The sequence below is a fragment of the Sphaerochaeta sp. PS genome, assembly GCF_032144095.1.
In the GTDB taxonomy this organism is placed as follows: Bacteria; Spirochaetota; Spirochaetia; order Sphaerochaetales; family Sphaerochaetaceae; genus Sphaerochaeta.
On the sequence record NZ_JAVSNJ010000019.1, the window covers coordinates 1 to 49425 of the forward strand.

Here is a 49425-nt window from a genome sequence, read left to right on the forward strand (position 1 = left end):
AATACTTCCTTAAAATAGAAATGTCCATGACCATCTCAATTTTTCTCCTATTGCAATGACTTCATGTAATGGTATTCCATATATACTCAGTTTGCAAATACTTAGTACTGGGAGCTCCATGAACGAGGACAGACGAACTGCGCGTCTTTCTTATTTCCTGAGCTTGAATACCCTACACTTTTTCTTCCATTATACCATTACGATGTAGTGGAGTCCAAAAAACGGCTTCACCCCCCACCACATGGCTTTAGGTGGTTGAGAAACTCATTTTGACCTGAAGTGCATTTGATGTTAGCTTACCCCATCACCCCTATCGTTTCTCTGCTTTCCTCAGCAACTGCAAGAACTCATCACCTTGCAAAGGCTCTGAGAAATAGAAACCCTGAACACGTTCTATTCCTATCTTGTGTGCCAAGGCCAGCTCCTCTTCAGTCTCCACCCCTTCTACAATGACGCACTTGTCCAGGGTATGCAACATACCAGCCAGAAGGGTGAGCATCTTGGGGTTTGTTGTGGAACTACGGATGACACTCTTGTCGAATTTCACATACGCATAGGGCAGGTCAATCAAGGCCCTGAGATGGGAATAGCCCGAACCGAAATCATCCAGGGCAAAGAAGATTCCCTCACCAGCCAACTCTTTCATTACGGAAGCAACCATCTCGTAGGACTGCAAGACTACCGACTCGGTAATCTCAAAGCCTATCCTCCTCGGATCGACCCCTTCCCGCTTGATGGTCTCCAGGAGGTTCTTCCCTATCGCCTTGGACTCGAACTCAATCCCCGAAAGGTTTACCGCGATGTATTGCAGTGAATTTTGTTCTTGGGAGATCCTTTTCATCATCTGGCATACCTTGGTCAGCAAAATCTGGGTAAGCTGCACTATCAGGCCAGTCTGCTCTGCCAAGGGGATGAAATCGTCGGGAAGCAGGAATCCAAGATGCTTGTCGACAATTCTCATCAACGCCTCAGCGGATATCAGCTTTCCTGTCCCTATCTCATAGACCGGCTGGTAGTAGACCTGCACCTGGTTAGGATCCCTGATCGAATCCCTCAAGGCAGAAATGATGTCCTGCTTATGCTGCTTGTCGAGCGACAAAGCCCGGGTATAGACAATCTTGCCTGTGTTGCGGACGCTCTTGATCTCCAGCAACAGCTGGTCGGTCGCCCGTTTGAACTCATCAAGAGTAGAAGCCTGCTTGGGGATACTGATGACAGCGATGTTGACCTGTATGTACAGGAACATACCCTCAACTTCCCAAGGTTGGTCCATCCTCTCCTGGATCTGCGTAACCAAACGGTCTGCCAGACTACTCTCTCTATTGGGAATGCAAAGACAGAAACGGTCACTATCAAGCCTAAACAGTTCATTTGCTATGCATAAGGTACCAAGATACTCTGCAAGCTTCACCAATAAGCTGTCACCGATGCGTTGCCCATGACGGGCATTGAAAGCATGGAAATTCTCAATATCCAGAAGAATGACCGAACTGGAGACCTGAAACCTGAAAATACGGATCAGCTTCCGCTCGAGAAGAGCCATCGTAGGGAGACCTGTCAAACCATCGAGGATGACCGAATCACGTTGTCCGATCAGATAGTAGAGGACAAGCATGAAAGGGTTCACTACGATGAATAGGGCATAGCTATGGGTAATCCAGAAGGTTGCCATCGAAATCAGCAGCGTTGTGGGAAGAAGTATCGATATGAACAGGAATGAACCCTGCAACTCCTTGGCATGAGCTAGTGTGGGCAGAAGCATGCCCAGGCAGAAGAAAACCGACACGACCATCATGAAGGTGGTTCCCGCTACAGGCAACATATGTGCATACGCTGCATTGAGCGGATAGAACTTTTGTAGGGAAATGTCTGCCACGGTCAGTACGGTCAGCCCTACCAAGGGGATGAGATGTATGTAGGTCAGCCTTGATACCAGTTTGGGGTTATCTATGACGTTAAGCGCATTGAAATGCATCCACATGGCCAAAAGAAAGGGGAAAGAGAGAAACTGCAGGGCCCAGAGGACCCGTTCAACATAGACGGGGAAGGTGAGAAAACTTTCCTCCACACCCGTAACCACCATGGAGAGGATGAGGAAGACAGAGTATACGATTGAGATCCCGCCGAAGAACCGACTGCCCCTCCCCTTTCTCAACAGGGGGAATCTCAGGACATCGGCAAAGATGGCTAGCATCAGTGAGGAAGAGAGCAACATGAATTCAAGATACTGCATACAAATTCCTTACAACACTTCTCCAGAACACCCATTTCTGTAAACACAAGCCTCCATCTCAGAGGGAAACTCCTAGCATCGTAATGGCATATAATTGACAAAGTTACAACTATTTTATCCTTCATATTCTTGCGAATTGTAGTCTGGGAATACAAACCCATGGATAAAAATTGAACTACATCATCAAGAGTCCTGCATGTCATGGTCAATCTGGGAAAACAGCCGATTAGCCCCTAGTACCAAAAAGTTTCCTACCAAGGGAGCTTGGGCAGATACAAAATTTGCATCTGCCCATAGCGACTGTGTAGTATAAGTTTCCTTTCCTATAGCAACTGCAACAGTCTCAGCACAGCTTCCTTGGGAAAATCATCGCTATTGCTGTTTTTTTGTAGCTGCTCTTGCAAAAAAGCCCTGGTAGCCTCATCCTGGGGCAGCATGAAGCCACTCTCACGGTGCAGGTCCTCAGAGAGTATCCTCAGAGAACGGGCAAGGGCCCTTGCCAATTGCCGTTCGGTGGGGTCAGTTGTCTCCTTGGCAATATCCAGGGCAAGCCTCTCCTGCTCTGCCTTGCTCTTTGCCAGCTCCTTGAGAGCCTGTTTTGTCTTCTCACTCTTCTTTTGCTGTGGGGTATAGTTCTTGGGAATCAGGAAAATTGCATGGGAGGGGCAGGCATCCACACAAAGGCGACACCCATCAAGACATTTGCTCGCGTCTATCTGTCCGGTCTCGGTATCGGTAGCTCCGGTGGGGCAGACGAACAGGCAGAGGCAATCCTTGGTACAGAGTCGAATATTTCTTACGGCATGCATCAGATGGCCTCCTTCTGGACAGCAAGGATCTTGAAGCTTGGTACCTTGCAGACAGGGCAGATCTCCGGCGGTTGTTCTCCAACATAGACAAAGCCACAGATATCGCAGACAAATACATTGGTTTTCTCCAATAGGGAGGTACCCTGCTTCTCATATCTGGCCAGAAGGCTCTTCAGGAGTTTTGTCGTCTTCTCCCCCCATACCAAGGAGCGTTGGGCGCCCCGGTCACCTTCGGCTTGTGCAGTCCCTGTTGCCTTGGCATAGCCTTGGGAAAGATCCTCCTCGATGAGAGCGGAAAGGGCCTTGAAGGACTGCCCTTCCCTTCTCTCCCTCTTTTGCCCGTAGTATGAGGCAAGCCTGCCAAAAAGGTCCGCTTCCTCCATCCTCATCTGCTTTGAGCATGCCTTTGCAAGGTTCGAACAGACCGACCCAAGCTCCTCAAGCGACATTTCCCGCATAGCTTCTTCCATGTACTTCTCCTGGATAGGGATTATGCACCCAGTATACCATCGTCTGACATATTTTTGGAAAAACTACACAGCTTTTTGGTAAAAACGTCTCTGTCTGTAAGTTATTATTCTGAAAACCCATACGATACCTACCAATGGCTTCACTCGGATATATGCGCCGGGTAACCCCATCATTTCTTATTTTTTTTGTTCTTCCTGACGTATTTTCGGCAAGTAGGTATTTTTTTATAGGATACTGGTTCCATGGAAAAAATGATGATTGGGGAAGCAATTCGTCAGTTGCGCCTTGCGCAGAACATGACACAGCAGGAGTTGATGGATAGGGCCTATCTTACCAGAAGTCAGATCCATTATATCGAAAAAAACAAGAGGATACCCCGCAAGCAGACGGTAGACAATATCTGCGCCGCCTTTGGGATATCCTTTCTCGATCTGGTCACCTTCCAGTATCAGTAGTCGCCGAGCTCCCCGACACCAAGCATATCGTCGATGGAGGCCCCTGGGGCTACCATCGGATAGGCCTTGTCGTCGACAGGAATCTCACACTCAATGACCACAGGGGCATTGAGATCGAGGGCTTCCTGCAGGATCGGCATCGGGTCATCATCGCTTCCGATCCTCATGCCCTTGATACCGTAGGCATTGGCAAGGGCAACCCAATCGACGACATCATCCAGCGTTGTCTCGCTGTAGTGGTTATCGAAGAAGAGGGTCTGCCACTGTCGCACCATTCCCAAGGTATGGTTGTTCATCAGCAAGATAATCACCGGAAGCCTGAAACGGGCAATGGTTGCAAGCTCGTTGCAGTTCATCCCAAAGCTCCCATCCCCTGCTACGTTGACCACCCTACTCTTTGGGTTTCCGATCTGGGCCCCGATGGCAGCCCCAGTGCCATATCCCATGGTCCCTAGGCCTCCACTGGTAAGGAAGTGTCCAGGTTGGATATGCTTGAGGAACTGGGCAGCCCACATCTGGTGCTGGCCGACTTCGGTTACGATGAAGAAGTCAGGGGGAAGCACCTTCTGAAGGCTCTTGAGAAGCTTCTTGGCACGCTGGCTCTCGTTGTCAAACCGGATAGGATAGCGCTTCTTGTAGGAATCGACCTGCTCCATCCACTTTTCATTGTGCAAGGGCTGGACAAGACGCTTGTTCAGCTCAGAGAGCACAACCTTGACATCACCCACGACATGACAGCAGGTCTTGATATTCTTGTCGATCTCAGCCGGATCCACATCGATGTGGATGATTTTCGCATTCTGGGCAAAGCCACTGGCCTTGCTCACCACACGGTCGCTGAACCGTGCACCCACCACGACAAGCAGGTCGCAGGCAGAGACACACATGTTGGAGACCTTCGAGCCGTGCATCCCCACCATGCCGGTAAAGCGCTCGTTGAGGGAACTGACCGCACCACACCCCATGAGGGAGGTACAGACAGGAGCGTCGATGAGCTCTATGAACCTGTTCAGCTCATCGGAGGCCTTGCCCCTGATGACCCCACCGCCAACGTAGAGCATCGGCCGCTCACTCTCCTTGATCAAAGAGAGGGCCATATCCAAGCTCTCAGCACTCAGGCGCTCGGTCCTCGGGAGGATGGGTTCAGGCTGCTTGGCCACGTAATCGGCCAAGTGGACTGTCACATCCTTGGGGATGTCGATCAAAACAGGACCTGGACGACCCTCCTGGGCAATCCTGAAGGCATCCCTGATGGTCTTCGCAAGCATGTTCACATCCTTGACGATGTAGTTGTGCTTGGTGATGGGCATGGTGATGCCGGTGATGTCGACCTCCTGGAAGCTGTCCTTCCCCAAAAGGGGCAGGGTCACGTTCCCGGTGATGGCAACCATCGGCACACTGTCCATATAGGCGGTGGCGATGCCGGTAACCAGGTTGGTGGCTCCCGGTCCGCTGGTAGCGATGCACACCCCAACCTTTCCGGTGGAACGTGCATACCCATCTGCAGCATGGCTGGCCCCTTGCTCATGAGCAGTGAGTATATGTCTGATGCGGTTCTTGTTCTGGAACAGGGCCTCATACAGGGGCAACACGGCCCCCCCAGGAAAGCCGAACACTACATCGACACCCTGTTCAGTCAAACACTCAATTATTATCTGTGCTCCGGTCATCTGCATACTAGTTCTCCTCTTCTGTTCGGTCCTATTGCTTGAAAATTGCGCCACGGGAAGCACTGGTAACCTGTTTGGCATACCTGGCAAGATAGCCGGTGGTTATCGGGCTCTCCTTGCATTTCCAACCTTTCCTTCTCTGTTCCAGGACTTTCTCATCGACAAGCAGCTCAAGCTTTCCCTGGGGGATGTCGATGCTGATGATGTCCCCTTCCTCGACAAACGCAATAGGTCCGCCTTCGGCAGCCTCAGGGCTCACATGCCCGATGGAAGCTCCCCGGGTGGCACCACTGAAACGACCATCGGTGATGAGGGCCACATCCTTGTCCAACCCCATGCCAGCAATGGCGGAGGTGGGAGAGAGCATCTCGCGCATGCCAGGACCTCCCTTCGGACCCTCGTAGCGGATAACCACCACATCGCCACTCTTGATCTGGGAAGCGAAGATAGCCTTGATGACATCCTCCTCACTCTCAAAGACCCTTGCAGGGCCCTTGTGGACGAGCATCTTCTCATCGACGGCACTCTTCTTGACCACGGCCCCATCGGGGGCGAGGTTTCCCTGCAGCACGGCTATGCCGCCTGTCTTGGAGTAGGGATTGGTGATCGGCCTGATGACCGAGGTATTGTAGTTCGTTGCATGCTTGTAGAGCTCGCCAATGCTCTTGCAGCTGACAGTCGGCAAACTGCCGTCCAACAGGCCGGCCTTGTCAAGCTCGTGCATTACCGCAAGCACCCCACCTGCCTGGTAGAGGTCCTCGATATGGTAGGGGCCGGCAGGGGCGAGGTGGCAGAGGTTCGGCACCTTTGCACTGATCGCATTTGCCATGAAGATATCAAGTTCGACTCCGGCCTCGTGGGCAATGGCAGGAAGATGGAGCATCGTGTTGGTGCTGCATCCAAGGGCCATGTCAACTGCCAGGGCATTGGCAAAGGCCTTTGGTGTGAGGATGTCCAGGGGACGGAGGTTCTTCTTCAGGATCTCCATGATCATGTAGCCGGCTTCCTTGGCAAGGCGGTCACGGGCGCTATAGACAGCGGGAACCGTCCCGTTGCCGGGAAGGCCCATGCCGATGGCCTCGGTAAGGCAGTTCATGCTGTTGGCCGTATACATGCCGCTGCAGGAACCGCAGGTAGGACAGGCATTGTCCTCAAACACGTCCAGCTGTTCCTGGCTCATGGTACCGGCAGCCTGGCTTCCCACGGCCTCAAACATCGTCGAAAGGCTCATGCCATTGACCGACCCACCAGGGACGTGACCTGCCAGCATGGGGCCTCCTGAGACGAAGATGGAGGGGATGTTCAGCCTTGCTGCGGCCATGAGCATACCCGGGACGATCTTGTCACAGTTGGGGACAAAGACCAGGGCATCGAAAGGATGGGCGGTAGCCATGATCTCGATCGAATCGGCGATGATCTCCCGACTGGCCAAGGAGTACTTCATACCCGTATGCCCCATCGCTATGCCATCGCAGACACCGATAACAGGAAACGCAACAGGATTGCCTCCAGCTTCACGTACCCCTGCCTTGACACCATCGACTATCCTGTTGAGGTGGATATGGCCGGGGATGATCTCGTTCGCACCGTTTACGATGCCGATCATCGGCATATGAATTTCACGGTCAGTCCAACCGAGAGCCTTCATCAGGGACCGGTGAGGGGCCTTGTCGACACCTTCGGTCATTGCACTTGAGCGTTTCTTGCTATCGTCCATCCTAGGTTCCTCCCCTTTACAGGGCCTGGGCTATAAGGTCACCCATCTCTTTTGTACCGACAAGCTTCATGCCCTCGGTGTAGATGTCCGCGGTGCGGTAGGACGCATCGAGAACCTTGGAAACAGCCTCTTCGATGGCATCGGCTTCCTTGGGCAGGCCGAAGGTGTAGCGCATCATCATGCCGACAGAGAGGATGGTGGCTATAGGGTTGGCCACATTCTTGCCTGCAAGGTCAGGGGCACTGCCATGGATAGGCTCGTACATGCCAAACCCATCCTCCCTCAGGGAAGCCGATGGCAACATCCCGATCGAGCCGGTGATCTGGGAGGCCTCGTCGCTGAGGATATCCCCGAACATGTTCTCCGTCACGATGACATCGAACTGACGGGGGTTGCGAACAAGCTGCATCGCCGCGTTGTCCACATAGAGGTGGTTCACCACCACGTCAGGATAGTCGGGGGCAAGACGCCCCACGATCTCCCTCCAGAGCTGGCTGGAGTTGAGGATGTTCGCCTTGTCGACACTGCACAGCCTCTTCTTCCGCTTCTGGGCGGTCTCAAAACCCTTGCGCACTATCCGTTCGATCTCGGAGACGGTATAGCTCATCGTGTCATAGGCACCGTTCTCGTCACGACCTCGCTGGCCAAAGTAGATTCCACCGGTGAGCTCGCGCACCACCATGATGTCCAATCCCTCCCCCACGATCTCAGCCTTCAGGGGGCAGGCCCCGGCAAGCTGCTTGTAGAGGATGGCAGGTCGGAGGTTGCAGAACAGCCCCATACCCCCACGAAGACCCAGAAGGGCCTTCTCCGGGCGTAGGTTGCTGGGAAGCTTGTCCCAGGCCGGGCCGCCAACGGCACCGAGCAGGACGCTGTCGCTCTCCTGGCAACCCTTGAGGGTCTCCTCGGGAAGTGGCTTTCCTGTCGCGTCGATGGCACAGCCACCGGCGAGGTAGGAGGTGTAGGTAAATTCGTGGCCGAATTTCTTGGCGAGGCGGTCAAGCACCTTCACAGCCTCAGAGACGATATCCACCCCGATCCCATCCCCTGGGACCAATGCAATATGCTTCTTCATGCCTTCGCCCCTTTTGCTGCAATGTAGGGGGCAAGGCCACCGGCCTGGATGAGTGCCTGCATAAAGGGAGGAAACGGCTCGCTCTGGAACGATTTGCCGCTGGTCTCGTTGGTGATGACCCCTGTGGAGAAGTCCACACTGACCACATCGCCTGCCTTGATGCCATCACAGGCCTCCTCGCACTCGAGGATAGGAAGGCCGATATTGAGGGCGTTGCGGTAGAAGATACGGGCATAGGTACGGGCGATCACACAGGAGATTCCGCTCTCCTTGATGGCTATGGGAGCATGCTCACGGCTTGAGCCGCAGCCGAAGTTCTTGTCTGCGACGATGATGTCACCGTCTTGCACCTTCTTCACGAAGCTCTGGTCGATATCCTCCATGCAATGCATGGCCAGTTCCTTGTGGTTGGAGGTATTGAGGTACCTCGCAGGGATGATGACATCGGTATCGATGTTGTCCCCATATCTGAAAACACTTCCTCTAGCTTGCATTATTGCACCTCCTGCACACTGGCGGGGTCAGCGATGTACCCCTTGATCGCACTTGCGGCGGCTACTGCCGGGCTTGCAAGGTAGACCTCACTCTTCACATGGCCCATGCGGCCTACAAAGTTCCTGTTTGTCGTGCTTACCGCACGCTCTCCCTCAGCCAGGACGCCCATATGCCCGCCAAGGCATGGCCCACAGGTTGGGGTGGAGACAGCACAGCCACTATCGACGAAGATGTCAAACAAGCCCTCGTTCATCGCCTGCTTCCAGATCTTCTGGGTTGCAGGGAAAATCAGGCAACGGGCCCAAGGGGCCACTTTCCTGCCCTTGAGGATAGCCGCAGCCTCCCTGAGGTCACTGATGTGCCCATTGGTACACGACCCGATGACCACCTGGTCGATCTTGATCTCACCGACCTCGTCGATGGTACGGGTATTGGAAGGCAGGTGGGGGAATGCAATGGTGCTCTTGATGGCCGAGAGGTCGATGTCGATCACCCGGTCATACTCTGCATCGGCATCCGCTTCATAGATGACAGGCTTACGGGGGCAGTGCTCCGCAAGGTACTCAAGGGCCACGCTGTCCACCGGGAAAATGCCGTTCTTCGCCCCAGCCTCGATGGCCATGTTGGCAACGGTGAAGCGGTCGTCGATGGTCAGGGAGGCGACTCCCTCACCTGAGAATTCCATGCTCTGGTAGAGGGCCCCATCCACACCGATCATGCCGATGATGTGGAGGATCAGGTCCTTGCCGGAGACATAGGGCCTGAACTTGCCGCTCAGGTTGAGTTTGATGGCAGAAGGAACCTTGAACCAGGCCTGGCCGGTAGCCATGCCACAGGCCATGTCGGTGGAACCAACCCCTGTGGAGAAAGCACCGAGGGCACCATAGGTGCAGGTGTGGCTGTCAGCCCCGATGACCAGGTCGCCAGCACAGACAAGACCCTTCTCTGGAAGCAGGGCATGCTCGATACCCATCTGCCCCACATCGAAGTAGTTGGTGATCGCATGTTTACCGGCAAAGGTCCTCAGGCTCTTGCACTGCTCGGCAGCCTTGATGTCCTTGTTCGGGGAGAAGTGGTCGGGAACAAGGGCTACCTTGTCCTTGTCAAAGACCGTGCTCTGCCCGAACTTTGGAAATTCATTGATTGCAACAGGTGCAGTAATGTCGTTGCCCAGCACCATATCCAGATCAGCCATGATCAACTGCCCTACTCTGACCGAGTCCAGTTTTGCATGGTGAGCAAGAATCTTCTGTGTCATTGTCATGCCCATATTGGCGTCTCCTTATTCTTTGTCGTCCGAAGGGGAGATCCCATCGGCGATCAATTTGTACTCTATGCTGTCGTTGAGGGCCAGCCAGCTGGCCTCAATAATATCCTTGCTGACCCCGATGGTAGACCAAGTATCCTTGCCATCGGTTGATTCGATCAATACCCGTACCTTGGAAGCGGTTGCACTTCCCGAATCCAGGACACGGACCTTGTAGTCTGTGAGGTGCACACTCTTGAGGGTCGGATAGAAGGTCTCCAACACCTTGCGAAGGGCCTTGTCCAGGGCGTTGACCGGACCCTCTCCCTCAGCTGCCGTGATGGCACTTTCACGGCCTACCTTCACCTTCACCACCGCCTGGTGGGTTGCCCCGGAGAGGGGGTCTGCATAGGGCATGCTCCCCAAGGTCTGGAAATGGACCAGGGTAAAGAAGGGCCGGTACATCCTCAAATGGCGACGGATGACCAGGTCAAAGGAGCTTTCTGCTCCCTCAAACTGATAGCCTTGGGCCTCAAGGCTCTTGAGCTCATCCATCAGCGTGATGGTAACCGGGTCGTCCTTGTCCAGGTCTGGGGCGATGGTGGCTATGCGCTTGGTCATCAGGGCACGGCCTGCAACCTCGCTCATTAGCAGCCGTCGCTCGTTACCCACCGTGGTAGGGTCGATATGTTCGAAGGAGGTGGGGTTCTTCTGCACCCCATCGATGTGCATCCCACCCTTATGGGCAAAGGCGCTGCGTCCGATGAAGGGCGTGCCATGGGGAATGCGCACATTGGCGATCTCAGCCACTGCCCGGCTTACCGGGGTAAGGTTCTCCAGCATCACCCCATTGAGGCAGTCATGGCCCATCTTCGTCTGCAGGACCGCCGCAACGCTTGCAAGGCAGGCGTTACCGCACCGCTCCCCAAAGCCAAGCAACGTCCCCTGCACCTGTGTTGCCCCGTGCTCCACAGCCGCGATGGATGAGGCAACGCCACAGCCGATGTCATCATGGGCATGGATGCCGATTGGGGTGGTCGGAAACAAGGCCCGTGTCTCCTCGGTTATGGAAGCGACCAGGGAAGGGAGCATCCCGCCCCGTGTCTCACACAGGACCAGGGTGGAGGCCCCCCCGGCCAAGGCCGCCTTCAGCGTGGCGATGGCGTACTGCCTGTTTGCCACATACCCATCATAGTAGTGCTCTGCATCGAAGAAGACCTCACTGCCGGAATCGACGATGAAGCGTATGCTCTCCTCGATCATAGCCAGGTTCTCCTCCAGCGTGGTTCGGATGATTTCAGTTACATGGAAATCCCAGCTCTTTCCGAAGATGGAGACCACCTTCGTGTTGCTCGCCACCAGGTTCAGCAGATTCTGGTCCTCACTGGCCTTGGTATTCCTTCTTCTGGTGGAACCGAAGCTCACCAAGGTGGAGTGGCGCAGCTGCAAGTCCCTGGCACGCTCAAAGAACTCAAGGTCCTTGGGGTTGGAGCCTGGGTTTCCTGCTTCGATGTACTCTACGCCAAGGCTGTCCAGGGCACGGACAATCTTCAGCTTGTCCTCGACGGAAAAGCTGATGCCTTCGCCTTGACTGCCATCACGCAGGGTTGAGTCGAACAGGGAAATCTTACTCATCGGAGCTCTCCTTCTGCTTGTCGCTATGGCTACTGAGCATGTCATTGGAAAAATTGGGGGCTGAGGTAACCTTTACCCCTGTGACATTGCGGGGAACCGACTCGTCGAGCATGCGGTTTATCGCTGCAAGGCAGGCGAGGATGGAAGCCTCGATGACGTCGGTGCTGACCCCCCTGCCCCGATAGATGCCGCTTCCGTCGCTGATCTTCACCACCACCTCCCCGAGGGCATCACGGTGCTCGGTAACAGCCTGGAGGTTGTAGTCCTCAAGGCCGAAGGGATGGCGGATGATCTTCTCGACTGCACGCAGCGATGCATAGACAGGGCCGGTGCCGCAGGCAACTTCCTGGAACTTCTTCTCACCCTTCTTGAGGGTCACACATGCGGTGCTGGTCATCATGTTCCCGCTGTTTACCACAAAGGAGTCAAGCTCCCAGGTGACGGATGAGGGCTTGCTGGTGCTTTCCACCAGGGCGATGATATCCCTGTCTGTGATGGTCTTCTTGCGGTCGGCGAGGCTCTTGAACTCCCCGAAGAGGCGGATGACCTCTTCCTTGCCAAGCCCGTATCCAAGGTCGACCAGCCGTTTCTCAAAGGCGTGCTGTCCGCTGTGCTTGCCCAGCACGAGGCTTGTGGTCAGGACCCCGACACTTTCGGGGGTCATGATCTCATAGGTGAGGCTGTTTGCCATCATGCCATGCTGGTGGATGCCACTCTCATGGGCAAAGGCATTGGCCCCCACGATGGCTTTTGAGGGGTTCATCTTTACCCCGGTTATGGAGGTAAGCACCCTAGCCGATCGGTAGATCTCCTCGGTCTTCAGGTTGGAGTAGAAGGGAAATGCATCGTTGCGCGTCCGCAGCGCCATGGCTATCTCCTCAAGGGCAGCATTTCCTGCACGTTCGCCTATCCCACAGAGGGTGCACTCCGCCTGCCTGGCCCCTGCCTGCAAGCCTGCAAGGGTATTTGCCATGGCAAGGCCAAGGTCGTTGTGGCAGTGGACTGCCAGGATGGCCTTGTCGACGTTGGGAACCCTGTTCATGACAGAGCCGACCATCCGCTTCATATCGTCAGGTGTTGCATAGCCGACCGTATCGGGGAGGTTTACTACCTGGGCCCCCGCCTTGATGACAGCCTCAACCACCTGGCAAAGATAGTCCAGGTCAGAACGGGTGGCATCCTCCAGGGAGAATTCAACCTCACCGCAGAGGTTCCTCGCATACCTGACCATCGCCACAGCCTTTTCCAACGCCTGTTCGCGGCTCATCTTCAGCTTGTACTCAAGATGGAGGTCGCTGGTGGCAAGGAAGGTGTGGATCCGTGGCCGTCTGGCCTCCTTCACCGCCTCCCAGGCTGCGTTGATATCCTTTTCCAGAGCCCTGGAAAGGGATGCGACCGTCACATCCTGTACAGCGCGGCTGATGGCCTGCACACTTGCAAAATCCCCGGGGGACGCTATGGCAAACCCCGCCTCAAGAATATCGACCCCTAGGGACTCCAGCTGCTGGGCCATGCGAATTTTTTCGTCAAGGTTCATGCTGTAGCCAGGTGCCTGTTCGCCATCTCTCAAGGTGGTGTCGAAAATATAGATTCTCTCTTTGTTGTCCATAGTGTCCTTCCTGGAATTTGGTATAGTTATTTCTTCAGCCAGCTCATCAGGGAGCGAAGCTTCTGACCGGTCTTCTCCAAGAGGCTTTCAGCTTCAATTCGCTTCTTTGCATTGAAATAGGGCCTGTTTACCTGGTTCTCCAACAGCCAGTTGCGGGCAAAGGTCCCTTCCTGGATATCGGTAAGGACATCTTTCATCGCCTTCTTGGTGTCGGCAGTGATGATCTTCCCTCCGGTGGTGTAGTCGCCATACTCGGCGGTATCGCTGATGGAGTAACGCATGTAGGAAAGCCCACCCTGGTTGATGAGGTCGACGATGAGCTTCATCTCATGGCAACACTCAAAGTATGCCATCTCAGGCTGATAGCCGGCTTCCACCAGTGTATCGAAACCAGCCTTGATGAGGGCACTTACGCCACCACAGAGGACAGCCTGCTCACCGAACAGGTCGGTCTCGGTCTCTTCCTTGAAGGTAGTCTCAAAAATGCCTGCCCTGCCGGCTCCCAGACCCTTAGCATAGGCGAGGGCGATCTCCTTGGAGTTGCCGCTAGGATCCTGGTGGATGGCGATCAGTGAGGGAACGCCCTTTCCTTCCTGGAACTGGGTACGAACCGTGTGGCCGGGGCCTTTGGGTGCGATCATGATGACGTTTACGTCGGCAGGGGGCTTGATCTGTCCGAAATGGATGTTGAAGCCGTGGGCAAACGCAAGGTACTTGCCTTTGGTCAGTCCCTTCTCGATGCTCTCATGGTAGATCTTGGCCTGTTTTTCGTCGGGAAGGAGCATCATGATGACCTGTGCCATCTTCGCTGCCTCCTCGGCAGTGGTTACCTGCAGGCCAGCCTCTTCGGCAAGAGCCCAGCTTGGGGAACCCTTGTACAGCCCTACAACGACATCAACCCCACTTTCGTGCAGGTTCAGTGCATGGGCATGCCCCTGGCTGCCGTACCCGATGATGGCGACCTTCTTGCCGTCAAGTCTTGAGAGATCAGCTTCCGAATCGTAATACATAGTGCTCATTGATTCTTTTCCTCCGGCCGTAAGGCCTTATTGTAGTAAGCGCCTTAGTGGCGTTGTATCCAAATCCTAAAGATCATCCTCGCTGTAGCTTATGGAGCTCAACGGTCTTGATCCTCGTTCGAGTGCGGTTATGCCGGTGCGGGACATCTCCACAATCCCATAGGGACTGAGCAAATCATAGAAGGACTGGATCTTGTCCAGGTCCCCGGTCATCTCAAGGGTGACCGTAGAGGAGGTGACGTCGATGATCTTCGCCTTGAAGATCTGCCCCAGCTCCACCACCTCGGTCCTGCTTGCGGCCGTGGTGGAGACCTTCACCATGACAAGCTCCCGTAGGATCGACCTGGTCGGGGTCATCTCGTAGACCCGTCTCACATCGATGAGCTTGCCCACCTGCTTCTTGATCTGCTCCACAATCTCGCGGTCGCCGCTGATGACGATGGTTATGCGGCTATAGGCCACATTCTCGGTCTCTCCAACGGAGAGGCTGTCGATGTTGTAGCCACGACGGCTGAAAAGCGAGACGACGCGCATCAAGACACCGGGTTGGTTGTTGACCAGGATGGCTAAGGTGTACCGTTTCTCTCTGTTTTTCATAGGGTTATGCTCCTTTTTGTCTCTGCGTTGGGTATAAGCTAGCGATCCCCTGGGTAAGGGGGAAGGTTCCACGGTCCTAACAGATGGCTATCTGCCGCCGTGGTTAGAGAATAATTAGGCTTACTACGATTAGGAGAAGGGAGATGGGAAGTGCTAGAAGGAGGAGGTTTGATAGGATTACGTTGTCGGTAAGGAAGCTACGCATGGGATATGCGCCAGAACGAGAAGAAGCATCTGCACCTGTCTTTGCATAAGAGTGCATAGTTCTGTCATTTTCATCTGTATGGTGACTCACCTGCCTTGCAAACCCTTTCACAATACACTCCTCAAAAAATGGCTGAATAGCCTTGTAAAGGTTGTAACGTGGTTTTCCCAATCGTGTCAACCCTCATGACAAAAAACAATATGTAAATATACACCAAACAGTATGTTTATGCATAAAAAATACGTGAGCATATAATGATATTGCATGCCCATAGGTTTGCAGGTACACTGCCATCATGAAAGATAAGGCTTGGAAATTCGGAAGAAGGACACTTTTTGGAAGGCTGCTGCTCTACTTCATTATCGTGCTGGTAGTGCCCCTAGGCCTGTTTTCCTCCTACTATACCCTGACAGGTGAGGGTAACCAGACCCGATATCTCCAAAAGCAGGCCATGGACACTGTCACCCTCGATGCAAAAAGGCTTGGCACCGTCCTTGATGACTACCGGCACAAGGCGTACAGGATCTCAACTGACCCCCTGGTTGTCAGCATACTGAAGGAAGATGTGCTTGATGCCAATTCCCGTGCATCGAGGGAGCTCTACCAGCTGCTCTTTGGCATCATGCGTGGCGATACCTACCTGGCCAGTGCCCATCTGGTAAGCAACTCAGGGAGGGTGAGGATATCCACCCATGAGTTTCCCGAGGTCTTTGACCTGCGCTACCAGGGCAACAACTGGGACATGAACAACATCATCAGCCAGAATGCAAACGTCTCCCAGACAGCCTCTTTGATAAGCATCAGGGGCCACCGTACCACAGAGATAGGCAGACAGGTCCTGGCCTCCATCCTACGCAGGGTCTATGATACGGATGGGGTTAACCTGGGGTATCTGGTTGTAGAGATCTATGCTGAGGCCCTTACCAACGGCACCAACGCAGAAAAGGTTCTTGGAGAGGAGCTCTTGATCGATACCGTGGACTTCTACGCCTCCTCCCTTACCCACTCCGACAAGTACGGCACCTTCACGCTCTTTCCTGAACTGGCAGGCCTCAAAGGGGATTTTACCAACAAGGTCGTCCAGGAAGGGACAACCATCTTTGCCACCACGGCAATCCCTGGCACCACCCTGAGCCTGGCCGGCTCAATCAGCTCGGTCCCCTTCCAGGAGAACCTCAACCAGTGGTTGTGGGCATTTTCAATCATGATGGCTATCGGAACGGTGCTTGCCATCGCCATCTCCCTGATTTTTTCCCGTTCCATCACAAAGCCGATCAGAAGCCTCGCCTCCTCCATGGGAGAGGTTGAAAAGGGTAATCTGCATGTCAAGAACGAATATGCGAAGATTGTGGAGTTCGCACAGCTCGACCACTCCTTCAACGTCATGGTCGAACAGATCGTAAGCCTACTGCGCCTGACGCGTGAGGAGCAGGAAAAGGTGGCCGAAGCGGAGAGGAAAGCCCTGGAAAGCCAGATGAATCCCCACTTCCTCTTCAATACGCTCAATACCATCAAGGCATTGGCGAAGATGCACGGCGAGGAGGAGATCCACACCATCACCCTGAAGCTGGGCAAGCTTTTGCGCTCCACGATCGACAACCATGAAAGCGAGTGCACCCTCAAGGAGAGCATGGAGCTCATCGACTCCTACCTCACCATCCAGCGCATCAGGTTTGGGGAGAAACTGCATGTGACGACAGAGCTTGACCCTGTATGTGAGCTGGTCAAGACACCCAAGCTCATCATCCAACCCCTAGTCGAAAATTCCATCATCCATGGACTCGAGCCAAAGGCAGGGGATTGGAATATCACCGTACTGGTAACAGAAAGAAATGGGTGGATTCACATCACTGTCGAAGATGACGGCATAGGTTTTCCACAAGGAACGCTTCCAGATGACCTCGATGAGCTTGCCAACTCAACCCACGTTGGTGTATACAATGTATATAGGCGTCTTGTCCTTCGCTATGGAAAGGAGATGAACTTCTCCATCAAGTCCGAGTGGCAGAAGGGAACCGTTGTTTCCATCTCATTTCCCAAAGGCAAAGACGAGAAAAAAGGGAGTACCGTATGAGTTACACTGTAGTGTTCGTAGAAGATGAAAAGATTGTAAGGGATGAGATCGTCTCTTCCGTACGGTGGAAGCTGCTTGACCTTGAACTGGTGGGGACCGCCAGCGACGGGCTCGAAGGTGAACAACTGATCAAGGAGTTGGAACCGGATATCGTACTCACTGACATCAGGCTCCCTGGCATCGATGGGCTGACCATGCTCTCCCGCTCACCTGTCAACCATGCAATCATCCTCAGCGGTCACTCCGACTTCAACTACATGAAGAAAGCGATCAGGTTGGGCGTCTTCGACTACCTGCTCAAGCCGGTGGATGATGAGGAGCTAGAAGAGACACTGGCCAACCTGGTAGCAAAAATACAGGAGGAGGACCGTGACTTCGAGCAGCTCAAGAGCGGCAAAAGCAGCACAGCAGCAGAGCTCATCACCCTACCCCGCAATGTCAACAACCACGTCATCGACAGCACCATCGGCTTCATCGCCGAAAACTACTCCAGCCCAGTTGGGCTCCAGGAAGCCGCAGCCTACCTGGAACTCTCGGAAAGCCACCTATCCAGGCTCTTCAAGGAGGTCACCGGTCTGAACTTTCTGCAGTACCTCAATGCCTGGAGGATCAACAAGTCGGTCGAGCTGATGAAGGACCCGAAACGAAACATCGGGGAGATTGCAACCAACTGTGGCTTCCCTACCCCAGGCTACTTCGCCAAGATATTCAAGCGCTTTACCGGTCTCACCCCCACCCAGTACAGGGACGAGCATAGCGCCTTGTAACAGAGGTGAGCCTCCCAAGAGAAAGCCTGCACATCCGACAAGGATTGCAGGCTTTTTCTCTCTAGAGCTCTTGCAGCGAAGAGCCTGGTATACCCTATAGGGCAAAGACCTCAGACAGCTTCTCTGAAGAGCTCTGTTCCACCCCATCGGCGTAGAAAAGGCATTTCAGCCCCATCTGGGCTGCCATGAAGATGTTCTCCTCATAGTCATCCACAAAGTAGGTTGTCCCGGCCTTGCCCTTCTCCTTGTCCAGGATATGCTCAAAGAACTGTCTGGAAGGCTTCGATATGCCCATCTCGTGTGAGGCATACGCCTTGTCAAAGAGGGCAAGGGCTCCCATCCTCTCCAGAATATCCCAGTGGGAGGCGATGGTGTTCGAACCGCAGACAACACGCTTACCCTCTTTCCTCAGCCGTTTTACCAGGTCGACCACCTCATCGTTGAAGGTTGGGTTGAACTCCTTGCCAAAGGGGTCCCCTTCGACCCTGATGCCAAATTTCGTATGGACGTGGTCCCAGTACTTCTCGGGCTCAAGAGTACCATCCATCAGGGCAAAGTCATACTTGCGATAGTCGGCCTTGAACTCCTCCTTGGGGAGGTTCCAGCGGCGGGAGATCTTGCCCAGCATATGGATGTTCTTGACCACTACGTTACCCATGTCAAAGACAAAGAGGTCGCATCCATCGATCGGGTCGTTCACAAAAGAGAGATAGGGCCTGAGGCTAGAGAGGTCCTTGATAAGGATCGTCGCCTGCAGCTCCGGGTTTGGGGAAGCAGTGCCAAGGCCCATCTGCTTGGCTACCAGGATGCTGTGCTCCTTCTTGGAAACCAGAAGATAGCGGTTGAAAGGAAGTTCCCCTGTGGGAGGGAACATCTCAAGGAATGGGCAGAGAGCCAATATCTGGCCGAACAGGGGGTCATTCGATAGCAGGTCTGTGCAGATTCGATCATACATACTCAACCCTTCCTTGACTCATATACTGCTGAGCCTCCGATGAAATATCTGGTCAGTGACATAAAGAGCAGGAACATCGGGATGGAGGCCAAGAGAGCTGCCGCCATCATGGCACCCTCGTCGGTGCTTCGCTCTGCAGCAAAGCTGGAGATGTACTGGGGTATGGTCTTCATCCTGTCGCTCTGGCTTACCAAGAGAGGCCACAGCAGGTTGTCCCACTGCCCTCTGAAGGAAAGGATTGCCAAGGTGGCTATGACAGGCTTGCAGTTGGGAAATACAATCTTGACAAAGATCCCAAACTCGCCCATGCCGTCGACACGAGCAGCATCGAGGAACTCTGTAGGAAAGGTGGTGAGGTACTGCTTCATCTGGAAGACCCCAAAGGCGCTGACCAGGAAAGGGAGGATGAGGCCGATGTAGGAGTTCTGGATATGCAGGACCATGACGACCATGTACAAGGGTATCATGATCGCCTCGAAGGGGATCATCATGGTTGCCATGATCATCATGAATACAGTGTTGCGTCCCCTGAAGCGGAACTTTGCAAGCCCGTAACCGGTAAGGGAGGCGAGCAGGACAGTGGTGACAGCAACGCTTGAGCTGACGATCAGGGAGTTCGTGATATTCCGTACGAATACATAGTTGAAGTCATTGCCTTGGATAGCCTTGGCAAAGTTGACCCAATGCAAGCTTTCGGGGATCCAATTGAACGGCATGCGGACAATCTGGCGCGAACTCATGAAGGCGGCCGTAATCATGAAAAGGATGGGCATCATGGTAAAGAACAGCATGCCGAGAAGCACAATGGCGATAAGAATCTTTGGTATGGTAAAGGTTGTTCGTATATTCATCATCTGCTCCTAATAGTCCACATTTTCGCTCTTGGTTGTCTTGAACTGGAACAAGGTCAAACTGAGCATCAGGATGAAGAGCACGACACTCATGGCGCTTGCACGGCTGAGGTACTGCTGCTGGATACCGGTTATGTAGATGTTGAAGGTAATGACGTTTATAGGTGCCCTCGGTGCCCCGTTGGTATAGAGCATGTACTGGGTGCTGAAGGTCTTCAGGCACTGCAACATGGCCATGACAGAAACCAACACTACCGTCGGCTTGAGCAGAGGGAGGGTAATCCTCCAGAAGCTCTGCCACTTGTTTGCCCCGTCGATGGTACCCGCCTCATAGAGGGTCGGAGGAATCGAGGCAAGGCCTGTGATGAAGAGGATCACAAAGTAGCCTATGTATTTCCAGAAGTAGATCACCATGGTAGAGACCTGTTCCATGACAGGGTCCACAAGCCAGCGATGATCGGTTCCGGGTGTCTTGAGCAGGGCATTCATCCACTGGTTGCCCAACCCTCTTGGGTCGAAGATGAGCATCCAGATGGTTGCGGCAACGACGGAGGAGAGGATTGCAGGACAGTAGTAGGCTATCTGCAAAAACTTCTTGCTCCTCTTGCTGGTCAGGTTGCTGATGAAGACTGCAATGATGAGGCTGATTATCAGCAGGGGTATGAAGGTACCCATGGTAAAGACAAGGGTTGATTTCAATGAGTTGAGGAACGACAGTTCATTTCCGGAGGTCGCCGGATTGAAGAGACGGACATAGTTTTCAAGTCCGAGAAACTTGGGAGGAGCCTTGCTCAGCGCTTTCTTGTTGAAAAAGCTGGTATAGAAGGCATTCAGGATAGGATAAAAATTGAAAACCGAGAAAAACACCAAGGATGGGACGACAAAGGCAATTCCCCAACGCGCCTGTTTTTTCTCGATGCTGTAACTTTTCTTGGAACCCATAGAGTTTCTCCTGGAGAGGGGCAAATCTGCCCATGATCACTGGTGATGCTAACGTTGCGAAGCTTTGATTCCACCCCGGTAGGAAAGAAGCGAACAGAATTGGGGAGAATCGGGAAAAGCGAGACAAGGAACTATAGGGTGAGGCAAAGAGATGTTCTGCCGGCGAAAACCGGCAGAACACATATAGTTGATTCTACTGCTCGTCAATCACTTCTTGTGCAGCAGCTCTGAGTGTTGCAAGTGCCTTTTCAGGGCTTACCCCACTGAGCATGACAGACTCGACGGCGTTGCGGATCAGGGTCTGGATCTGAGCGGAGTTCTCTCCGTAGTAGATCATGTGTGAGCGGTTCATGTCATCGATGAAGACCTTGCTATAGGGCATGTTCTTCAAGGTGTCGGAAGCAAACAGGGCCTTGGTAGGCTGGATGATGTTTCCACCACGGGTCAGGTAGTCTTCACCATGGCTGAGCAGGAAGCCGGAAAGTTTCCAGGCAGCCTTCTGTACAGCAGGGGAAGCGTCAGCGTTGACCATGAAGAAGTGACCATAGTAGCAGGAAGCGACGTTACGTACGGCATCCTTGAACACGGGGAATGGGACAACCATCCACTCCTTGCTATTGAAGAAAGCAGGATTGTCCTTCTGGATTCTTCCCTCCTGGTAGAGACCAGTGTGGGCCATTGCGATGTCATTGTTGTCCTGGTTGAAGATGTTACGGGCATTCTTGTAGGTAGGAGAGCCGAGATTACGTCCGCTTGGTCCCCAATTCTTCATGAAGGTAAGGGCCTTGATCCAAGCATCGTCGCCAATGATGGCCTTCTTGCCATCGGCGCTCAAGAGATCGCCACCAAGCTGCTCTACCATCGGAACAAAGAAGGTCAGATAGTAGGGATACCTGAAGTCAAATCCACGGCGGATGAGGATGTCACCATCGCGAAGTACTAGCTTTGCGGAGATGTCAGCCATCTCTTCCCAGGTCTTGGGATAGTCGGTCTCGGGATTGAGGCCAGCGGAACGGAAGACCTTCTTGTTGATGTAGATGGACCAGTTGGTCAGCTCGAGGGGAAGGCCATAGACCTCACCGTTGAGTGTCACCGTATCCAGAACACCAGGAATATACTTGTCCAGCAAGTCCTGCTTGTTGGCATATCCTGCGGCCTTGTAGTCGACTGGGGCTACGCGGGAGTTGGTGATATACGCATACTGGTTCTCGATCGGCAGGTTGAACATGTCTGGGCCCTGGTTTGCTGCAAAGGCAGTCTGGACCAGCTCGATCTGCTTTACTGCAGACTGGGTTGTGCGAACCACGGTGATGTTGGGGTGTTTGGCCATGAACTCTGCGATCAGCTCAGTCTCGAGCTGGGTTCTTGCAGGGTCCTCATGTGTCCAATACTGCACGGTTACAGGGGCATTCTCATCAACTACAGCTTCTTTTGCTCCGGCGGCAAACAAAGCGGCGGGGATGATGAGCACGAAGAGAGCTAACATTACTAGTGCTTTTTTCATACAGACCTCCTAAAGTCATTTATGTCTTAATTGTACCCACCGGGTCAGTCCCACCACAAGCCAAAGCTTTTGAGTTTATTGACCCGATTTGTGCACGTAAAAGTCATTCTTAGTGTCCATAGGCAAACTTGTATTGTAAAAAACAGAAATGTTATAACTTGTATACAGGCAAGGAGTCAGTTCTTCTCCCGCTGCTTTCGCATGAAGGAGGCGAGCTTCTCCATGGTTTCGCTGGAGATGTCATGCTCGATGAGGCAGGCATCCTGCTCGGCGATCCGTGGGTCGACCCCCAGCGTCTCATGCAGGAACGATGTCAGTGTCTTGTGGCGGAAATAGACCTGTGATGCCTTGATCTCACCCTTCTCTGTCAGAAGGATATCCCCGTAGGTCTCCTGGATCACATACCCATCGGCCATGAGGATCTTCATCGCCCGATTGACGCTTGGCTTGGAAACACCAAGGCGCAGGGCCACATCAGTAGTCCGTACCTTACCCTTCTCCTGGTGAATCGCCAATACGGCTTCCAGGTAATCTTCCCCAGATTTTTGCATACCCCATCGTACCACGCATCCCTTTTTTTGTCATCCCAAGATATCGGGACAGGGAGAGGAGCAAAAGCCATTGACACATATGTTTGTTTTGACTAACTTATAGAGGTAACAATAAGGAATACCTATGGCAATGACTATGGATGAGCTAACTGTTGGACAAAAAGCATCGGTGGGAACCATAACAGCACCCAAGCAGCTGAAACGAAGGCTGATGGATATGGGGTTCACAAAAGGTGTAGATATAGAGGTAGTCAAGATGGCCCCCATGGGAGACCCCATGGAAGTTACCCTGCGAGGGTACAATCTATGCCTACGCAAGGCTGAAGCCCGGGCCATAGAATTGAGGTGACCATGCAGACAATCTCCCTCATCGGTAATCCCAACTGCGGGAAGACCACGTTGTTCAATTCCCTTACGGGTACCACAGCCTATGTAGGCAACTGGCCTGGAGTTACCGTAGAGAAAAAAGAGGGAGCATGGAATGGGTTCAAGGTCCTGGACCTTCCGGGCATCTACTCACTCTCCCCCTACTCCCCCGAAGAAAAACTCTCCAGACGGTATATACTCGATGAGAGGCCCGACCTCATTATCGATGTCATAGATGCAACCAATCTGGAACGAAGCCTCTACCTTACCACCCAGCTCTCGGAACTGGGACGGCCGGTGCTGATAGTGCTCAACATGCAGGACCTCTTGGAAAAGGAGGGCATCACCATCGACCAGAAGCGTCTCTCCCTCATGACAGGCTGCCCGGTGGTATCCATCTCCGCCAGCAAGGGCATAGGCCTCGAGGTTTTCAAGGCCGAAGTCGAGAAAGCCCTTGCGGAAAACAAAGCCCCGGCCTGTCCCCTCTTCTCCAACTATGTGGAAAAATACATCAACGAACTGGTGGCCCATGACTACCTCCATACCATTCCCAAGGGAAGGCTTCCCCGTTGGGCTGCCATCAAGCTGCTGGAGGAGGATGAACTCTTTCTTACCACCATGCCTCCCTTCCCGGAAAGCTTCGCCGCCTACCTTGCCAAAGCACAGGCAAGCCTGAGGGCCCACTACGACGACGATGTCGAGGCCATCATCATAGACCAGCGCTACAAGGTGGCCGAACACATTTCCCGTGCCTGCCAGGTCAAGAAAGAGCAGAAACGGTCGTTCAACCTCGACACCATCGCAACCAGCCGATTCGGAGCGATCCCCCTCTTCATCGCCATCATGGGGGGTGTATTCTACCTCTCCATCGGCCTGGTAGGTGGCATTACCACAGGGTGGCTGGAGAGGATTTTCGGAATGCTTGGGGAGAACCTCACTATCCTGCTGGACGCCCTTGGGGTAGTTCCCATCCTATCAGGCATCCTGGTGGGAGGCATCATAGCAGGGGTGGGAAGCGTACTGACCTTCGTTCCCCAGCTCTTTGTCCTCTTCCTCCTCCTGAGCATCCTCGAAGACTGCGGCTACATGGCCAGGATAGCCTTCATCCTTGACCGTCTGATGAGAACCATCGGCCTGTCGGGCAAGTCGATCATCCCCCTGGTTATAGGGACAGGTTGCACGGTCCCTGCCATCATGAGCACGCGCACCATCGAGCACCAGAAACAGCGCGAGCTGACCATTTTGGTGACCCCGTTCATCCCCTGTGGGGCCAAGATGCCGATCTTCGCCCTCATGATCACCTACTTCTTCCCGGGGCAGTGGTATATCGCCCCTCTGATCTACCTCATCGGGATTGTGGCCATCATCTTCACCGGCTTCATCGTCAGGGCCTTTGACAAGCACAAGGAGAAGAACGTATTCATCCTTGAGCTTCCACGCTACCAGCTTCCCCAGATGCGAAACGTCTGGCTCCAGACCAGGGAGAGGACGATGGGCTTTGTCAGGAAGGCAGGGACAGTCATACTGCTCTCCTCTGTGGTCATCTACCTCTTGTCCTCATTCTCCTTTGCGCTACAGCCGGTCGATCCCGATGCAAGCATGCTGGCCATGCTAGGCAGGGTCATAGCACCGGTCTTCAAGCCTCTTGGCTTTGGGTTCTGGCAGGCAACGGTGGCCTTGCTGACTGGAATTGCGGCCAAGGAATCCATTGTCAGCACCCTGAGCGTCACCATGGGTGATGCCGGGATAACCTCCCTCTTCAATGCTTCATCTGCCCTTGCCTACATGACCTTCATCCTGCTCTCATCCCCTTGCATTGCATCAATCAGCGCAATGGCAAAGGAGTTGGGAAGCAAGGGAAAACTCCTGTTCGCCCTCGTATGGCAGACAGGGATCGCCTATCTTGCAGCACTACTGGTACGGGTTGTAGTACTGCTCATCCTATGAGGTGGTTATGCCTATGTTCATTATTGCTCTTGCCAATATACTTGTAGCTGTCGTGGTTGTCCTGTTGCTCTGGTATGCCATCCAGACCATCCGGGGAAAAGGTGATGATGGTGGATGTGGTTCCTGTTCCGATGACAACAAGGCAAGTTCTGCATGTTGCGGATGCGAATATGCCAATATCTGCCACAAAACAACCATCCCTCCGGAAAAGGGAAACTGAAAAACAGAGAGAGAGTCAACCTGCGTGGCAGGTATTAACAACTACATGCCCTGTAAAGAAAAACAGGGTCATTTTCCATTGTCACTATAGCCATGGAATAACTCCCATTCATACGCGTATATCCCAAAATGATATACAGCCAATGAATAAATATGCAATAAGACTGGATATTCTTGTGATATCCGTATAGACTCCTCCTAACTGCCAATTGAGGCATCTGTAATTATAGGAGAGAAACGCCATGAAAAAAATCACTATTGCACTGCTTGCCCTCCTGCTGCTGACATCCACCCTCTTTGGGGCCGGGTCGAAGGAACAGGGGCCAGGGGTAGACAACTCCCTGCAGAAGATACTTGCAAAAGGCAAGCTCATCGTAGGTCTTGACGACAGCTTCCCCCCCATGGGATTCCGTGACGAGAACAATGAGATCGTAGGCTTTGACATCGACCTGGCAAGAGGGGTTGCCAAGGGCATGGGTGTGGAGCTGGTCCTGCAGACCATCGACTGGAACGCCAAAGAACAGGAACTGAACACCGGCAACATCGACTGCATCTGGAATGGCTTCACCATCACCGAGGACAGGCTGAACGCAATGACCTTTACCCCGCCATATGTTAACAATGCGCAGGTTGTGGTGGTGAAAGGCTCCTCCCCCTACACCTCGCTTGCCTCCCTTGCAAAGAAGAACATAGGCCTACAGGCAGGCTCCTCAGCCGCCGAGGCCCTGGACAACAGCCCTGCCTTCAAGGCATCGGTGAAGAACGTTGTTGAGTTCAAGGAGAACCTCACCGGCCTTATGGATCTGGAGATCGGCGGTATCGATGGCCTGATCATCGACCTATTGGTAGCCAACGACAACATCAACCGCAGCGGAAAGGATTTCAGGATCCTTGACGAGCACCTCACCAATGAGTCATATGGGGTTGGATTCCGTAAGGGCGAGCAGAAACTTGCTGACGAGGTCTGGGCCCAGATGCTGGCTTTGAAAGCTGACGGCTCCCTGGCAAAGATCGCCACCAAGTGGTTCGGTGCCGACATTACGGTTGTAGGAAAATAAATTATTCGCTAGTATGACGGGGAGCCTAGGCTCCCCGTTTGTTGTTTTTGGCAGGCCTTGCCTTTTTCCTTGGTTTGCAGGCCCAGGGACCTGCCCTTACTGCAAACATTTTCCTGTTTTGGTATTTCTTGACCCTAGCAGTTCATGGCATGTTCATGCATGCCACACCATCGGAGGAGATTCACATGGGACAGCTACTGCAGCAGATGCTGGTAGGAACCGTAACAAGCCTCAAGATCTTTGTCCTTACGTTGCTTTTTTCACTCCCGTTGGGCGTGCTTGTAGCAAGGGGAAGGATGGCAAAGAGCCGTATTGTCTCGACCCTGGTCAACGCCTACATCATGATCATGAGGGGAACACCCCTGATCTTGCAGTTGATCTTCGTCTACTTCGCCCCCTACTACATCTTCGGGGCCTCCTACAACCGCTTTACCGCAGTCATTGTGGCCTACGTCATCAACTATGCCGCGTATTTTGCCGAGATCTACCGCGGAGGCATCCAGTCGATACCCAAGGGGCAGTTCGAGGCCAGTGAGGTACTTGGTTTCTCCAAGGCACACACCTTCACCCACATTGTGGTTCCCCAGGTACTCAAACGCATCATTCCGGCAATGGGAAATGAGGTAATAACCCTGGTCAAGGATACGGCCCTGGCCCAGACCATCGGGGTTGCAGAGCTCTTCCGGGTGGCACAGAATGCCTCAGCAAGGCAGTTCTCCACCATGCCGATCTTCATAGCAGGCATTTTCTACTTTGTCATGAACGCAATCGTGGCCAAGAGCTTCGACCAGCTTGAGAAAAAACTCAACTACTACAATTAGGAGGCCGGATGAACATCATATCAGTGACAGACCTGAAAAAAGGTTTTGACGGGCTGGGAGTTCTCAAGGGCATCTCCTTTACCCTGCAGAAAGGAGAGGTCCTCTCTGTCATCGGGCCATCAGGCAGTGGCAAGAGTACCCTCCTGCGCTGCCTTACCCAACTTGAGCCCATTGACCAGGGCACCATTGAGGTTTGCGGCGACACCATGGTGACGACCGATTCCAACGGGATCGTGCAGTATGCGTCAAAGAACACCCTGCACACCGTACGGCTTCACTGTGGCCTGGTATTCCAGAACTTCAACCTGTTTCCCCACATGAATGTGCTACGCAACATCACCGAAGCCCAGATGCATGTACTGAAGAAGACCAAGGCTGAAGCGGAAGTGACCGCACGGGCGCTGTTGGTGAAGATGGGCCTTGAGGAAAAGGAAAAGGCCTACCCTTGCCAGCTTTCGGGTGGCCAACAGCAACGGGTATCGATAGCACGCGCCCTTGCCCTCAACCCTGAAGTACTCTGCTTTGACGAGCCCACCAGCGCCCTCGACCCCGAACTCACCGGTGAGATCCTGAAAGTCATCAAAACCCTGGCAAAGGAGAAGATGACCATGATCGTCGTCACCCACGAGATGTCCTTCGCAAGGGATATATCCGACAGGGTCATCTTCATGGATGATGGGCTCATCGTCGAGGAAGGCAGGCCGGAGGAGCTGTTCAACCGGCCCAAGAACGAACGTACCCAGCGGTTCCTCCAGCGCTACGAGTAGAGGGCAAGCATCTCTCCTGTGCACCTTCCGGTAGGCTCCCCATCCAGCAGTGCAGGCTTGCCGTTGACCAGCACCATCACCATGCCACTGGGCTTGGCTGAGGGATTGCTGTCAGTGGAGTTGTCCGCTATGGCAAGGGGGTCAAAGAGGACAAGGTCGGCCTTGTAGCCTTGCATCACCTTTCCACGGTCTGCAAGCCCAATCCGTGAGGCAGGTTCAGCTGTCATCTTGTTGATGAGCACCTCAAGGGGAAGCACATCCAGCTGCTTCCAATACCTGTCCAACAGATGCACAGCAGCCTGATAGGAGCGCGGATGGGTCTTCTGCCCTGCAAAGAGGGCATCGGTTCCAAAGCACATCAGCGGATGGCTCAGGATCCGTTTGAGGGAGTCCTGGCTCTGGGTGATGTCGGTCATCAGGGCAGAACCCTTCTCCTCCATAAGGAGGTCGAAGAAGGAGTCAAAGGGCCCCTGGTTTCTCCGGTTTGCAATTTCGGTAAGGGTGAGGCCCTCATACTGGCGGTTGCTGTCAAGCACAAGGGCTGTGATGTTGTCCCAGCCGCAAAGTTCATAGAGGCTGTCCCATCCCTCCGGGTTCTGCATCTCCTCCTTGATGGCACAACGCTCCTTGGGGCTTGAGAGCAACCTCTGCAGGTCCTCCCTCGTGAGACGAAGGTAGTGGGGAGGCAGCAGGCTAAAGAGGCTGGTTGAACCATACTCATAGGGGTACTGGTCGAACAGTACGTCGATGCCCTCCAACCTTGCCTTCTCAATGAGCGTGAGCATTTCGGAGACCAGAATCTGGTTTACCCTTCCGATAGCCTTGAGATGGCTTATCTCCAGCCTCACACCGGTCATCCGTGCAAGGTCGATGACCTCCTCGAGGGCCTCGATCACGTCATTGCCCTCGCAACGGATATGGACGGCAAAGAACCGGTCGTAGCGTTTGGTCAGGCGCAGCAGGGAGAGCAACTCCCGTCGGTCGGCAAAGAGACAGGGAGCATAGTAGAGGCCGCTGGAAAAGCCCACACACCCCTCTTTGAAACTCTTCTCGAGCAGGGAGCACATCTTCTGTACCTCAGCTTCGGTTGCAGGCCGGTTGGGGTTTCCCTCTAGGGCATAATAGCGCAGGGGGCTATGTGGCTGGAGAAAGGCCATGTTTGTCCCGCTTGCCCTCTCTTTCCAGACTTTTGCATAGTCTGAGAACGTTCTCCAACCAAAGGGTCCAAATGGACCGAGGATATCCTGCACCTGGGAGACCAAATCGGTATGCTGCTCCTTGAGGGGATAGACCCCGATGCCACAGTTCCCTGCAACCTCCGTGGTGATGCCCTGGCAGATCTTTGGCAACATCGCAGGGTTTCTCAGGACCTCCAGCTCGCTATGGCCATGGATGTCGATGAACCCCGGGCAGAGGACCAACGAGGAGGCATCGATAACCTGCCCAGAAGCAACGCCCTGGCCCTGGGTAACCTTGACTATGGTATCATCCTTGACCGCCACATCGCCGATGAAGGAACCCTGTCCCGACCCATCGACAATCGTGGCGTTCTGGAAATAGTAATCGTAACTCATGTACTACTCTCCTTGCGCAACAATAGCGCAAACTCATGCTGCAGGGACTGTTCAAGCATCCTCAACGTATTTTGGTAATTACCCCTGGTTCGGGTAAGCAGGAGGGCTGCCTTGAACTCATCCAGCATGGACACATCAACAAAAACCGGGGGAAAGCCACTATTGAGCAGCTCACCGGCAAGGGCCAAGGATGCAAAGATTGCATCATACCGTCCGAAAGGACGAATGCGAAGCAGTTCACCAAACAAAAAGAGGGCACGGACAAGCGGATGGAGGGCTGACCACTCCCTTTCGTACTGGGTCAGCAGGATTTCCATGCTTGTCTTCACAGACAGGGACCTCTGCTCGGAAGCCTCGACCCTCCGGTACGAACCAGCCTCATCGTCTATCCCCTGCAGGAGCGTCCTATAGAGTTGGAGCAACCGGCTTTCGGTGTAGAAGGGGGTATGCCGAACCCCTCCTCCCACCGGGCCCAGCCCGCTCTCCTGCACAAGACGCAACAGGATGGATCGGGTGTTGAGGGCAAGCAACTGGGTATCGAAGGAAACGGAAGAGGAAAAGCATCCTGAAAACAACAGGGCCAGATCTTCATGTCCCAGGTCCAGCCCTTCATAGACAAAGGTGCTGAGGGTGAACCGGAAGGCGGCCTGCCTGTACATGCGCATCACAAACTCAGAATCCTTCTGGAGGGTGAGAAATTCCTCCTGGGCCTTTTCCAGGGCGGACAAGTTGATGGAACCTACCCTGAGGTCGTCATTCTTCAGATGGCGCAATTGCCGCCCGTCTCCAGGCTTGGAGGCATCAAGGGGGATATTCCAGGCCCATCCATTGCGGATAACCCCGTCCACCCTTCCCTCAGCGCAAAGGATCCTCACCCGGCGTTCAGAAATCCCCCACTGCAGGGCAGCTTGGCTGACACTCATGTACATGGCGTAAACTCCATAGTATTATTCCTAATAGGGAATGGTACTATGTTTACTTTGTTTGCGCAATACATTCCGAACAAGTTGGGGCTTTACCAATGAAGGAAGATTAGCGATAATGACGCGGAAGGAAAACCCTTCCAATCTTCTTTGGAGGGACCAGATGGAACAGTATGATGTTGTCATTGTAGGAAGCGGACCTGCCGGAATGGGTGCCGCATTTACCCTGGCAGCCAGGAGGCCTGAACTCAAGATACTCATGCTTGATAGGGAGAAGACCTCCACAGGTGGCATGCGCAATGATTGCAAGATGAACTTCACCTACCCTATCGGCTTTCCCGTCGAGTATTGGACAGCCGAGGATGCCGGACACTATCTGGACCAGGTAATAGAGTTCCTCCAGCCCTCCTTCCTTCCCAAATCAAACATAGAGGTCTATCAGAAGAGGGCAGAACGGCTTGGGTGCACCCTGCTGGACATCAGGCAGACCCATCTGGGTACCGATGGAGGGCTGATCCTCATCAAGGCACTGCTGGCAAGGCTGGCAGGACTTGGGGTGGAACTCGCACTGGGCGAGGCGATGGAGAACATCAACCAGCAGGAGAGGTTCATCATTACCGAGAAGCGGGAGATTGGGTACAAGAAGCTCCTCGTGGCCCCAGGGCGAAAGGGCTTCCATTTTTTGCAGGACCTGATGCACACCCTCTCCGTTCCCTTTGTGGACAACATCGTCGACATCGGCCTCAGGATCGAGACCAGGATCGAACACTACCCGATCGTCAAGGACTACTACGACCCCAAGTTCTACTTTCCTGAAAAGGTACGGACGTTCTGCACCAACAGCGGCAATGCCCATGTGGTACGGGAACGGTATGCCACAAGCCGTGGCGACCAGTGGCACTCGGTCAACGGCCATGCATTCTCCCCAGATAGTCGCACCGACAACGGCCTGGTCAACTTTGCGATCCTGAAGACCGTGCGTTTCACGGCCCCCCTTGCCAGCGGGCAGGCCTTTGCCGAGAACCTCGGGCTCCAGGCCTCCCTGATGGGAGGAGGAAAGCCTCTCATGCAGCGGGTCGGGGACTTCCGTCTGGGTTCCCGGAGCAAGGAGGACAGCTTCAGCGGGGACCTGTATGACTTCGAGCCATCGCTGAAGAGCTGTTGCCCGGGTGATATCTCCCTGGCAATACCAGCGAAGATACTTCGGGCCATCTGGCGGGCAATGAAGAACCTCGACACCATAGTGCCAGGGGTCCTCCATCCATCGACGATCATGTACTACCCGGAGATCAAGCTCTATGCAAACAAGCCAACCTACCTCGATGAACGGTTCCGCGTTACCGAGGATATCTGGTTTGCAGGCGATGGAGCTGGGACAAGCCGGGGGATAACCGGTGCCTGGGCAAGTGGGATCCGAGCTGCCGAGGGCATCGACGAATCCCTATAGCTCGTGCTCAAACCGCCCATTCAGCCATGAGGAACAGAGGCCTACCCAAGCCTGGCACTCCTTGTTTGGCGTCCCTACCTCGTGGTTGCTCATCGATAGCCCATGCGCGCCCTCAGAAAAGAGATGCAGGGCGAAGGGGATGTTCTTTGCCCTGAGTGCTGAGGCAAAGAGCATGCTGTTCTCCACCGGAACCGATCCATCAGTGACGGTATGCCAGATAAAGCAGGGCACGGTAGTCTCGGTGACCCTATCCTCAAGGCTGAAGAGCTTTCGGTCCTCCTCATCCTTCCCGCTTACCCAGTCGGAGCTCTCCTGGTGGCAGACCCCACTCTTGGTGGAGATGACAGGATAGCAGAGCACTGCTGCATCGGGGCGGTTCATACCACCCTTGGTATCAAAGGCTGCGAGCAGCCTGGGATGGTCGTGCATGGTTGCCAGCGATGCCGCAAGATGGCCTCCCGCACTGAAGCCCACAATAGCTATGCTGTTCGGGTCACACATCCAATCCACCGCATGCTCGCGGATCCTGATGATGGCGTCGCTCGCCTCTATCAGGGGATTGAGCGAGGCCGCCTCCTCCTGGACCGAGTAGTCGAGGATAAAGACGTTATAGCTCATCGAGAGGAAGTGAAGGGCAACTGGATCCCTCTCCCTTTCCGAACGAAATCGATATGCTCCTCCGGGACAGATCACCACCGTAGGCCTGATATTCCGAATACCCCCATCCTGGGTAAAATCCTGCAGGTACCCGGTCAGGGGCACCTGATTTTTTCCAACTGCTGTCTGTATGATTCTCATAGGAAGCATAGTACCACACCTTATGCCACCCTTTCCATGAGTACCAATATGGTTGGACATTACATCCCAAGAAAAACGCTACTCATCCTATTTTTCAGATCCAGGGTATTCTATCCACCTGTCCCAACAATAGCAGAGACCTCCTAAAAGGAGGTCCCTGTGTGCAGGCAAGCTGGTGGTGGTTTCAGCGGCTTCTCTTACGTTGCTGTGAAGGTGAAGGTTACGGTGCCGGTGTGCAAACCAGATACTGCAGCATCAAAGGTGGTAGAATCCACAGTAAGCGATATGGGCATTGATTTGCCGGTAAGGCCAGTGAGACCAGTGACAGTATCGATGAGCACTGCGGCAACGGCAGTTCCTCCATTGGTAGTAACAACCTGGCTATTGCAGCCAACAGTGTAGTTGATATAGGAGGGAGTAACACCTTCAGTATTGGTCATTGCAGTTGCACCCATGGTGAGAGTATACCCGGTTCTCTTATTGGAAAGGGTGGTCACCCATGCGGCGATGGTCTGGGCTCCGCTTGCAGTAATATTCTTTGTGGTAAAATCCCCTGCTGTTGCATATGCAGCGGCAGTATTTCCAACCATGGCGGCAGAAGAAACCTTCATCTGTCCCTTCTCGCTGACTGTGGTGGTGACGGTGAAGCTGTCATCAGAAGCAAAGATGCTGGCCGAAGCGATGATCAGGATCAGAAGGGTTGCAATGATTGTCTTTTTCATGGGGTTTTCCTTTAGGAGCTAAGCTCCCGTGCAAGATTTCTTTTTTTGTGCCTTTTCCTAAGCACACTGGTAGGATATAGTGTAGTGAGACTTATGTCAATAGTTTTAAAATAATATATATTAAAAATAGTAAATATTTAATAATTTTTTTTATTGTTTTGCTATCTAAGTAATTACCTTAATTTTCTGGCTTTGTTACTTATGACAAGGGTAACGGAATAAGTAGGCGGTACAGTGTTACATAAATCTAAACCTTGGGTGTATTTTCTCGTGATTTGGCCCATATTATAGAGATACTGAATACTGTATGTACGAAGTTTGCTCTTCACATCTACCAAAAGCTGTGTTTCACACAAAGGGTTTTCCACCTGCTACCTTTTTCCCATCTCCAAAAAAAGAAGGCAACATGCTTGTACTCACTACCTCCAGCAGATGCCAAAACTTCTTTCTTGTTTCCAAAGAGAGTATTTCGGGCCTAGGAGTTTTTGTTTTCGCCCCTACTCAAGGCGATCCTAAGCTGGGCATGAAGATGCCATTGCTACAGACTCTCTAGCCTATGGCTGGTTTCCGGAAAATGTGGGACGTTTGCCAGGGCGTCCTCCCAGCAAGATGGTCCCCTCTGTACAGTAGACCTGATGGGTTGTCGTGGATGATAGGCTATTTCAGATTTGGCTCTTTCCTTGGGGAAAAACGACAGGGGCTGGCCTGTAACGTACAAGAGACCTCCTGGTAGGAGGTCCCTGTGGACAGACAAGCGTGTTGTGGTTTCAGCGGCTTCTCTTATAGGGCTGTGAAGGTGAAGGTTACCGTGCCGGTGTGCAAACCAGCTACTGCAGCATCAAAGGTGGTACCATCCACAGTAAGCGATATGGGCATTGATTTGCCGGTGAGGCCAGTGAGGCCGGAGACAGTATCTACAGCAGTACCAGTTATGGTGGTAGCGGCAGCGCCATGGGTAGCGGCAGTTTGGGTTCCACAAACAACTGTGTAGTCAATATAGGAGGCAGTTGCACCTGAACCGTTGATCATGGGAGTTGCAGCCATCGTTACCTTATAGCCGGTGCGCTTGTTGGAAAGGGTGGTCATGTATGCAACGACACCAGCAGTACCCTGTGCTCCACTAGCGGTGATGGCGAGGTTGGTAAAATCCGCTAATGCACCGTATGCAGCGGCAGTATGTCCAACCATGGCGGCAGTAGTAACCTTCATGTCTCCTCGCTCAGCAACAGTGGTGGTGACGGTGAAGTTGTCGCTAACTGCGGCAAAGACGCTGGCCGAAGCGATGAGCAGGATCAGAAGGGTTGCAATGATTGTCTTTTTCATGGGGTTTTCCTTTAGGAGCTAAGCTCCCGTGCAAGATTTCTTTTTTTGTGCCTTTTCCTAAGCACACTGGTAGGATATAGCTTAGTAAGACTTATGTCAATAGATTCTACTTTTATTTTAATTAAAAAAATCATTATTATTAATAGTATTTTTAATTTGTTCTGATATATGTATTTATAATATTTTATATCCTACACCACTTATGACAACGCTCTTATTGTTGCTCTGCGCCTATACTACATATCTTCTATACTGTAGGTGAATTTTCTTTTGATATTGCCACATTACCAGACATAGGACATAAGAATTGTGCTAGTTGAATCAATTTCATTGCACAAGCATATTTGGGAACCCTTCCAAGATCGAAACCCAATCGTTGTCGTATTCAACCTCCTTGGACCATTTATTTCGATTGCTCTTTATCCACCCAGACAGCTGTGTTACCATCTAGGCGATAGACACAGATAAGGAAAGGTCCATGAAACCAGTACAGAGAACAACCATCTTTACCCTCGAAGGGGTCCCCTCCTTCAGGCGCGCACTGCCTCTGGCAACCCAGCATGTGGTCGCCATGATCGTCGGGTGCGTTACCCCAGCCCTCATCCTGTCCCGGGTAGCCTCACTCTCGGCCCAGGATAGCATCATATTGGTTCAGGGTGCTCTGGTAATCGCTGCGCTTGCAACCTTCCTGCAGCTCTTTCCCATCAACAGATACCTGGGGTCGGGGCTACCGGTCATCCTGGGAGTCAGTTTTGCATACCTACCCAGCATGCAGGGCATTGCCCGTGGCTACGACCTGGCAACCATCTTTGGGGCCCAGCTGGTAGGGGGCCTCGTAGCCATCTTTGTGGGAATATTTGTCAGGCAGCTACGCAGGTTCTTCCCTCCCCTCATCACAGGGACAGTGGTATTTACCATCGGGCTCTCACTCTACCCTACCGCCATCAACTACATGGCCGGAGGCGTAGGAAGCCCCACCTTCGGCTCTGCCCAGAACTGGATCCTTGCCCTCATCACCCTCACCGTTGTGACGGTCCTCAACCATTTCGGCAAAGGCATCTTCAAGCTGGCCTCCATTCTCATCGGCATCATCGTCGGCTACATGCTCTCCCTCTTCCTTGGGATAGTGGACTTTTCTGCCATCTCCTCAGCCGGTGTTTTCCAGGCTCCCCAGCTTATGCATTTCGGCATCAGGTTCGAGATCTCGGCCTGTTTTGCCCTGGGAATCCTCTTTGCCATCAACTCCATACAGGCCATAGGTGACTTTACCGCCACCACCGTAGGATCGATGGACAGGGAGCCCACCGATACAGAGCTCAAGGCCGGTATCATAGGCTATGGGTTCACCAACCTGCTGGGAGCCCTTATGGGAGGCCTTCCTACTGCAACCTACAGCCAGAATGTCGGTATCGTCACCACCACCAAGGTCATAAACCGCATAACCCTCGGCCTCGCCGCACTGATACTCCTGGTTGCTGGCCTGGTTCCCAAGTTTTCAGCCATCCTGACCACCATCCCCCAGTGTGTTCTGGGAGGGGCCACCATCTCGGTGTTCGCATCCATTGCCATGACAGGCATGAAGCTGGTAGTCTCGGAGGAGATGAACTACCGAAACACCTCCATCGTCGGTCTTTCAGCGGCCCTGGGCATCGGCATCGCCGACTCCTCAGCTGCCATCTCGACCTTTCCCCAGTGGTTCCAGGTAATCTTCGGTCAGTCACCCGTAGTCATAGCAACCATTGTTGCTGTAGCCTTGAACATCATGCTTCCCAAGCAGAGGAATATGTAAATGCAGAGAATCATCCTTGACGTAGACACAGGCCTCGACGATGCAGTGGCCATCATCCTGGCAGCAGGCTCTCCATCGATCCATATCGAAGGGTTGGTGGCAACATCAGGCAATGTGGGACTGGAACGGACACTGGAGAACACCCTCAATGTCTGCGAGGTTGTCGGTATCGAAGCCCCGGTCTATAGAGGTTCCTCCCAGCCCCTGGTCAGGGACAAGGTCGATGCCGGGGATTTCCATGGGGAAAGCGGGCTTGACGGACCGGTCTTCCAACCCAGGAGACGCCAGCAGGTCCAGGAAGGAAGCGGCATCCAGTTCATCATCGACACCATCATGGCCAACCCCCATGAGATAACCCTGGTACCCGTTGGACCCCTGACCGACATAGCCGTTGCCATGCAGAGGGAACCCAGGATCATCTCAAGGGTCAAGGAGATTGTCCTGATGGGAGGCTCTTTCGTCGGGGGAAACGTCACCAAGGAAGCGGAGTTCAACACCTATGCCGACCCCGAGGCTGCACAGATCGTATTCACCAGTGGTGCACCCCTGGTGATGTTCCCCCTTGACTGCACCACCAAGGTCACCCTCTCCCCAGAGCAGCTTGAACGCTACCACACCTTCACAGGAGAGAGTGCAAGGCTCTTCTGCTCCTGCATGGACAGCTACATGGCCAACTACCAGAGAAAGGGAAAAGGGCATCCTGCAATGCACGACCCCCTCTGTATTGCCTATCTCATTGACCCCAAACCCTTCCTCTTCGAACGGCATGAGGTTTCAGTCGAACTTGAGGATGCCCCTACCTATGGGAAGACACTCAAGGGGAAGGAAACAGAGACAGGAGGTGTCCTTGTTGCCAAAAAGGGGGATACCACCCATTTTTGGTCGCTGATCGACCAGGCCCTTCTCTCCCTTCGCTAAGGGTGGAAGACCACCAGGTCATCCAGGCTCTGGCGAATCTTCGTTCGTGGAGGTTCGTCAGGGTACCCAAAGGGGATGACCATCGAAACAAGCCAATCTTCCTTGCCTAGCCCAAGCAGGCCCAGCACCTTAGCCTCATCAAACCCCTCGATGGCACAGCTCTGGATCCCCAGGGCAGCGGCTCCTGTCATCATGTTGGCAACAGCAAGATAGCCTTGGCTACGGGACCAGCTTTCCAGCCTTCCCTCACCCTTCAGAAACTCATGGTACGGCCGGTAATCCTCGACAAAGTCAGTGAGGGAGCCCGGGAAGCGCTCACCCCTTTGGTGTACCGCCGGCCCATCTGGGTCGAGGAAGGCAGGAGGCCTGCAGAGGATGACGATGGAAAGGGGGGCTGTGAGCACCGACTCCTGGTCAAAACAGGCGTGGTAGAGCTCTTGGCGAAGACCCTGGCCTTGCACAACATGAAACGACCACAACTCCAGACCGAACGAGGTCGGGGTAAGGCGGCCATACTCCAGGATTGAGGTTAGGTCCTCATGGGTTATCATGGTTTGGGCGTATCGCTTGCAGGCAAACCGGCTCTGCATCGCCTGAAGAAAATTCATCGGACCTCCAAGGCAACTTCGAGGGCAACCTCTATCATGGGAAAGAGCCCGGTCCAACGCATCTCGTCAGAGAACCCTTCACCGGTTACACAACTGTCGGTCATGGTCAAAATGGAGAGGGCTCGTTTTCTGCACCAGGCGGCTGTTGCATAGAGGGCATAGCTCTCCATGTCCTGGGCAAGGGCCCCCATACGGGCCCAGGCTTGCCAGCTGTCTGCACCCAGAGCGTTGTAGGAGGAGAAGAGGTCACTGGAAAAGACCATGCCTGCCTGGCATGGGTAGCCAAGGGCCTTTACCTTCTCAAGTGCACAGAGCAACAGCGAAGGGTCGCAGCACGGGCTGAGGGTCCCCTTCAGGTTGTATTGGTGGGCCCAGGCAGAGTCGGTGCTGGCTGTCATCGCAAGGACCAGGTCCCCTACAGCCAGGCTATCCTGCAGGCCTCCACAGGTGCCGATACGGATGATGGCCCCAACATCATATTCGGTAAAGAGCTCATAGCTGTAGATCCCGACCGAGGGTCCTCCCATGCCGGTTGCAAGCACAGTGACGGCCTTTCCCCGATAGGTGCCGGTATAGCCCAACACATTGCGCACATCGGTGACAAGGCGCGCATCAGAGAGGAACTTCTCGGCAACGAAACGGGCCCGTAGGGGATCTCCCGGAGCCAGGACCACGTTGGCGATGTCACCTTTTCTTGCTTTGTTGTGGGGTGTCATCAGGAGGCCCCCTTCTCATACGGCTTGCCCGCAGCCCTAGGGGCATAGTTCTTGCCGCTGAAGAGCACCAGGGCTACCAGGGTAACCACATAGGGCAGGATGTTGAACACCTCAGTGGGCAGGACACGCAAGGCGGGGATGTTGTTTGCTATGATGGCAAAGGCCTGGGCAGTCCCGAAGAGGAATGCAGCCCCCATCACCCCAAGGGGTCTCCACCGCCCGAACGAGACGGCAGCGAGGGCAATGAAGCCCCGTCCATTGATGGTATTGGAGGTGTACTGGATGGTTTGGGTCAGCACGACACAACCACCGGCGAGGCCAGCAAGGATCCCACTGGAGAAGACTGCAATATACCGCATCCTCTTGACGTTTATGCCCACACTCTCAGCAGCACTGGGGTGCTCGCCACAGGAGCGGAGGTGCATGCCGAAAGGAAGCTTGTAGAGGAGGAACCAGGAGAGGATCACCACAGCTATGGCAATGTAGGCAGTAGGATAGATTCCCAAAAAGTCGGTCTGCATGCCCATCCTGAACTCACGGGTGCGGTCAGCAGAAAACAGGATCTGGGAAGCGAATATCGTCACCCCGCTTGCGAGCAGGTTGATACCGGTTCCGCTGATGGTCTGGTCTGCATTGAGGTTGATGGCCGCCACCGCATGGATGAGGGAGAAGGTCCCTCCTGCCAATGAGCCGGAGACCAGTGCCAGGAATAGGGAAAGGGTGTGTGGCACCCCGGCGCTCTCCATCAGCACATGGGCCGAAGCCGCGGTACAGGCCCCTATGGCCATAAGGCCCTCAAGGGCAATGTTGACGACCCCTGATTTCTCGCAGATCATACCCCCGATCGCGGTGATCAGGATGGGGGCGACTATCATGAGGATCGAGGGGAACATTCCAAATATCATGTTCATTGTACACCCACCTCCTTCTGCAAGGCTCGTTTGTCCAGATATTCACGATAGAGCTTCAAAGCCGAACGTAGGGCGATGAAGATCACGATAAGACCCTGGATGATGAAGGTGATCTCCTTGGGGATCTGCTTGCTCTGCATCAGGGCCTGGGCATTCTTGAGCATCCCGAAGAGCAAGCCAGCGAGCATGGTGCCAAGGGCAGTGCTGTTACCCACCAGGGCTACTGCGATGCCGTCAAAGCCATAGTTGTCCATCCCCGAGAGCACCCTTCCATACTTGAAGGACCCAAGGGCGACGATTCCACCGGCAAGGCCTGCAAAGGCTCCGCTGATGGCCATGGAGAGGGCAATGCTCTTGACGACAGGAATCCCGCTTGCCCGGGCGGCCTCTTTGTTGAAACCGGTGGCACGCATACCAAAGCCAAGGCTGGTCTTCTCCATGATGAACCAGTAGAGGATGACCGCAGCGAGCATCATGAAAATGCCATTGTTCAACAGGGAGTTGTTGGTAATCTTCTGGAAGAAACTGTTGCCGATAAGGGAGGTCGCCGGGAAGTTTGCCGTCTTGTAGGTGGTCGCCCCAGGCAACTGCAGGCAGATGATCCTCGAAAGGTAGAGGGCAATGTAGTTGAGCATGATGGTGGAAACAACCTCGGAGACCTCATACTTTGCCTTGAGCAGGCCCACGATGCCTCCCCAAAGGGAGCCGATGACCACAGCCGCTATGATGGCGATCATCCAGTGGAGGTGAGGGATGGTAGGACCCAGCAAGGCAACAGCCTGGGCAACGGTAAGGCCCATGATGTACTGCCCTTCCCCTCCGATATTGAACAGCCCGACCCTGTTTGCAAAGGCCATGGAGAGGCCACAGAGGATGAAGGGCACCGAATAGTTGAGTGTCTCGCCGATGTAGCGCACATTCATCTTGCCGTTGTCCACGTTGTACCCGGTAAGGGATTGCAGGATCGCCTTGTACATGTTGAGGGGGTTCTTCCCCACAAGGGCAATGAGGATGGTTCCACAGAAGAAACCCAACAGGACAACCAATACGGATACGGCACCGTCAGATTGCAGCAGACTCTGCTTTTGCTTTGCATGCATCATCGGAATGCCTCCTCTTTCTTCGAGCCGGCCATCATCATCCCTATCTCCCGCTCGGTCACCTCATTCTGTCTGTTCACCGCCACGATACTTCCTTTGCTGATGGTTGCGATACGGTCGCAGAGGTTCATGATCTCATCAAGCTCAAAGGAGACAAGCAGGATAGCCCTACCCTTTCCCCTCTCGTCGATGATACGCTTGCGTATGTACTCGATGGCACCCACATCAAGGCCACGAGTCGGCTGGGCCACTACCAGGACCTTCGGTGAGAGGGAGATCTCCCTCGCCACGATGACCTTCTGCTGGTTGCCCCCTGAAAGGCTTGCCGCAGGGGTAAGGGCACCTTCACCGGAGCGAATGTCAAACTGCTCGATCAGGGCCTCGGCATCGTCATGCATCTTGGCAAAATCCAGAAGCCCATACCGGTTCCTGTAGAGACTTCGATAGTAGTTCTTCAGGGCACAGTTCTCGTAGATGGAGAACTGGCCTACCAGGCCAAACTTGTGCCTGTCCTCGGGGATATATCCCAGACCCAGTTCGATACGGGCCCGGATCGAGAGGTTAGTGATGTCCGTCCCATCCAGGGTGATGGAACCATTGCTCACTGAAGAGAGGCCGATGATGGCCGAGAGCAGTTCACTCTGCCCATTGCCATCGACCCCGGCAATACCCACGATCTCCCCTGCACAGACATCCAGAGTCAGGTCAGTGACCTTCTCCATTCCTGATGCATTGTTGACGCTCACCCCGTTGAGGGAGAGCATGACACCCTTGGCCTCCATCTCCGGCTTGTCGATCTCAAACTTCACAGCTCGCCCGACCATCATCTCGGCAAGGTCCTGTTCGCTTACCGAGTCGACATCAACGGTACCGATATACTTGCCCCGCCTGAGGACGGTACACCTGTCGGCGACCTCCTTGATCTCCTTAAGCTTGTGGGTGATGAGGATGATGGTCTTTCCCTCGGAACGCAAAAGACGGAGGATATCCATCAGTTCATCGATTTCCTGGGGAGTCAACACGGCCGTCGGCTCGTCAAATATGATGATGCTTGCATTGCGGTAGAGGGTCTTGAGAATCTCCACCCGCTGTTGTTGGCCTACCGAGATATCCTCGATGAGGGAGGAGGGATCGACAGAAAGTCCATACTGCTTGCTGATCTCCCCCACCCTGATGCTGGCCTTGTGCAGGTCCAGCAGCCCACCAAACCTTGTGGGTTCCATTCCCAGGACGATATTCTCCGTTACCGTGTAGTTCTGCACCAGCTTGAAATGCTGGTGTACCATCCCGATGCCCAATTCCGTAGCAATATTGGGGTTCTTGATCTCCGTTGGTTTCCCATGGATGGAGATGGTTCCGCTGTCAGCACTGTAGGCGCCAAATAGGATGGACATCAGGGTCGATTTCCCTGCCCCATTCTCGCCAAGGAGGGCATGAATCTCCTTTTCCCGAACCTGGAGGGTTACCTTGTCGTTGGCTATTACCCCAGGAAAGGTCTTGGTGATGCCCACCATTTCAATTGCATACTCACTCACCTTCGGCTCCTAACTAAGCTCTCTCTCTGGCCACTGGCTACAATGACCAGGAAGAGAGCCGGCAGAAAACTGCCGGCCACACGAAAAGGATCAGTCATCAAGAGCGGCAAGACCCTTAGGGGCAGCACCATGAGCAAGTGCTTCCTTGTATGTCTTGTAGAGCTTGATCTTTCCAGCGATGACATCTGCCTTGGCAGCCTCAACCAGCTTTACCACAGAGGCGGCAAGCTCGGGGTTGGCCTGGGAGTAGCCGACACCGTCGTCCACCATACCCATCTGGACCACTCCACCCTTGAAGTTCTTTGCCTCAGCTTCCTTGAGGACCTTCAGGGAAGAGTTCTCAACCCGCTTGAGCATCGAGGTAAGGACAGCACTCTTGGTATCGGTATAGAGGCCATCGGCAAACTGGTCGCTATCTACGCCAATTGCCCATATGTTCTTGCCCTGCATCCTATACTCCTTGGCCTGTGCGATGGTTCCGTTGCCAGTTCCACCAGCGGCACTGAAGATGCAGTAGACACCGGAATCGTACCAGTTCTTGGCCTGGGCCTTTGCCAACTCAGGCTTGCCCCAGTCATTCGCATAGTAGTCAACGATGGAGGCATTGGGAAATACAGAGAGGATTCCCTGCACATAGCCCATCTCAAACTTGGTGATGGTGCTTCCGGGTACTCCGCCGATGAATCCGAACTTGGGATTGGCTATGCCGTCGGCCTTGGCCTGAAGGGCAGCAACCAGTCCTACCAGGTAGGAACCCTCTTCTTCAGAGTAGATGAACTCCTGAACGTTCGGCTGGCCTACCCAGTCGACGTCAACTATGACAAACTGCTGGTCAGGATACTGAGGTGCAACTTCGCTGAGGGCATCTGCCCAGGTAAAGCCGGTAACCATGATGAGGTCATACCCCTCATCGGCAGCCTGGCGGAGGTTCGGGATATACATATCCTGGGTCTGAGCCGTCACCACATCGTAGAGTTTTCCACGATTGGTAGCTTTCTCCACCGTATCGCCATAGAATGCAACAATACCCTTCCAGGCAGCTGCGTTAAAGGACTTGCCATCGATGCCAGTAGCATCGGTAAGCAACCGAATGGTCGGCTTCCCGCTCGCCTTGGCCGCAGCTGGCTCTTTTGACCCTTGTGCAAACATCGTTGTTGCCACAAGCAACACCATCAGAAAAACTAACACTTTTTTCATGTATTCCTCCTTACTAATAGGTCACATGATAGGTAACTGGTATTGTACCACAGGATTTGGCATTTGAAAGGCAGTTCTACAGCAATTGTGACAAGAGTGGGCGACGACCCATCAAGGCTGTTCCAAGAATTACCAATCTGTTGACACCAAAGAGTATCAGAGTCCGAGGATGTGTTTTTCGATGGCCAAGGCAACCCCGTCCTCTTCATTGGAAGCCGTGACAACATGGGCGTGGGACTTCACTTCCAAAGAGGCATTTCCCATCGCGACAGCAAGGCCCGCTATCTGGAACATGGGAACGTCGTTGAGCCCATCGCCAACAACCATCAGGGCCTCCCTCCGCTTCCCAAGGATTGAAAGCAGTACATCCAAAGAATTTGCCTTCTGCACACCCTTTGCCGTTATTTCCATAAAGCAGGGTTCGCTGAAGGAGGCATCGGCACTATCGCCCAGAAGTGCCTGCAGTTCCTGTCGTGCAGGGCCAAGCAGGGAGGGCTCTCCAACGATCATGACCTTGGGTTGGGGCAAGGAGACCTCTGCAAACAGGTCAGCTACCCTCCTGATGGGGATGCTGTTGTTGTACGCTTCCTTATGGATGTAGGGGTCGTCGGGCATCTCCGTAATGACCCCCTCTTCATCATAGGCCAAGGCGGCAAGCCGGTGGGTCCTTGCATAGGAGAATACGGTCTCGATCGCCTCGAGCCCTACGGTGCGCTGCCAGACCACCTCGCCAGTCTCGCAGCTCAGCAAAAGAGCCCCATTATAGGCCAGGATATAGGCATTCCTGGAGAAGAGGCCCAGATCATGGGCCAAGGGGGCAATGCCCAACACAGGCCGGCCACTGGCAAGGATGATAGAGACACCCAGACCCAAGGCTGCCTCAATGGCCCTCCGGGATCGTGGGGTGATTTCCTTGCGGCTGTTTGTCAGGGTCCCGTCGAGGTCGAGGGCTAGCAGGGAATAGTTCATGAAGGCTCCTACATGCAAAATTGATGGCCATAGCTTACACGAAAGAGCAGAGGTGCAGAAGAGGGAAAAGGTGTAGAACAACCAGTACAATGCAAGGTGAAAGGATCTGGACTGCAGGCGAGAGTTGCCGTATCCTGGACAGGTGATGAACAGCCCTACCCCCTACACCCAGGCCTTGATCAACACCCTGGTCCTGGAAAGACGCTACACCTCTGAAGAGTTGGCCTACCTCATAGCGGTAGCCCCTGAGAGCATGTTGCGCAGAGGGGTCATTACCAAAGCCGGTGAAAACCTTTTGATTATCTTCATCACCTTGGAAAAGCGCTCCGACGCCACCCCCTACAAGGATCGTCTCGATGGCTCGGTCCTCCATTGGGAGGGCCAGATGAGGGGCAAGCATGCAGAGCGGTACATGAGCGAAGCCACCCATGAGGTGTTTGTCTTCATCCGTGAGCAACCCAGGACCCCCTACACCTACTACGGAAGGGCTATCCCCATCAGGTACCGGATACACGCAGCAGGAACACCCTCCCAGGTTGAGCTGAATCTGTATGAGTATGAAGAGAGGCTTGCAAGCCTAGGCTCCTATTCCAGGAATACCATGGCCAGTGACAATGAAGGGCCGTATGCCCTTGTCCAAACAGAGAAACGGCAATCGATTCTGGCACGGACAGCACAAGGCCTCTATCGGGAAAAGGCCCTGAAGCTCTGGAACTACGAGTGTGCAGTCACCCAGGTGCAGGAACCCAAGATACTCATAGCAAGCCACATCAAGCCATGGAGGGAGTCCTCGGACCAGGAACGGGTCGATGCCAGGAACTCTTTGATACTCTCGCCCACCTATGACAAGCTCTTCGACCTCGGATTCATCTCGTTCAAGCCTGAGAACGGAAAAATCCTGCTGTCATCCGCCATATCGTCAAGGGACTGGGAGAAGCTCAAGGTAGACGACTCAAAAGAGTTGAAGATGATCCCTGAGGGTACGGAGCACTACCTTGCCTACCACTTTACCCACATCTTTGGCTTTACCCCAGGGCGGATGATGGAAGAAGAGCTGCTGACCTTCTGAGGGACCTACCTGCAGCCAAGGCCCTTTGCAACGTTGACGATGAAGTCCTGCACATTGGTCACGATTCCTGTGGCGCTGAGACTTCCCCTGTCCTTGAGCTTGTTTACGGCAAACTCCGAGATATCAACACTGTAGATGAAGACCGGCCGCACCTTTGCATCGATGACCCTGAAGGAGGGTGTCATGTTCCCGCTTGCGATGGAGTGGAGCTGGGTTGCCAGGCAAATTACCGTCGTAGCCTTCCTGATGACCGACCGCATGGCATCCTGGGCCTGGTATACGTTTGCATAGACTTCCGGCAACGGTCCATCGTCACGGATGGATCCCCCCAGGACCAGGGCCTTCCTCTGCTTGAGCATCGCATAGACGATACCATCCTTGATGTGCTCCTGTTCGATGAAGGCCTCGATGGACCCACAAGACCGTACCATATTCAGAATATCCAGATGGTTGTAATGGCCGTTGGGAACGCTCTCCTGGGTGTAGATGTTCTGCCCTAGGGCGGTCTTGAAGAGTCCTGCCTCCAGGTCATGGGTGGCGAGGGCGTTCCCTGCAAGGATGCCATCGACATAGCCGTTTTCCACCAGGAGCTGCATGGCCTGCCTCGAATCATTGTCAAAGGCAACGGCAGGCCCCAGGACAAAGACAATGTTGCCATGCTCGCGTTCATAGCGCAACAGCTCATAGAGTTTGTCGTAATCCCGAGAGAAGGCTGTCTCCCGGGAACGCCCGGTCCTAAAGACAAACTTGTCATCAAGGCTCTCGCCATCGGTCCTGAAGCCGGTGGCGTGGACATAGATACCCTCTTCACCACGCTCGGTCCTGCCCATCACCACCCTGTCACCTCTTTTGATGCGACGGGCCTCAACCACCTGCAGTTCATCATGCCCATCAAGGGCAACCAGGCAGTCCATCCTGCTCTCCTGGGCAAGGACCCAACATCCGTTCACCTTGAAATACTCAGGAAACATGGAGGTACTGTGGAATCCTCTTGGGGCAACCCCATCCTTGTCAGCCTTCTGGAAGGATGCATCGGGGCTTTGTTCGAATAGTTCCTGGGTAAAATCCGGCTCATGGTAGGTTGGCAGGGTAAAGGACATAGGGTACTCCTCTCTTTGCTATCACTATCGGCTAGCTCATGACCAAAGGCAAGAGGAATTGGCAAATTGAAGATATTCGTTTCGCCTTGACAAGGAAAGCACATTCCTCATAGGATTGGATTTGTTAGTGTTAGACAACTATTATGCCGATACCACAGGAAAAGGAAGCACATGAAACTATTCTATCTGGTTGTAGGTTCGATCGGGGTAGCGTTGGGGGCGGTTGCTGCTGTAGTGCCCCTGGTACCCTCATTCCCCTTTCTGCTGCTTGCCTTCATCTGTTTTGGGAAAAGCTCGGAAAGGCTCGACACCTGGTTCAGGGACACCAAGCTCTACAAGGAGAACCTTGAAGGTTTCATAACGAAGCAGGGCATGAGCCGTGCAAGCAAGGTACGGGTGATGATAACCATTACCCTGGTCATGTCGATAGGATTCGTGATGATGAGCCAGATCCGCATAGGGCAGGTCATCCTTGGCATCGTGTGGGTCGCCCACATCTTCTACTTCATCTTTGGGATCAAGACAAAGGCGGAACCAAAGCCTGAAACGTAAGAAATACTACACTCCATGACCGTAGGGAGAAAGGGATGGTTCTCTCCTCTCCCGTAATGCACCATCCAAAACCCTGGAGACTGGAGGAGACCTCTCAAAGCTCACTTTCAAGATTTTTTCTGGGTTCCCTTTTCCTACGAACCGAAAAAAAACTCCACTTCCGTTATCCAGAGGTGGAGAGTCTTTTCTACATTGTCGGGCAGAGAGGATTCGAACCTCCGACCCCCTGGTCCCGAACCAGGTGCGCTAGCCCCTGCGCTACTACCCGTCTTCTTTTTGAGCCGAGACAAAATATAGCCGTTGCCCCCCTTATTGTCAATAAGAGACAAAATCTCTTCTTCCTCGCCTTTGCCCGGGTTTTCTGGACCACTTTCAGGAATTTTCCCCTATTCTGGGCAAAACACCCGCATCTGCACCCTCTTCTGCTTTTCCGTATCATTTCATTGACAGTGTCTAGCCTTAATGGTATTTTTCATAAGAATGTCCGCAAAAGCGGAAAATGTTTGGCAACAAAGAGGTTTATGATGTCTTCAGACGACAAAACAATTGAAAAGAAAGACGGAGAAGAGTCAAAAGGACTCGACTTCAAGAAAAGCAAGAAAAGCGGCAGCGACGGCATTGAACAGAAAGTCCTTGCAGCCAAGACCAAAAGCAAGATAACCCCGGGTTGGGTTTTCGGTATGATCATCCTATTGCTCATCGCTGTCTCCTTTGTTTTGGCCCCTGCCATCGAAGCCCTTGTCAGGCCCCAAAATGTCAATGGCATCGTCTTTGGCAAATATGGCAAGGAAGAGATCAAGTACACCAACGGAAACTTCTTCTATGACCAGGTCCAGAACTATGGCAGTCAGACAAAGACAAGCACAGACAACCCCACCCAGGCTCTCTACCAGATCTGGAAAAGTGCCTATGACAGCACCGTTCTCTTTACGGCAGTCAACCAACTTGCCAACAAGGCGGGCATCATAGCTGCAGACCCGGTGGTCAATCGTGCCATCATCAATAGCGGTGCCTACAACAAGGACGGAAAGTTCAACGTTGAGCTCTACCAGAAGGCCTCTGCCGAAAGCAAGGCATCTGTCGAGAAGTCAGTTCGCAGGTCGGTACCCTACCAGATCGTCCTCGACGACGTCAGCACTGCTCTCTCATCTTCAGCTGAGGCTGACTATGTAGCTGCAATGGCGTCAAAGGGTCGTACCTTCAGCTATGTCGACATCAATGCATCCCTCTATCCAGATGAGAAGGCAAGTGCCTATGCCCTCCAGAACAAGCAGTTGTTCTATAGCATGGACCTGAGCATCATCAGCGTAGAGAAAGAGGACGAGGCCAAGGCCCTTGCTGCCTCCATCGCAAGCGGTGAGAAGAAGTTTGAAGAGGTGGCAACCTCCTCCAGCAAAGACTCCTATGCTTCCAAGGAAGGCAAGGTCGGTACGGTCTACTATTTCGGCCTTACCCCTAACTTCAAGAATGCCGAGGATGCCACCAAGCTGCTGACCGCCAAGGCAGGGGATGTCATTGGGCCTCTTGAAGGACCTAGCGCATGGTCCATCTACCGTGTTGACTCAACCCCTGTTGAGGCTGACTATGCTGACCCTGCTCTCCTTACCTCAGTCAAAGGCTATCTCGCCTACAATGACAACGCTGTAGTGGATGAGTACCTGGCAACCATAGCAAACGACTTTGCCCAAAAGGCCAAGGGTGATTTTGCCCTTGCAGCAGAAGAGGCCGGCCTTAATGTGGTTACCGTTGCGAATACCCCCTACAACCTTGCCCAAAGCACCTACATGAACAACTTCGGCTATTCAGATCCTAGCGGTCTGTTGGGAACTGCAGCATCAGCCAAGGAAGTGGGAAAACAACTCTATACCGTTGAAGCCGGAACCGTCATGGACCCGATCAAGAGCAACGCTTCCTACCTTGTGGTCAAGGTCGACGAAGAGTCCACCGATGAAGGGATGGGTAGCTACATCAAGATGTTCTACAACTACCTCAGTGGCTCACAGAACCAGCAGGATTTCTCTCAGGCCCTCTACACCTCCGATCAGTTCCAGGACAATTTCCTGGGGACATTCTTCTCCACGATCCTTGGAGATAATGCATAACCAAAGACCTTGGA

General features: G+C 53.6%; 45 protein-coding genes and 1 tRNA gene. 15 read left to right on the top strand and 31 right to left on the bottom strand.

Going from position 1 to position 49425, the window contains the following annotated elements; all coding sequences use genetic code 11:
• Window positions 1–310: 310 nt before the first annotated feature.
• The 3 genes from ROJ03_RS12005 to ROJ03_RS12015 all read right to left on the bottom strand — a co-directional run bounded on the left by ROJ03_RS12005 (window position 311) and on the right by ROJ03_RS12015 (window position 3512).
• Window positions 311–2233 (bottom strand): bifunctional diguanylate cyclase/phosphodiesterase, encoded by a 1923-nt coding sequence (locus ROJ03_RS12005; RefSeq protein ID WP_313727304.1) that lies wholly within the window; start codon window positions 2231–2233, stop codon window positions 311–313.
• 323 nt (window positions 2234–2556) lie between these two features.
• Window positions 2557–3042: a 4Fe-4S ferredoxin gene (locus tag ROJ03_RS12010; RefSeq protein ID WP_313727305.1), complete on the bottom strand. Its 486-nt coding sequence runs from the start codon at window positions 3040–3042 to the stop codon at window positions 2557–2559.
• On the bottom strand, window positions 3042–3512 hold the full coding sequence (locus tag ROJ03_RS12015) for a rubredoxin-like domain-containing protein (protein WP_313727306.1): 471 nt from the start codon (window positions 3510–3512) through the stop codon (window positions 3042–3044). Before ROJ03_RS12015 ends, ROJ03_RS12010 begins: the two co-directional genes overlap by 1 nt.
• Before the next feature lie 243 nt (window positions 3513–3755).
• Between ROJ03_RS12015 and ROJ03_RS12020 the strand changes: the two genes are divergently transcribed.
• The gene (locus ROJ03_RS12020) at window positions 3756–3968 is read left to right on the top strand and encodes a helix-turn-helix transcriptional regulator (RefSeq protein WP_313727307.1); all 213 of its coding nucleotides are present in this window, start codon (window positions 3756–3758) and stop codon (window positions 3966–3968) included.
• Here the strand turns inward: ROJ03_RS12020 and ilvB are convergent.
• The 9 genes from ilvB to ilvN form a co-directional block, all read right to left on the bottom strand.
• Complete coding sequence (gene ilvB, locus ROJ03_RS12025) at window positions 3962–5644, bottom strand: biosynthetic-type acetolactate synthase large subunit (RefSeq protein WP_313727308.1); 1683 nt, start codon at window positions 5642–5644, stop codon at window positions 3962–3964. The two genes, ROJ03_RS12020 and ilvB, sit on opposite strands and share 7 nt — an antisense overlap.
• A gap of 25 nt (window positions 5645–5669) precedes the next feature.
• Window positions 5670–7355 (bottom strand): dihydroxy-acid dehydratase, encoded by a 1686-nt coding sequence (ilvD, locus tag ROJ03_RS12030; protein ID WP_313727309.1) that lies wholly within the window; start codon window positions 7353–7355, stop codon window positions 5670–5672.
• Between the two features lie 16 nt (window positions 7356–7371).
• Complete coding sequence (gene leuB / locus ROJ03_RS12035) at window positions 7372–8430, bottom strand: 3-isopropylmalate dehydrogenase (RefSeq protein WP_313727310.1); 1059 nt, start codon at window positions 8428–8430, stop codon at window positions 7372–7374.
• Window positions 8427–8924, bottom strand: a complete 498-nt coding sequence (gene leuD / locus ROJ03_RS12040) for a 3-isopropylmalate dehydratase small subunit (RefSeq protein WP_313727311.1) — start codon at window positions 8922–8924, stop codon at window positions 8427–8429. Before leuD ends, leuB begins: the two co-directional genes overlap by 4 nt.
• Window positions 8924–10195 (bottom strand): 3-isopropylmalate dehydratase large subunit, encoded by a 1272-nt coding sequence (gene leuC / locus ROJ03_RS12045; protein ID WP_313727312.1) that lies wholly within the window; start codon window positions 10193–10195, stop codon window positions 8924–8926. Before leuC ends, leuD begins: the two co-directional genes overlap by 1 nt.
• Window positions 10196–10207: 12 nt before the next feature.
• Window positions 10208–11806 carry a citramalate synthase gene (gene cimA, locus ROJ03_RS12050; RefSeq protein ID WP_313727313.1) on the bottom strand — a complete coding sequence of 533 codons (1599 nt, stop codon included), beginning with the start codon at window positions 11804–11806 and terminating at the stop codon, window positions 10208–10210.
• The gene (locus ROJ03_RS12055) at window positions 11799–13415 is read right to left on the bottom strand and encodes a 2-isopropylmalate synthase (protein WP_313727314.1); all 1617 of its coding nucleotides are present in this window, start codon (window positions 13413–13415) and stop codon (window positions 11799–11801) included. The genes cimA and ROJ03_RS12055 overlap by 8 nt, the downstream gene beginning before the upstream one ends.
• A 26-nt stretch (window positions 13416–13441) precedes the next feature.
• Window positions 13442–14434: a ketol-acid reductoisomerase gene (gene ilvC / locus ROJ03_RS12060; RefSeq protein WP_313727315.1), complete on the bottom strand. Its 993-nt coding sequence runs from the start codon at window positions 14432–14434 to the stop codon at window positions 13442–13444.
• 66 nt (window positions 14435–14500) lie between these two features.
• Window positions 14501–15031 (bottom strand): acetolactate synthase small subunit, encoded by a 531-nt coding sequence (gene ilvN / locus ROJ03_RS12065; RefSeq protein WP_313727316.1) that lies wholly within the window; start codon window positions 15029–15031, stop codon window positions 14501–14503.
• A gap of 500 nt (window positions 15032–15531) precedes the next feature.
• Between ilvN and ROJ03_RS12070 the strand changes: the two genes are divergently transcribed.
• Both ROJ03_RS12070 and ROJ03_RS12075 read left to right on the top strand, forming a co-directional pair.
• The gene (locus ROJ03_RS12070) at window positions 15532–17310 is read left to right on the top strand and encodes a sensor histidine kinase (RefSeq protein WP_313727317.1); all 1779 of its coding nucleotides are present in this window, start codon (window positions 15532–15534) and stop codon (window positions 17308–17310) included.
• On the top strand, window positions 17307–18077 hold the full coding sequence (locus ROJ03_RS12075; protein WP_313727318.1) for a helix-turn-helix domain-containing protein: 771 nt from the start codon (window positions 17307–17309) through the stop codon (window positions 18075–18077). The genes ROJ03_RS12070 and ROJ03_RS12075 overlap by 4 nt, the downstream gene beginning before the upstream one ends.
• A 94-nt stretch (window positions 18078–18171) precedes the next feature.
• On the opposite strand, the gene ROJ03_RS12080 is transcribed toward ROJ03_RS12075, so the two are convergent.
• The 5 genes from ROJ03_RS12080 to ROJ03_RS12100 all read right to left on the bottom strand — a co-directional run bounded on the left by ROJ03_RS12080 (window position 18172) and on the right by ROJ03_RS12100 (window position 22880).
• On the bottom strand, window positions 18172–19032 hold the full coding sequence (locus ROJ03_RS12080; RefSeq protein WP_313727319.1) for an HAD family hydrolase: 861 nt from the start codon (window positions 19030–19032) through the stop codon (window positions 18172–18174).
• A gap of 2 nt (window positions 19033–19034) precedes the next feature.
• Window positions 19035–19883 carry a carbohydrate ABC transporter permease gene (locus tag ROJ03_RS12085; RefSeq protein WP_313727320.1) on the bottom strand — a complete coding sequence of 283 codons (849 nt, stop codon included), beginning with the start codon at window positions 19881–19883 and terminating at the stop codon, window positions 19035–19037.
• A gap of 9 nt (window positions 19884–19892) precedes the next feature.
• Entirely contained in the window at window positions 19893–20825 is a 933-nt protein-coding gene (locus ROJ03_RS12090) for a sugar ABC transporter permease (protein ID WP_313727321.1), read from the bottom strand.
• Between the two features lie 193 nt (window positions 20826–21018).
• The gene (locus ROJ03_RS12095) at window positions 21019–22329 is read right to left on the bottom strand and encodes an extracellular solute-binding protein (RefSeq protein ID WP_313727322.1); all 1311 of its coding nucleotides are present in this window, start codon (window positions 22327–22329) and stop codon (window positions 21019–21021) included.
• A gap of 176 nt (window positions 22330–22505) precedes the next feature.
• A complete protein-coding gene (locus tag ROJ03_RS12100; RefSeq protein WP_313727323.1) occupies window positions 22506–22880 on the bottom strand; it encodes a metal-dependent transcriptional regulator in 375 nt (124 codons plus the stop codon).
• A gap of 124 nt (window positions 22881–23004) precedes the next feature.
• Between ROJ03_RS12100 and ROJ03_RS12105 the strand changes: the two genes are divergently transcribed.
• The 6 genes from ROJ03_RS12105 (at window position 23005) to ROJ03_RS12130 (ending at window position 28058) form a co-directional block, all read left to right on the top strand.
• A complete protein-coding gene (locus tag ROJ03_RS12105) occupies window positions 23005–23229 on the top strand; it encodes a ferrous iron transport protein A (RefSeq protein ID WP_313727324.1) in 225 nt (74 codons plus the stop codon).
• A gap of 2 nt (window positions 23230–23231) precedes the next feature.
• Window positions 23232–25193: a ferrous iron transport protein B gene (gene feoB / locus ROJ03_RS12110; protein ID WP_313727325.1), complete on the top strand. Its 1962-nt coding sequence runs from the start codon at window positions 23232–23234 to the stop codon at window positions 25191–25193.
• Between the two features lie 13 nt (window positions 25194–25206).
• A complete protein-coding gene (locus ROJ03_RS12115) occupies window positions 25207–25413 on the top strand; it encodes a hypothetical protein (protein ID WP_313727326.1) in 207 nt (68 codons plus the stop codon).
• A 241-nt stretch (window positions 25414–25654) separates the two neighbouring features.
• Window positions 25655–26470, top strand: coding sequence for an amino acid ABC transporter substrate-binding protein (locus tag ROJ03_RS12120; RefSeq protein WP_313727327.1), 816 nt, complete (start codon window positions 25655–25657; stop codon window positions 26468–26470).
• 185 nt (window positions 26471–26655) lie between these two features.
• Complete coding sequence (locus tag ROJ03_RS12125; protein WP_313727328.1) at window positions 26656–27291, top strand: amino acid ABC transporter permease; 636 nt, start codon at window positions 26656–26658, stop codon at window positions 27289–27291.
• An 8-nt stretch (window positions 27292–27299) separates the two neighbouring features.
• Complete coding sequence (locus ROJ03_RS12130; protein WP_313727329.1) at window positions 27300–28058, top strand: amino acid ABC transporter ATP-binding protein; 759 nt, start codon at window positions 27300–27302, stop codon at window positions 28056–28058.
• Here ROJ03_RS12130 and ROJ03_RS12135 read toward each other — a convergent pair.
• Entirely contained in the window at window positions 28049–29632 is a 1584-nt protein-coding gene (locus ROJ03_RS12135) for a D-aminoacylase (protein ID WP_313727330.1), read from the bottom strand. The genes ROJ03_RS12130 and ROJ03_RS12135 overlap by 10 nt on opposite strands.
• Window positions 29629–30561: a hypothetical protein gene (locus ROJ03_RS12140; RefSeq protein ID WP_313727331.1), complete on the bottom strand. Its 933-nt coding sequence runs from the start codon at window positions 30559–30561 to the stop codon at window positions 29629–29631. Before ROJ03_RS12140 ends, ROJ03_RS12135 begins: the two co-directional genes overlap by 4 nt.
• A 157-nt stretch (window positions 30562–30718) precedes the next feature.
• Between ROJ03_RS12140 and ROJ03_RS12145 the strand changes: the two genes are divergently transcribed.
• Window positions 30719–32002 carry an FAD-dependent oxidoreductase gene (locus ROJ03_RS12145; RefSeq protein WP_313727332.1) on the top strand — a complete coding sequence of 428 codons (1284 nt, stop codon included), beginning with the start codon at window positions 30719–30721 and terminating at the stop codon, window positions 32000–32002.
• Here ROJ03_RS12145 and ROJ03_RS12150 read toward each other — a convergent pair.
• The 3 genes from ROJ03_RS12150 to ROJ03_RS12160 form a co-directional block, all read right to left on the bottom strand.
• On the bottom strand, window positions 31997–32800 hold the full coding sequence (locus tag ROJ03_RS12150) for an alpha/beta hydrolase (protein ID WP_313727333.1): 804 nt from the start codon (window positions 32798–32800) through the stop codon (window positions 31997–31999). The two genes, ROJ03_RS12145 and ROJ03_RS12150, sit on opposite strands and share 6 nt — an antisense overlap.
• Before the next feature lie 197 nt (window positions 32801–32997).
• Window positions 32998–33522 (bottom strand): hypothetical protein, encoded by a 525-nt coding sequence (locus tag ROJ03_RS12155; RefSeq protein ID WP_313727334.1) that lies wholly within the window; start codon window positions 33520–33522, stop codon window positions 32998–33000.
• Window positions 33523–34302: 780 nt separating this feature from the next.
• Window positions 34303–34845: a hypothetical protein gene (locus ROJ03_RS12160; RefSeq protein WP_313727335.1), complete on the bottom strand. Its 543-nt coding sequence runs from the start codon at window positions 34843–34845 to the stop codon at window positions 34303–34305.
• 478 nt (window positions 34846–35323) lie between these two features.
• Here ROJ03_RS12160 and ROJ03_RS12165 point away from each other — a divergent pair, with 478 nt between their 5' ends.
• The gene (locus tag ROJ03_RS12165) at window positions 35324–36634 is read left to right on the top strand and encodes a nucleobase:cation symporter-2 family protein (protein ID WP_313727336.1); all 1311 of its coding nucleotides are present in this window, start codon (window positions 35324–35326) and stop codon (window positions 36632–36634) included.
• The gene (locus ROJ03_RS12170) at window positions 36635–37552 is read left to right on the top strand and encodes a nucleoside hydrolase (RefSeq protein WP_313727337.1); all 918 of its coding nucleotides are present in this window, start codon (window positions 36635–36637) and stop codon (window positions 37550–37552) included. It abuts the gene before it with no gap.
• Here the strand turns inward: ROJ03_RS12170 and ROJ03_RS12175 are convergent.
• The 7 genes from ROJ03_RS12175 to ROJ03_RS12205 form a co-directional block, all read right to left on the bottom strand.
• A complete protein-coding gene (locus ROJ03_RS12175; protein ID WP_313727338.1) occupies window positions 37549–38160 on the bottom strand; it encodes an NAD(P)H-dependent oxidoreductase in 612 nt (203 codons plus the stop codon). The genes ROJ03_RS12170 and ROJ03_RS12175 overlap by 4 nt on opposite strands.
• Window positions 38157–38876: a purine-nucleoside phosphorylase gene (gene deoD / locus ROJ03_RS12180; RefSeq protein WP_313727339.1), complete on the bottom strand. Its 720-nt coding sequence runs from the start codon at window positions 38874–38876 to the stop codon at window positions 38157–38159. Before deoD ends, ROJ03_RS12175 begins: the two co-directional genes overlap by 4 nt.
• Window positions 38876–39787: an ABC transporter permease gene (locus ROJ03_RS12185; protein ID WP_313727340.1), complete on the bottom strand. Its 912-nt coding sequence runs from the start codon at window positions 39785–39787 to the stop codon at window positions 38876–38878. Before ROJ03_RS12185 ends, deoD begins: the two co-directional genes overlap by 1 nt.
• On the bottom strand, window positions 39784–40890 hold the full coding sequence (locus tag ROJ03_RS12190; protein WP_313727341.1) for an ABC transporter permease: 1107 nt from the start codon (window positions 40888–40890) through the stop codon (window positions 39784–39786). The genes ROJ03_RS12185 and ROJ03_RS12190 overlap by 4 nt, the downstream gene beginning before the upstream one ends.
• Window positions 40887–42422, bottom strand: a complete 1536-nt coding sequence (locus ROJ03_RS12195; protein ID WP_313727342.1) for an ABC transporter ATP-binding protein — start codon at window positions 42420–42422, stop codon at window positions 40887–40889. The genes ROJ03_RS12190 and ROJ03_RS12195 overlap by 4 nt, the downstream gene beginning before the upstream one ends.
• A 90-nt stretch (window positions 42423–42512) precedes the next feature.
• Complete coding sequence (locus ROJ03_RS12200) at window positions 42513–43619, bottom strand: BMP family ABC transporter substrate-binding protein (protein ID WP_313727343.1); 1107 nt, start codon at window positions 43617–43619, stop codon at window positions 42513–42515.
• A gap of 156 nt (window positions 43620–43775) precedes the next feature.
• Entirely contained in the window at window positions 43776–44588 is an 813-nt protein-coding gene (locus tag ROJ03_RS12205) for a Cof-type HAD-IIB family hydrolase (protein ID WP_313727344.1), read from the bottom strand.
• Window positions 44589–44733: 145 nt separating this feature from the next.
• Here ROJ03_RS12205 and ROJ03_RS12210 point away from each other — a divergent pair, with 145 nt between their 5' ends.
• Window positions 44734–45657 carry an HNH endonuclease signature motif containing protein gene (locus ROJ03_RS12210; RefSeq protein ID WP_313727345.1) on the top strand — a complete coding sequence of 308 codons (924 nt, stop codon included), beginning with the start codon at window positions 44734–44736 and terminating at the stop codon, window positions 45655–45657.
• Between the two features lie 5 nt (window positions 45658–45662).
• On the opposite strand, the gene ROJ03_RS12215 is transcribed toward ROJ03_RS12210, so the two are convergent.
• Entirely contained in the window at window positions 45663–46757 is a 1095-nt protein-coding gene (locus tag ROJ03_RS12215) for a hypothetical protein (RefSeq protein WP_313727346.1), read from the bottom strand.
• A gap of 171 nt (window positions 46758–46928) precedes the next feature.
• Between ROJ03_RS12215 and ROJ03_RS12220 the strand changes: the two genes are divergently transcribed.
• On the top strand, window positions 46929–47309 hold the full coding sequence (locus ROJ03_RS12220; protein ID WP_313727347.1) for a YbaN family protein: 381 nt from the start codon (window positions 46929–46931) through the stop codon (window positions 47307–47309).
• A 195-nt stretch (window positions 47310–47504) separates the two neighbouring features.
• On the opposite strand, the gene ROJ03_RS12225 is transcribed toward ROJ03_RS12220, so the two are convergent.
• Window positions 47505–47577, bottom strand: a tRNA-Pro gene (locus tag ROJ03_RS12225).
• A 256-nt stretch (window positions 47578–47833) separates the two neighbouring features.
• Between ROJ03_RS12225 and ROJ03_RS12230 the strand changes: the two genes are divergently transcribed.
• Complete coding sequence (locus ROJ03_RS12230; RefSeq protein ID WP_313727348.1) at window positions 47834–49411, top strand: peptidylprolyl isomerase; 1578 nt, start codon at window positions 47834–47836, stop codon at window positions 49409–49411.
• Window positions 49412–49425: the final 14 nt, after the last annotated feature.

Excerpts from the sequence above, each read along its gene's own strand:
- ROJ03_RS12005 (WP_313727304.1), bottom strand. The coding sequence starts at position 2,233 with ATGCAGTATCTTGAATTCATGTTGCTCTCTTCCTCACTGATGCTAGCC.
- ROJ03_RS12010 (WP_313727305.1), bottom strand. The coding sequence starts at position 3,042 with ATGCATGCCGTAAGAAATATTCGACTCTGTACCAAGGATTGCCTCTGC.
- ROJ03_RS12015 (WP_313727306.1), bottom strand. The coding sequence starts at position 3,512 with ATGGAAGAAGCTATGCGGGAAATGTCGCTTGAGGAGCTTGGGTCGGTC.
- ROJ03_RS12020 (WP_313727307.1), top strand. The coding sequence starts at position 3,756 with ATGGAAAAAATGATGATTGGGGAAGCAATTCGTCAGTTGCGCCTTGCG.
- ilvB (WP_313727308.1), bottom strand. The coding sequence starts at position 5,644 with ATGCAGATGACCGGAGCACAGATAATAATTGAGTGTTTGACTGAACAG.
- ilvD (WP_313727309.1), bottom strand. The coding sequence starts at position 7,355 with ATGGACGATAGCAAGAAACGCTCAAGTGCAATGACCGAAGGTGTCGAC.
- leuB (WP_313727310.1), bottom strand. The coding sequence starts at position 8,430 with ATGAAGAAGCATATTGCATTGGTCCCAGGGGATGGGATCGGGGTGGAT.
- leuD (WP_313727311.1), bottom strand. The coding sequence starts at position 8,924 with ATGCAAGCTAGAGGAAGTGTTTTCAGATATGGGGACAACATCGATACC.
- leuC (WP_313727312.1), bottom strand. The coding sequence starts at position 10,195 with ATGGGCATGACAATGACACAGAAGATTCTTGCTCACCATGCAAAACTG.
- cimA (WP_313727313.1), bottom strand. The coding sequence starts at position 11,806 with ATGAGTAAGATTTCCCTGTTCGACTCAACCCTGCGTGATGGCAGTCAA.
- ROJ03_RS12055 (WP_313727314.1), bottom strand. The coding sequence starts at position 13,415 with ATGGACAACAAAGAGAGAATCTATATTTTCGACACCACCTTGAGAGAT.
- ilvC (WP_313727315.1), bottom strand. The coding sequence starts at position 14,434 with ATGAGCACTATGTATTACGATTCGGAAGCTGATCTCTCAAGACTTGAC.
- ilvN (WP_313727316.1), bottom strand. The coding sequence starts at position 15,031 with ATGAAAAACAGAGAGAAACGGTACACCTTAGCCATCCTGGTCAACAAC.
- ROJ03_RS12070 (WP_313727317.1), top strand. The coding sequence starts at position 15,532 with ATGAAAGATAAGGCTTGGAAATTCGGAAGAAGGACACTTTTTGGAAGG.
- ROJ03_RS12075 (WP_313727318.1), top strand. The coding sequence starts at position 17,307 with ATGAGTTACACTGTAGTGTTCGTAGAAGATGAAAAGATTGTAAGGGAT.
- ROJ03_RS12080 (WP_313727319.1), bottom strand. The coding sequence starts at position 19,032 with ATGTATGATCGAATCTGCACAGACCTGCTATCGAATGACCCCCTGTTC.
- ROJ03_RS12085 (WP_313727320.1), bottom strand. The coding sequence starts at position 19,883 with ATGAATATACGAACAACCTTTACCATACCAAAGATTCTTATCGCCATT.
- ROJ03_RS12090 (WP_313727321.1), bottom strand. The coding sequence starts at position 20,825 with ATGGGTTCCAAGAAAAGTTACAGCATCGAGAAAAAACAGGCGCGTTGG.
- ROJ03_RS12095 (WP_313727322.1), bottom strand. The coding sequence starts at position 22,329 with ATGAAAAAAGCACTAGTAATGTTAGCTCTCTTCGTGCTCATCATCCCC.
- ROJ03_RS12100 (WP_313727323.1), bottom strand. The coding sequence starts at position 22,880 with ATGCAAAAATCTGGGGAAGATTACCTGGAAGCCGTATTGGCGATTCAC.
- ROJ03_RS12105 (WP_313727324.1), top strand. The coding sequence starts at position 23,005 with ATGGCAATGACTATGGATGAGCTAACTGTTGGACAAAAAGCATCGGTG.
- feoB (WP_313727325.1), top strand. The coding sequence starts at position 23,232 with ATGCAGACAATCTCCCTCATCGGTAATCCCAACTGCGGGAAGACCACG.
- ROJ03_RS12115 (WP_313727326.1), top strand. The coding sequence starts at position 25,207 with ATGTTCATTATTGCTCTTGCCAATATACTTGTAGCTGTCGTGGTTGTC.
- ROJ03_RS12120 (WP_313727327.1), top strand. The coding sequence starts at position 25,655 with ATGAAAAAAATCACTATTGCACTGCTTGCCCTCCTGCTGCTGACATCC.
- ROJ03_RS12125 (WP_313727328.1), top strand. The coding sequence starts at position 26,656 with ATGGGACAGCTACTGCAGCAGATGCTGGTAGGAACCGTAACAAGCCTC.
- ROJ03_RS12130 (WP_313727329.1), top strand. The coding sequence starts at position 27,300 with ATGAACATCATATCAGTGACAGACCTGAAAAAAGGTTTTGACGGGCTG.
- ROJ03_RS12135 (WP_313727330.1), bottom strand. The coding sequence starts at position 29,632 with ATGAGTTACGATTACTATTTCCAGAACGCCACGATTGTCGATGGGTCG.
- ROJ03_RS12140 (WP_313727331.1), bottom strand. The coding sequence starts at position 30,561 with ATGTACATGAGTGTCAGCCAAGCTGCCCTGCAGTGGGGGATTTCTGAA.
- ROJ03_RS12145 (WP_313727332.1), top strand. The coding sequence starts at position 30,719 with ATGGAACAGTATGATGTTGTCATTGTAGGAAGCGGACCTGCCGGAATG.
- ROJ03_RS12150 (WP_313727333.1), bottom strand. The coding sequence starts at position 32,800 with ATGAGAATCATACAGACAGCAGTTGGAAAAAATCAGGTGCCCCTGACC.
- ROJ03_RS12155 (WP_313727334.1), bottom strand. The coding sequence starts at position 33,522 with ATGAAAAAGACAATCATTGCAACCCTTCTGATCCTGATCATCGCTTCG.
- ROJ03_RS12160 (WP_313727335.1), bottom strand. The coding sequence starts at position 34,845 with ATGAAAAAGACAATCATTGCAACCCTTCTGATCCTGCTCATCGCTTCG.
- ROJ03_RS12165 (WP_313727336.1), top strand. The coding sequence starts at position 35,324 with ATGAAACCAGTACAGAGAACAACCATCTTTACCCTCGAAGGGGTCCCC.
- ROJ03_RS12170 (WP_313727337.1), top strand. The coding sequence starts at position 36,635 with ATGCAGAGAATCATCCTTGACGTAGACACAGGCCTCGACGATGCAGTG.
- ROJ03_RS12175 (WP_313727338.1), bottom strand. The coding sequence starts at position 38,160 with ATGAATTTTCTTCAGGCGATGCAGAGCCGGTTTGCCTGCAAGCGATAC.
- deoD (WP_313727339.1), bottom strand. The coding sequence starts at position 38,876 with ATGACACCCCACAACAAAGCAAGAAAAGGTGACATCGCCAACGTGGTC.
- ROJ03_RS12185 (WP_313727340.1), bottom strand. The coding sequence starts at position 39,787 with ATGAACATGATATTTGGAATGTTCCCCTCGATCCTCATGATAGTCGCC.
- ROJ03_RS12190 (WP_313727341.1), bottom strand. The coding sequence starts at position 40,890 with ATGATGCATGCAAAGCAAAAGCAGAGTCTGCTGCAATCTGACGGTGCC.
- ROJ03_RS12200 (WP_313727343.1), bottom strand. The coding sequence starts at position 43,619 with ATGAAAAAAGTGTTAGTTTTTCTGATGGTGTTGCTTGTGGCAACAACG.
- ROJ03_RS12205 (WP_313727344.1), bottom strand. The coding sequence starts at position 44,588 with ATGAACTATTCCCTGCTAGCCCTCGACCTCGACGGGACCCTGACAAAC.
- ROJ03_RS12210 (WP_313727345.1), top strand. The coding sequence starts at position 44,734 with ATGAACAGCCCTACCCCCTACACCCAGGCCTTGATCAACACCCTGGTC.
- ROJ03_RS12215 (WP_313727346.1), bottom strand. The coding sequence starts at position 46,757 with ATGTCCTTTACCCTGCCAACCTACCATGAGCCGGATTTTACCCAGGAA.
- ROJ03_RS12220 (WP_313727347.1), top strand. The coding sequence starts at position 46,929 with ATGAAACTATTCTATCTGGTTGTAGGTTCGATCGGGGTAGCGTTGGGG.
- ROJ03_RS12230 (WP_313727348.1), top strand. The coding sequence starts at position 47,834 with ATGTCTTCAGACGACAAAACAATTGAAAAGAAAGACGGAGAAGAGTCA.